Here is a 57671-nt window from a genome sequence, read left to right as displayed (position 1 = left end):
CAGGCCGACGCCAAAAGCCGCCATTTCCACACAGCGCTGGTCAAAGTCGTGAATATCGCCCCAATACTCGGCATGCTCGGGGTTGGTACCGTTGCGGATCGCCGTGATGTAAAACGACAGGTTTTCACACTCATCGCCATTAGCGAGCAGGGGGAAAATGCCCCACAGCATGCGCGACAGGGCTTCCATCTTCGCTATCTTTTTACCGTAATGGGTGGTGGAGTGGCCGAGGTCAATGCCGCTTTTGCCTTCTTCGGTATAGGGCGCGACGGCAGACAGCATATCGCCCAGCAGATCTTTCACCTGTTGGCGAGTGCGTAGCGGGTAATCACTCTTGATTTTCACCTGATTCATTCGATATTCCTTCCCCCGAAAGGGCTGAGCAAATAATGGCATTAAGTATGTGAAACATTATTTCAATTCTATTTTTACGCTGTTTCATCAACTGCAACGAGTGTGTAACTTGCCATTGGAATATAGAGAATCTGTTTTGCCCGATTGTTATACGGGTCACATAACAGTGCATTTTTTTAAATTGCTATTGCCGATTGGAGCAGAAAAGAGCCTAAATTATAAAAAGTGACTTAAAAGTTTTAATTTCTTGTCATCGGGTGGGGGAGCTTTATGGCGGTGACCGACTTTCTCGAACGCATTGCATTAAACGATCGGCAGATCTCGTTTAATCGCATGAGCAGGGGCAGCGCCAATTATTTTCATTGGCACCAATGTTTAGAGATGCTGTTTATCAGTCAGGGGTACGGGATAGTGATTGTTGATAATCAACAGTACACGCTGCGCCCCGGCCGCCTGTTTGTCTTTCCGCCCTTTAAGTTGCACAAGGTGTTTGTCGAGCAGAGTGAGAAAAACCACTATGTCCGCACCACGGTGCATCTTGATCACCTGCTGCTGGACGGCTTTTTGCACTGTTTCCCCCAGCGCCGGGCGCACTTCTCACGCCTGTGGGGCGCGGAGAGCGATGCGCATATCTTTGATTTAGCAGATAACGCTCAGCATATCGAAACCATTCTCGAAAGCTTCCAGCGGCTACAGCTGGCCGCCACGCCGCAGTGGGAGGATATCGCCATGATGATATTGCAGCTGATGGAGTTCATGCCCGAGCAGCAGGTGAAGCGCAAAACCGTCAGCCGCACCACGGCCTCCAAAGTGATGCAGTGGATTGAAGAGAATTACGTGATGAAGTTTTCGCTGGCCGAGTTATCGACGGCGATTGGACTGTCGCAAAGCTATATTTCGCGAGTTTTTAGCCAAGAAACGGGCGGCTCGGTGGTGGACTATTTGGCGACGCGGCGCATCAAACGCGCCTGTGAGCTGCTGCGCTCCACCGATATGCGGATAGAAGAGGTGGCGGGTCAGTGCGGGTTTGCCGATACGCCCTATTTTATTACCTGTTTTCGTAAGCTGATTGGCCGCACCCCGCTGCAATATCGCAAAGCGGCGTTTCGGCTTGAGCTTTAAACAATAATTCATTAATTAATAACGTTTTGTTAACTTAGGTGGTCACGGAATCCTCTTAAAAAACGGTTTTTTGCTGCTTTTATGAACGCTCTTAATCGGCCGTCTCTTTAGCGATATCTAAATGGTTAAATTATCGCTCATCCCCCGTATGCCGGAGCTTTGGCATGCCGTAAGCCCGCGTTCTGTGCAAGCTATTTTTAGCTGAAAGCATTCAATTTTGTGGTACTCGCCATGGGAATTTTACGTTAGCCTTAGGGTCGTATTTTTACATCCCGCAGATGCCCTTGTGTGCCACTTTCGGCAACATGCCTTTCGGCGCTACGGCGTTGCGGATAACTTGACTTGCCCGGCACAGGAAACCCTCTGGCATGGAACGAAGAGCATTTATTAAAGCGTCAATGGCGTTTGCCGCCTACTGCGGGGTGCCAGCAATGGCATCAGTGTTCACGCGATCTGCTGAGGCAGCGCAGGGGAATGTTGCAGACGGTGGTGCAACGTCTTTTGACTTCTCCGTGTTGCAAAAGATGGCCAGCTCCCTGGCGTCGAAGCCCTACGGTGGCGCGCCGCAGCCTCTGCCTAAAACCTTGGCAGAGCTAACACCGCAGGCGTACAACGCCATTGAATATGATCACGCCCACTCCCTGTGGCATGACCTGCCAAACCGCCAGCTGGACGTCGAGCTGTTCCACGTCGGCATGGGCTTTAAGCGCCGCGTGCAGATGTATTCCGTTGATGCCGACAAAAAACAGGCGCGTGAGATCCACTTCCGCCCTGAATTGTTCCAGTATCACAATGCCGGGGTCGACACCAAGCAGCTGGAGGGCATTACCAACCTCGGGTTCGCCGGTTTCAAAGTCAACAAAGCCCCTGAACTGACCCGCCGCGACGTGGTTTCTTTCCTGGGGGCGAGCTATTTCCGCGCCGTGGATGACACTTATCAGTATGGCTTATCTGCCCGTGGCGTGGCCGTCGACACCTTCGTCGGCCAGCCGGAAGAGTTCCCGGACTTCACCGCGTTCTGGTTTGAAACGCCAAAATCTGGCGACACCACCTTCACGGTTTACGCCCTGTTAGATGGCCCAAGCGTCACCGGCGCTTACCGTTTCATCATTCACTGCGAGCCAACGCGCGTAGTGATGGAAATCGAAAAGCACCTCAATGCGCGTCAGGACATCAAGCAGCTCGGCATTTCGCCAATGACCAGCATGTACAGCTGTGGCACCAGCGAGCGCGGCCGCTGCGACACCATTCACCCGCAAATTCATGACTCGGATCGCCTGGCCATGTGGCGCGGCAACGGCGAATGGGTTTGCCGCCCGCTGAATAACCCGCAAAAGTTGCAGTTCAACGCCTTTGCAGATGAAAACCCGAAAGGCTTTGGCCTGTTACAGCTCGACCACGACTTCAACAATTATCAGGACGTGATTGGCTGGTACAACAAGCGCCCGAGCCTGTGGGTAGAGCCGGTCGGCAACTGGGGGAAAGGGGCGATTAACCTGCTGGAGATCCCAACCACCGGCGAGACGCTGGATAACATCGTCTGCTTCTGGCAGCCGGAGAAGCCGGTCAAGGCTGGGGATAATTTCACTTTCAGCTACAAGCTTTACTGGAGCAGCGAGCCGCCGGAGCGCAGCCCGCTGTCCAACGTGCTGGCCACCCGCACCGGCATGGGCGGTTTCCCTGAGGGTTGGGCGCCGGGCGAGCATTATCCTAACGTCTGGGCGCGCCGCTTCGCGGTCGATTTCATCGGCGGCGAGCTGAAATCCTACGCCGATAAAGGCATCGAGCCGGTGATTAATGTTTCTGCCGGTAAGATTAAAAACATTGAAATCCTGTACGTGCAGCCGTTCGATGGTTATCGCATCCTGTTCGACTGGTACCCGGACAGCGATTCTGTCGCGCCGGTCGAGCTGCGCATGTTCCTGCGCTCGGGTAACACCGCGCTGTCAGAAACCTGGCTGTACCAGTATTTCCCACCGGCCCCGGATAAGCGTAAGTACATTGATGACCGCCAGATGAGCTAATCCGCTGGCGATGCAGAAATGAGAAAGCCCCGTCTCTTGCGAGCGGGGCTTCTTTTTTACTTCTATTTTTTACTTCTATATTCGCAGGTGAATCAGAAGCTTATCTTGCTGGTTACCCGACACAGGAGACCCACGCAATGATTCTTAGAACGCTTTTACCAGAACTTCTCTTTGGGAAGGTTCTTGGCCGGTTCTCAGCAGGCTATCGAAGGATTTCTCCATCTTTTTCACTTGCTGCAAAAATTCTTGTGGCGAGAAATCGTGTGATTTGCCGCTCATATAAGCGAGAGCCAATTCTTTAGCCTGATAGCGCTGGAAGTTATACATGTTATCCCCCAATCCCTGCATATTTGGCGCTGTTTATTGATTGGCGCGCCAGCTAATTCGGAATTTATTAAATTTAAAATGAAAAGTTAAACAGGATGGCTAACAGCGAGCTGACCTTGTGCAACTGCTTACATCGTGCTGCCAATGCGATGCATTCTACGGCATCCATTGATAAGTGAAAGCCGCTTTAATTGATGGATTCGATAGTTGAAACTTTATATAAAAAGTTGAATTCGCCTTCTTTCCATCGTGCAAAACGGGATCTTTTTTCTGCCTTAAATTCTTAGCTTCCCATGCGATCATTATTAGATTTAATAATGTGACTTTGGCGCAGAACAGGCTAGGCTCAGGGTAGGTTTTTCAATGGAAAGAGGTTTTTATCATGAGTAAATTTATCTTCTCTTCACCTCGAAAATACGTACAAGGCAGTGGCGTACTGGACGAACTCGGCGGCTATCTTCCGGCGCTGGGCGGAAAATCCTTCCTGATAGCTGATGATCTGGTTTGGGGACTGATAGGCGAGCGCGTTAAAAGCTCGTTGAAGCAGGCCGAAGTCGAATTTCACTTCGAAAAATTTAATGGCGAAGCCTCGGCGAATGAAATCAGCCGGCTGACCGCCATTGCGCGTAAAGCGGGCACTCAGGTGGTGGTCGGGCTGGGCGGCGGTAAAACGCTGGACACGGTCAAAGCCATTGCCGATGAGTTAAAGCAAAACGTGGTGATTGTGCCGACGGTGGCTTCTACCGATGCGCCGTGCAGCGCGCTGTCGGTGATCTACACCGATGAAGGCGTGTTCGACACCTACCGTTTCTATAATAAGAACCCTGACTTGGTGCTGGTGGATACCCAAGTTTGCGCTCAGGCCCCGGTACGCCTGTTTGCATCGGGCATTGCCGACGGCCTGGCGACCTTCGTCGAGGCGCAGGCCGTGCTGCGCTCCCACTCGCACTCCATGGTCGGCGGCGACCCTACGATTGCCGGTATGGCGATTGCCGAAGCCTGTGAGAAGACGCTGCTGACCTATGGCTACAGCGCCTATACCGCCGTCGAGCAGAAGCTGGTGACACCGGCGGTGGAGGCCGTGGTTGAGGCTAACACCTTGTTGTCCGGGCTTGGTTTTGAAAACGCCGGGCTGGCCGGGGCTCACGCCATTCACAACGGTTTTACCGCTGTTTCCGGCGACATCCACCACCTGACCCACGGCGAGAAAGTGGCCTACGGCACCCTGACCCAGATGGTGCTAGAGCAGCGCCCCGATGAAGAGATTGCCCGCTATATTCGCTTCTATCGCTCCATCAACATGCCGACCACGCTCAAAGAGATGCACCTTGAGAAAGAGTCTTACGAGAATCTGGTGAAAGTCGGCAAGCTCGCAGGAGGCGAGGGCGATACCCTCGGCAACCTGAATCGTAATCTGTCTGCGGAAGATGTGGCAAACGCCATTCTGGCAGTGGACGCCTTCAGCAAAACCGTGAAATAAATCGGCTCACTCCCCCTGTTCAGGGGGAGTTTTTACAACCTCGCCAGCACCCACGGCATCACCAGCGGCAACTGCGACAGCAGGTAAAGTATCAGCCCGATAAAGGCGCCAACCAGCGTGCCGTTGATGCGAATAAACTGTAAATCCTTGCCGATATTCAGCTCAATCTGCCGCGACATATCCCGCGCATCCCAGCTTTTCACCGTGTCACTGATATGACGAGTAAGAAACTCTGCGAAGTCAGGCGCCATGCGCGCCGCCACGGTTTCCATCTGCAGATTCAGTGAGTCGCGCAGCTTTTCATCCTGCTCCAAAGCCTGCCCCAACCACTGTCCCGACTCGGTAATTTTCAGCCGCACCCGCGAGTTCGGGCTGTCTAAATCCTCTCTGAGCCAGCCGCGCATGTCGCTCCACAGCTGCATGACGTAATCATTCAGTTTTTCGTCATTCTTCAAATACTGTTTAATCTCTTCAGCTTTTTGCGCGGCGGCGGGGTCGGTTTGCAGCGTCCAGATGAATTTCTGCACCGAACGGTCAAAGCCTTTGCGGAATGCGTGGCTCTGGTCATTGCCCATATCATCCAGTACCGAGTTAACGGCGTTTGACACCATATCCGCGCCGTTGCGCCCCAGCCAGCCGGTAGGCAGCAGCTTGGCGGTCAGCGGGTGTTCGCGCTTCATCCAGTTGACGATTTGGGTGGAGATAAAGCTGCGCGTGCTCTCCTTGGCGAGCAGGGCTTCCAGCTGATCCATCGCCTGATCGAGCAAAGCCTGATGCCGCCCGTCTTTGGTCAAGCTCTCTAAAATCGTCGCCACCGACTGCGATAGGTCGATTTTGTCGATCACCCGAAACAGCGCGCGTTTTATCAATTGGGCTATACGCTGGTCGTCGGTGAACTCGAGAAAACCGCGCATCATTTTCACTAGATAATGGGCGAAACGCGGGGCGTTTTCCGGGGCATTTAGCCAGTCAGAAATCATCCGCGCCGGATCGTGCTTGCGGATCAGCTCGACAATCGAGTCCGGTGCCAAAAACTTCTCTTGCACGAAAATTGCCAGATTGTCGGCGATTTTGTCTTTATTCTTGGGAATGATCGCCGTGTGTCCGGCAATAAAAGGCACCGGCACGCGGCGAAACAGCGCCACCACGGCAAACCAGTCGGCCAGAGCGCCGACCATCGCCGCCTCGGAAATGGCCTTCAGCCCCAGAATCCAAAAATTAGGCGGCAAAAAGAGGGTGACAACAAACAGGGCGGCGGCCGTCAGCAGCAACCCCAGCGCATTACGTTTACTTCGGCGAAGTTCATGTTCTTTATCCATTACAGAAGTTTAGGAACTGCGCGCAGGGCTGTCAGCTTTTTTCTTTTTCTTCGAGGCTTGCTGGAATAATGAGAATTATTCTTGATATCGATTCACCGCTGATTAAACTGCCCAGCTATTCATATCTTTGCTGTATTTGTCGACTTTCTGGGAATCGAGATTTTATGGAGTTGTTACGCGTAGTGTTTAAGCAGTATCGCTGGCCTTTTCTGGCAGTGATGGCCCTGAGCCTGGCCAGTGCAGCGCTAGGGATTGGCCTGATTGCCTTTATCAATCTGAAATTGATTGAAACCACCGAAGCCTCTCTTGCCGTGCTGCCGGAATTCCTCGGTTTCTTACTGTTATTGATGGTGGTGACGCTCGGCTCCCAGCTGGCACTCACCACCCTCGGCCACCACTTTATCTATCGCCTGCGCGGGCAATTTATTAAGCGCATTCTGGATACCGACATCGAGCGCATTGAGCAGATTGGTAACGCCCAGCTGTTAGCCAGCCTGAGTAGCGATATTCGCGCCATTACGCTGGCCTTTGTACGCCTGCCGGAGCTGGTACAGGGCATTATTCTGACTCTCGGCTGCGCCGCCTATCTGGCGTTTCTGTCGCCGAAAATGCTGCTGATCACCGTGGCGTGGCTGGTGGTGACCATTCTGGTTGGTTTCTCACTGGTGTCGCGAGTTTACCGCCATTTGAACCACGTGCGCGAAGCGGAAGATCGCCTGCAAAAAGATTACCAGATGGTGATCGACGGCCGTAAAGAGCTGGCGCTGAATCGCGAACGCGCCCGCAAGCTGTATGACGAGGAGTATGTGCAGGACGCAACCAGCTACCGCCACCACATTGTTCGCGCCGACACCTTCCACCTCAGCGCGGTCAACTGGTCGAACATTATGATGCTCGGTGCGATTGGGCTAGTGTTCTTTATGGCCAATACGCTGGGCTGGTCCGATACCAATGTCGCCGCCACTTACTCCCTGACACTGCTGTTCCTGCGCACTCCGCTGCTACAGGCGGTTGGTGCGTTGCCGACTTTACTCAGCGCGCAGGTGGCCTTCCGCAAGCTCAACGGCCTGCGCCTTACCCCGTATCAGCCCGAATTTGCCGTAGCCCCTAAAACGCAGAGCTGGCAGACGCTGGAGCTGCGCGACCTGACCTTCAGCTATGGCGAGAAAGAGCAGAATGCCGGTTTTGGCGTCGGCCCGCTGAACTTGACCATCAAGCGCGGAGAGCTGGTGTTCCTGATTGGCGGCAACGGCAGCGGGAAGTCGACCATGGCGATGCTGCTGACCGGGCTGTATCAGCCGCGCTCGGGGCAAATCCTGCTTGACGGTGTGCCAGTCAGTGAGCCGGAGCAATACCGTCAGCTGTTTTCCGCCGTATTTACCGATTTCCACCTGTTTGGTCGCCTGATGGCCGCCGAGGGCCAGACACCCGATCCCGAGCTGGTGGAAGTGTGGTTGCAGCGCCTGAATATGAAAGAGAAGCTACAATTTGACGGCGACAGAGTTACAAATTTGCAGCTATCTCAGGGACAGCGTAAACGCGTTGCGCTGCTGCTGGCGGCCTGTGAGGGGCGCGACTTCTTGCTGCTCGACGAATGGGCGGCGGACCAAGACCCGCAGTTCCGCCGGACTTTCTATCGTGAGCTGCTGCCGTTCCTGCGCGACATGGGTAAAACCGTGCTGGCTATTAGTCATGACGACCACTATTTTGAGCATGCCGATCGCCTGTTAGAAATGCGCGCGGGCAAATTGAGCGAATTACATGGCGAAGCCAGAGCAGACGCCAGCCGCGATGCCGTGGCGCAAATAGACCAAAAAAAGGAAATCGTTGATGAACTGGAATGAGGTGATGGTGTGGGGAGTGAGCGGGGTAGTGATTGCCGCGATCCTGGCCATGCTGCACAAGAAAGGCAAGCTGGCTAAAACTCCCGCGGTGATCCTGTTTTTGGTGCTGGTGGTTGGCGGCAACGCCCTCTACGCGGGGCTGATTAAACCGCGTATACAGGCTTCCAGCCAGACGGCGGAGATTGACCATGCGCTGGCCGAACTGCCTATTTTCAAGACCATCAATGAACAAGAGCCAGAGCTGTACCAGCAGATCCGCAGTAACATTCTGCGCCTGAGGGAAGAGGGGAAAACCCAGCAAGAGGCGATTGATACCGTCAAGCCTATGGTGTCGGCCTTAATTTCTCAGCGTATGAACACCGCCCCCGATGCCAACGTGCTGGCGGCGATGCGTGTCAGTCTGCAAGAGATGCAGGAGCTACAGGCGCGCCATGACGGCACCTGCTTTAAGTTCTTGTATCCACACATCAGCGGCGGGGTGAACACGGCGCAGGTGCTGTCGCCAGAGTTGTTCAAAAAAGACCTCGACACCATGAACGACCTGCTGCAAGCCAGCGGCCGCGGGCAGAAAACCCAGCCTACCACCCTCAGTGCCGAGAAAGCTCAGGCGCTGATGGTGCCGGTGAGGGAGAAGTTGCATCAGGATTACGGCGACCAGTTGCAGATGTTTAATGATTTAGGCGCGGCGACCGTCGACCGTGCCAAGGTGTGTGACATTTCCATCAGCCTGTACTCCAATATTTTGGCCCTGCCGCAGGCTGACGCTATCGGCCTGCTGCGCCTGATGCTGGGCAAGCAGGGGTGATCTGAACGCTCTCTGCCTCTGGCGTAGCGAACCGCTGGAGGCAGCTCTTTTTGCCATTCTGGGTGATTTTTCTTCCTTCCCGTTGCGATCCAGAAAAAACCTGATATTTTCCGCACCAATAATCGCTATTATCATCATTCTGAAAAATAATAATTCCCCCGAGTGTCGGATAGATTCCTTTATGCATAAATTCTTTAAAGCGCCCGTGGTGTGGGCACTCTTAGCCACACTGTTTATGGCGCCAATGGCGACATGGGCTGCCACTAACAATGACTTGGCCCAGACCAACGCCCCTGCGGGCGATGCCAACGCGACTCCTGAGCCGGTAAAAATCAACGTACCCGCCACGCTGACCGCGCTACAAAAACGCCTTGATACCACTAAACAACAAGTTTCGTCGGCAAAAACCGAAAAGAAGCTCAACGGCTTAAACGACGATACGCTGAAGATTCTGGATGACACCGACAAGCTGATTGCGGCACTGGGGCCTATGCGTGCTCAGGTGCAGGCCCAGCTTGACGTCCTCGGCCCGGCCCCTGCGGCGGGAGCTTTGCCTGAAACGGCCGAAGTGGTGCGCCAGCGCAATAAGCTTAATACCAGCAAAACTCAGCTCGATGCGCAAAATGAACAAGCCACGGCGATTCGCACCGGCGCGCAGAACCTCTCTACCCAAATTGGCGGGCTGCGACGCGACACCCTAAAAACCCAGATTGCCCTTAACTCAGGCAGTATTCTGGGCAAGAATTTCTGGATGGCGCTGTTTGAGCCTCAGGATAACGACCGCGCGCGTTTCGCTGATTTCGGTTCACAAATTAGCAGCGCCTGGGATCAGGCATGGCAGCCTGAATTCCGCGTGGGGTCGGCGCTTTACCTGCTGCTGGCATTAGCCGTTGGCCTGTTGGGGCGGCGTCTGCTGGACAAACCGTTGAACTGGATCCTCCAGCGCTGGCTTCCCGGCGGTCGTCTGCGCCGCAGCCTGCTGGCGACCATTGCGACGCTAGTGATTGTATTCACCCAATGGTTGAGCGTGAGTTTTTTCTGCCAGTTCTTCGTGCGCCTGCCGGATACCTCAGAAGCACTGCTTGAGTTCGCTAACTCACTGATTGGCCTCACGGTCTTCTCTGCGCTGGTGGCCGGTTTAGGTTCGGCGCTGCTGTCGAACAAGCATCCTTCGTGGCGTCTGCCGGGGCTGGCGGATCCTATCGCCAAAACCTTGGCCTCCTTCCCGTTGATGTTGAGTGCCTTCATCCTGATTTTTGGCGTGGTGGAAGAGCTGAATAATCTGGTGGGGGCCAGCGTCTCTGCCACGCTATTCGGCAATGGCCTTTCTGCATTACTGGTTGCGGTAAGCTGTCTGATTGCGCCGATGCGCGTAAACCGCGTGCGCCGCCGCCTGCTGGCACGCGGGGAGCAGCCCGAAGCCCGTTCGACGCTGGCCGGTTTGATTCACTTGGCTATCAGCATTACCGCTATTGCCATCACCGTGGCGCTGCTGATTGGTTATATCCCGCTGGCCCGCTTCCTGACCTATGAACTGGTGTGGGTGGGCTTGGTTCTGACCTGCCTGTACTTGATGATTCATCTGGTGGTGGATTTCAGCGAGAGCTTCTTCTCACCCACCACCACCAGCGGCAAGTTGCTTAAAAGCAGCTTGAGCCTCAATGAGCGCCACCTGTCGCTGGCCGCCACGCTGTTCGCCGCCGTCGGTAAGACCCTGCTGATTCTGTTCGCGGCCGTGGCGCTGCTCAATGGCACCTTCGGGACTACCACGCCGATTGAGCTGCTCAGCAAAGTGGTGGATATCTGGGGTGGAAAAGGGCTGGAAGGGATGAATATCATTCCTGCTCACGCCGTTAACGCCTTCCTGTGTCTGGCGATTGGTCTGTATGTTCTGCGTTCGGCCAAACGCTGGCTGGATAACGACTTCCTGCCCAAAACCGCCATGGATCGCGGCATGCGTGCTTCGCTGGTGACGCTGTTCACCAACGTCGGTTATGTGCTGATCATCCTGCTGACGCTTTCCACGCTGGGTATCGAGTGGAACCGTCTGGCATGGATTGTCAGCGCGCTGTCGGTAGGTATCGGTTTTGGCTTGCAGGAGATCGTGAAGAACTTTATCTCCGGTTTGATTTTGCTGACCGAGCGCCCGGTGAAAGTAGGGGACTTAGTGACCATCAGCGGCGTCGAGGGGGATATTCGTCGCATCAACGTGCGCGCGACTGAGATCCAACTGAGCGACCGTTCGACGGTGATTGTGCCGAACTCACAGTTCATCTCGCAAAACGTGCGTAACGCCACCATGGGGAATGCGCAGGGTGTAGCAACTATTGCACTGACTTTCCCGCTGGACATCGACCCAGAGCAGGTGCGTTCGTTGCTGTTAGAGTGCTATGAGTTGCACGAGTCGATTCTCGAGACGCCTGCGCCTTCTGTCAGTTTCAAAGAGTTAGGCCCAAATGGCATTGTGCTGAGCGTCACCGGCTATGTCGTCAGCCCGCGCATGGTCAGCGGAACTAAGAGCGATTTGCTGTATGAGATCCTCAAGGCATTGCGTAATGCGGATATTAGTCTGAGCCAGACGCAGACCATGGTGTTGGAGCAACCGGTCGAAAAACGGTGATGTTTTTGCCTCGGCGGCAGGCCTAGACCTTGGGCCTGCCGCCCAAACCTGCTAACTTCAAATTCAAATTCAAATTCAAATTCAAAACCGTGGGCGTCGGCCCACACCGACCAAGGGGCGGCCAGTCGCCGCCGCCCCCTTGACCCCCGGGCTTTTCAACTGCGCGCTCCGCTCGTTGGACGGACGTGTTTCAGTTACTTCAGTTCTCCACCGCAAAATGTCGCCGCTTAGGCGGTGCCTTCGCTGCGGGATTCAAGCCTTAGGTCTTGAACCTCTTGCTCAGCGCCATTTTTGACTGCGGTTTTGAGGCGTTTCAACCGTGCCTTTCCAGTGGGTTTGCTGTTCTGCGCCTCCCCCCAGATAAGGGGGAGGCTGGGAGGGAGCAAGTCAAAACCACCTGAAACGGCACGGTTGAGAAGCCAGTAAGTCGCGTTCAGAAGTGACGCCGAGGGAGTGGTTCGAGACCAAAGGCTCGAAGCCCGAACTGAGGGAACCGCCTAAGCGGCGGCATTTCGCGGCTGTCACCAAGGTGCCTGAAACACGTCCATCCCAACCCTGCGCAGCCTCGATCTCACAGCATAAAAAACGCAGGGTTCCAAGGGAGGCGCGTTTACGCCTCCCTTGGTCGGTGTGGGCCGACGCCCACGACCTTGACCTTAAAACCCAGTTGCAATTGAAAACCAGCCACGGTGATTAAACAACCGAACTGTTTAGCTGCCCTTAAAGCCAGCCAGCTTTCTTCAACCGCCAATAAAGCAACCCACATCCCACCACGGTTATTCCCAGCGTCAGCGGATACCCCCACCAGTCTTCCAGTTCGGGCATGTTTTTGAAGTTCATGCCGTACAGGCTAAATACCACGGTGGGAATAGCGAGGATCGCACCCCAGCCAGCGAGGCGTTGGACCACTTCGTTTTGATGCACGGACACCAGCGCAAGGTTGACGTGCATGGCGTTGGCCAGCATCTCGCGCATGTCGTCGGTGACGGTGATAACCTGATGGGCGTGGTCCTGCACGTCACGGATATAGGCGCGCAGGCCCTTAGGGATCAGATCTTCGAAATGGTGGCTGAGCTGATTACAAATATCTTCGGCAGGGACGGCGGCGTTGCGCAGCGAGAGCAGCTCGCGGCGCAGTTTATACACGTCCTGCACTGCGTTCTGGTCAAAGTCCGACTTAAACATCTTCTGCTCAATATGGTCGAACTGCTTGGTGTACTCGCTGACAATCGCCAAATAGTTATCCACCACCATGTCGAGCACGCAGTACAGCGCGTAGCCTGGGCCTTTGGCCAGCATGTCCGGGCACTCTTCGGCGTGGGCGCGGATCTGCTTATAGCTCGACGACGCGCCGTGGCGCACGGTGATCAAAAAGTTTTTGCCCAGAAACAGGTGCGTTTCGCCATATTCAATCTTGCCATCGACCAACTGGGCGGTGTGAATGACGATAAACAGCGACTCGCCGTACTGCTCGATTTTCGGGCGCTGATGGGCGGTGAGGGCATCTTCAATGGCCAAATCGTGCAGGCCGAACTCCTCCTGAATGGTGCGCATCAGGCTGTCTTCGGGCTGCCACAAGCCCAGCCAGACGAAGGTGTCCGGCTCTTTCAGCACCTCGCTGATATCTTCGGTGGTCACATCTTGCAGCCGCTTACCTTCACGATAAGCCACGCTGTTAACGACGGAATCACAACTCGGCTTCTTCTCTTCTTTGGTGATGGCATTCATTTCGCTGCTTCCTCAGACGTGGTCTGGACGCGTACATCGGTGGTTTCGGCCGGGCCGAAAACGGTGTAGGTCGGGAGTTTCACATTCTGATACGGCTCCCAGCCGCCGCCAAGGGCTTTATATAAAGAGACCAGGTCGGTACTGGTCTGCACGCGCGCGGCGGCAGACTGCTGCTTAGCCTGCGCCAGTTGGCGTTGGGCGTCGAGCACGTTGATGAAGGAGGATAGCCCTTTGCTGTAGCTGTCGGTCGCCAGTTCAAATGAGGTTTGCAGCGCCTCGGTGGTTTGATCCAGCCCGGTGACCCGGTCCTGATCGGTGCGATAGTTGACCAGCGCGTTGTCGACATCTTGCAGCGCGGTGAGCACCGTCTGGCGATAGTTCAGCGCGGCGTTAGCCTGCTGCGCGCGCGACAGGTGCACACTGGAAACCAGACGGCCGCCCTGGAAAATAGGCAGGGTGACGGACGGGCCGAAGGAGTAGAAGTTGCTACTCCAGTTGTCCAGATAGCTGGCGTCGCTGTTACGCATGCCGAACTGGCCGGTCAGGGAGATGCTTGGGAACATCTGGGCGACGGACACGCCGATGTTGGCCGTCGCGGCATGCAGGTCGGCCTCGGCTTTACGCACGTCCGGGCGGCGACGCGCCAGCTGTGACGGCACGCCCACCGGCACGGCGGCAGGTAGGGCGGGCATAGGTTTCACATTGGTCAGCTCGCCGTCGAGGGTGCCCGGCGCCTGTCCAAGCAGCACCGCCAGCCCGTTCATCGCCTGACGCTCCTGCGCCTGATACTGCGGCAGCTGGGCGCGCAGCGAGCCAAGCTGGGCGCGGGCGTTTTCCACATCCAGCTGTGGCGCAAGGCCATTCTTCTGCTGGCTCTGGGTCAGTTCTAAGGTTTGCTGGGCGACGTCTATCTGGGTTTGAATCGCCGCCGTGATGCTCTGCGCGCCGCGCAGCTGTAGGTAGGCGCGAGCCACTTCGGCTTGCAGAGAGACTAATGCGTCATTGCGCTGCTCGATGGAAGACTGTTTCTGCGCATTGGCGGCTTCCACCTGCCGACGGGTGCCGCCGAACAAGTCCAGCTCCCAACTGGCATCAAAGCTGCCTTGATAAAGGTTCACTGGGCCGGTAGCGGCGTCGATGGCGCTGGACGCCTCAGGGCTGAGATTCTGCGCCTGATCGGCAAGTCCAGAAGACTCAAGCTCACCTTTCAACCCAAGCTGTTGGCGAGTAAATTTGGTGTTGGCCTGCACCGACGGCATCCACGCGCCGCGCGCCTGCGTCACCTGCTCGCGTGCGCCGGCGATGCGCAGCACCGCCTGCTGGAGGGAAATATTCCCGGCAATGGCGCGGTCAATCAGGCTATCAAGCTGCGGATCTTTGAAGGCTTTCCACCACACCGGATTTGGCTCCGAGGGTAAGGCGATAGAGGCTCCCTCTTTGGCCTGCGGGCGGCTCATGTCGTTGTAAGCCGCAGGGGTTTTAGGCTTCGGCTGCTGGTAGTCCGGCCCGACAGAACAGCCGGTCAGAGCCAAAGCCAGCGCGGAAAGCGTAAATGTCAGAGTTTTCATTTTTATCAGTGTGCTCCGGCATTGCCTTCGCTCTTAACTGGCGAAAGCAGAAAACAGAAGGGGATCAAAATAGCGGCAACAATGGCGCAATAGCTGAACACGTCGATGTAAGCCAGAATGCGCGACTGGGAAATCATCTCCTGATACATGCGCGCGCTGGCGAGCTGCATCGGGTCGCCAACCACGTGGGCGAAGTCGCGAATGGCGGCGGCACTGCGGCTCACGGCCTGATTGAACTGCTCATTCAGCGGCGTCATGTTATGCACCATATGGGCGCTGTGCGCCTGAGTTCGCTCGGTCACGCCCGCGGTCGCCAGTGAAATACCAATCGACCCTGCCACGTTACGGAACATGGTGAACAGCGCCGAGGCGTCGGCGTTCAGGCGTTGCGGTATGGTCACAAAGGCGATGGTGGTCAGCGGCACAAACAGGAAACCGAGGCCGAGAGACTGGGCGCTGCGGTACAGCACCAGCGTTTCGAAATCGACGTTTGGCGTCAGGCTGCCGGAATAGAGGAAGGAAGCTCCCAGCAGGAAGAAGCCAAAGGCGATGATGTAGCGCGTCTGCACAATCGGCATCAGCTTCAGTACCAGCGGGATCGACAGTACAATCAGAATCGCCCCCGGCGACATCACCAGCCCGGATAAGGTCGCGGTATAGCCCAACTGCTGCTGGGCCAGCTGAGGAATTACCACCGAGCTGCCATAAAGAATCATCGCCATCCCGGCCATCAGCAGGCTGGAGACGGCAAAGTTGCGATCTTTCAGGCAGCGCAGGTTAACCACCGGTTTCTTAGCGTAGAGCAGCCAGTAGATTGCGCCGACAATGCCAATTGCCGCCAGAACCGCGAAGGTGACGATAAAGGCCGAGTTGAACCAGTTGTCGTCTTCGCCTCGGTCCATCATTACCTGCAAACAGCCCAGCCCAAGGGCAATCAGCCCGATACCGATATAGTCGATACTCAACTTGCCTTTGGCTTTGCGCTCCCACGGCGGGTCTTCCAACAGCTGGTAAATAGCCAGCAGGGCGATGATCCCCACCGGAATATTGATGAAGAAAATCCAGCGCCAGCTGACGTTATCGGTGATATAGCCGCCGAGCGTTGGGCCAACCACCGGCGCCACGATAATGGCGATGGATGACAGGCCAAAGGCTTTGCCGCGATCTTTCGGCGCGAAGTAGTCGAGCAGCACGGATTGCTGAATCGGCTGGAGGCCGCCGCCAAAGAAGCCCTGCAAAATGCGGAACAGGATCATCTGCCACAGCTCGGTGGCGATGCCGCACAGGAAGGAGCAGACGGTGAACATCGCGATACAGATCAGGAAATAGTTTTTGCGCCCCAACACCCGGCTAAGGAACGCCGAGATTGGCAGCACGATGCCGTTCGCCACCAGATACGAGGTGAGCACCCAGGTGGACTCGTCGTAACTGGAGGAGAGGGAGCCGGCGACGTGGGGTAGCGCCACGTTGACAATCGTGGTGTCCAGAATTTCCATGAACACCGCGATGGTCACGACGGCGGCAACCGCCCACGGATTACTGGAGGGTCTCCAGCCGCTGCGATCGTCACTCATTCCACAGTTACCGTTGGGTCAACTGACAGGCCAAGTGGCAATGGCTGTTTTGGATCTAAACCACTGTCGATGACGATTTTCACCGGCACGCGCTGGACAATTTTCACATAGTTGCCGGTGGCGTTTTCCGCCGGGAAGGCCGAGAAGCGCGAGCCGGTACCTTGCTGCACGCTGTCGACATGGCCGTGCAGTTCGATATCCGGATAGGCATCAATCTTGATAACCACTTTGTTGCCGGGGCGCATGCGCTCAAGCTGGGACTCTTTGAAGTTGGCGGCGATCCAGATATTTGGAGAAACAATCGAGAACAGCGAAGAACCGGCCTGAACCAGAGTGCCTAACTGCACATTACGCATGGTGACGTAACCGTCATAAGGCGCGCGCACGTCGGCGTAGGAGAGGTTGAGGTTGGCGGTTTCCAGCTGGGCTTTCGCCTGTTCGACCTGCTGTTGACGGGCTTCGACGTTGGTTTCCGCCTGACGGATTTGCAACTCAACCTGCGCCGCGACTTGCACCTGCGCCTTGGCATTTTCTAAATCAGCCTTAGCGGAGCGCAATTGTGCACTGGCGGTATCAATGTTCTGTTGCGAGGTGGCTCTTGGGTCGACGCCGCGCTGACGACGGAAGTCGGCGGTGGCATTGAGCAAGTTGGCTTCGGCGCGGGCCTGCTGCGCCTGAGCCTGCGCCAGCTGGGCCGGATACTGCACTTTGGACAAGTCATATTGCACCTGGGCCTGATGCAGTTGCGAGACGGCAACGCCCAGCTGGGCCTGTGCCTGATCGCGCTGCGCCGTGGCGTCTCGCGGGTCAATCTGCACTAACAGCTGGCCTTTTTTCACCAACTGGTTGTCTTTGACCGCCAGATTGGTCACGTAACCGGAGATTTTTGGGGCTATTGTGACGGCGTCACCTTCGGTAAAGGCGTCATCGGTGTTGATTTGGTCCTTGGTCATGAACCACCACACCAGCGCCACAATCACCATGATGATCACCACCAGGCCGAGAATAATTAGCGGCTTTTTGCCCGGGCCTTTGCGCTTTTCGCCTTCTTCATCTTCGCCCTTATCTTCTTCATCTGACGACTTTTTATCCTGCTTTTTACCCTCGTCGGAAGAGGGTGAGCGGTAACCTTCGCCTGATTTAACTTGGCTGGAGTCGAGTTCGTTGGAGGTGTCTGGAGACGATGATTCGTCAGGACGGTTGGCGTCATTTTTATTCGTTGTCATAATACTCATCTGGTTATCGGCGCTAGGGCCGAACGTTAAATGAAACAATTCTCGTTTTACCCTAGATTGTATTGATGTAAAAGCAAGTAAATAACCGTCAACTTACCTATGTTAGAGCACGAAGATCCACACTATAGGTATGCTCCGAAAAAGCGCGTGAAGATGTATAATGCGCGGCTTGGCTTTAATTTTATCTGTGCGTATTTTCACTTTATGGAATCGCCGTATCAGGAACAGCGCGTGACTAATTCTTCCTATTTTATGAAATTGCGGGGCGCTCAATGAGCCGTCCAATCCCTTACCGTGGCCTAACGCGCGTGGCCTCGCTGATCTCCGTGTGCGTCGCACTGGTTCTGGTGTTTATCAAAGTGTGGGCGTGGGCCGCCACCGGCTCGATTGCCCTGTTAACCTCGGCGGCGGATGGCTTAGTTGACGTGTTGGCCTCGCTGGTGACGCTGATTGGCGTGCGCTACGCTGGGCGACCGGCGGACAAAGGTCATCGCTACGGCCATGGCAAAGCCGAGGCGGTTGCCGCCTTCGTGCAGGCTCTGCTGCTCGGCGCGGCGGGTCTGGTGCTCGGCGGTGAGTCTATCGGCCGCATCATTAATCCACAGCCGCTGGCACAGCTGGGGCTGGGTATTTGGGTGATTATCGGCAGCTGCTGTGCGGCCGTCGGGCTGGTATTGATGCAAACCTACGTGGTGAAGCGTACTGGCTCCACCGCCATCGCCGCCGACCGCGCGCACTACGTCACCGACGTGGCGGTTAACCTCGCGGTGCTGATTGCCTTAGTGCTCGAAAGGCACCTTGGCTGGACGCGTTCTGACTCCATCGGCGCGCTGCTTATCTCTTTCTATATGATTTGGAATGCGCGCGGCATGGCGGGAGATGCGCTTAAGCAGCTGCTGGACCGCGAGTTAGATATTGAAGATCGCAAGCGCGTGAAGGCGGCGGTGCTCAGCGTGGCGGGCGTGCGCGGGGTGCATGATATTCGCACCCGTAACGGCGGCGACCGGGTTTTCGTGGAGTTTCATGTGGAAGTGGATGGGTCGCTGTCAGTGGACGTCGGCCATGATATTGGCGACGCCGCGGAAATCGCCGTCAGCAAGTTGTTCACCGCCGCCGACGTCACCGCCCACCTCGAGCCCGAGGGCATTGATGACGACCGTCTGGACAATCTGCTGAATAATATTACTAAGTGATTTGAAGTTGGGAGGGGATTTGCTCCCTCTCCTTTTTAAGGAGAGGGCTGGGGTGAGGTTTGTTGTTTTGAACTGTGGCTTAAACTACTCCTCATCCCAGCCTTCTCCTCTGAGAGAAGAATAAGCGAATGCTACTAATGGCTTTTCATTCCCGCCGCGGTCATCAGCAACCTAAACACCGACGCCACGGCAAACAGGGCTAACACGCTGCCTAGCCAGATAATTGCCAGCCAGCCTACGCGCTTCCACCAAGGCTGACGGATAACCTTCTCATCATCCATTTCTCTGATCAGTTTCTTCATATTTCACCTCAATGATAACCCTGATCCGGGGTGACTTTGCCGCGGAACACGTAGTAGCTCCAGAAGGTGTAAACCAAAATTATCGGGATGATCACCAGCGCACCAACCAGCATAAAGCCAAGGCTTTGCGGCGGGGCGGCGGCCTGCCAGAAGGTGATGGAGGGCGGTATGATGTTCGGCCAAATACTGATGCCTAAGCCACTGTAGCCAAGGAAAATCAGCGCCAACGTCAGCAAGAAAGGCGCATGGTGCGACTTACGGTTTACCGCGCGCAGCATCCAGATGGAGACCAGCACCACCAGCACCGGCACTGGCAAGAACCAGAGGATATTCGGCATGGTGAACCATCGGTCGGCAATCGCGCTGTGGGCGAGGGGCGTCCAAAGGCTAATAATGGCGGTCACCAGCAGGAATACCAGTAGCAGAGGTTTTGCGCGGCGCTGCATGTTTTCCTGCAACGGGCCTTCGGTTTTCATAATCAGCCAGGTACAGCCGAGCAGGGCGTAAGCCACCACGAGACCCACACCGCAGAACAGCGTAAAGGGGGAAAGCCAGTCCAGCGGGCCACCCGCGTAGGCGCGATTCACCACCGGAATGCCGTTAATCACCGCCCCGAGCACTACGCCCTGACTGAAGGTAGCGAACACCGAACCCCAGATAAAGGCTTTGTCCCAGATATGGCGCTTCTCCGCCGTGGCTTTGAAACGAAATTCAAAGGCCACGCCGCGAAAAATCAGGCCAAACAGCATCAAGGTTAGCGGAATAGCCAGTGCGTCCAAGATCACGGCGTAGGCTAGCGGGAAGGCGCCAAACAGCGCCGCGCCGCCCAGCACCAGCCAGGTCTCATTGCCGTCCCACACCGGCGCGACGGTGTTCATCATCACGTCGCGTTCGTGCTCCGCCTTAACCAGCGGGAAGAGAATGCCAATGCCTAGGTCAAAGCCGTCCATGACCACGTACATCATCACGCCAAAGACGATGATTAAAAACCAGATTAGCGGAAGATCAATACCCATGGTGGTTACCCTTATTCTGGTCGTCGTTAGATTCCTGTGCAGCAGACAGCGGCCTTGCTGGAGTGCGATGCTGGCCTGGCCCGCCGTGGGTGGTTTCAGCACCTTCATGAGCCACAGGACCTTTGCGGATCAGGCGCATCATGTAGGCGTAGCCCACCCCAAACACCGAGCAATAAATCAGAATAAACAGCAGCAGGCTGATGCTCATCTGCATTGCGCCGTGGCCGGATACTGCATCTTTGGTGCGCAGCAGGCCATACACCACCCAAGGCTGGCGGCCAATTTCCGTCGTAAACCAACCGGCAAGCAGCGCCAACAGGCCGGAAGGCCCCATCCACAAAGCAAAGCGCAGGAAGGCGCGCGAGCTATACAAGGTGCCGCGTTTACGCAGCCACAGGCTCCAGACACCCGCCAAAATCATCAGCAGGCCTAGCCCAACCATGATGCGGAAGGAGAAGAAGATGATGCTGGAATTTGGCCGATCCTCTTTCGCGAAGGATTTCAGTGCCGGGATCTGCTTATCCAGACTGTGGGTCAGGATCAGGCTGCCGAGCCACGGGATCTCGATGGCGTAGCGCGTCTCTTCACGATTCATATCGGGATAGCCAATCAGCACCAGCGGGGACGGCTTGCTGTCTTTATTCTCCCAATGGCCTTCAATCGCGGCAATCTTCGCGGGCTGATACTTGAGGGTATTCAGACCGTGAGCGTCGCCTAGGAAAGCTTGAATCGGTGCCACGATCAGGGCCATCCACATCGCCATCGACAACATGGTGCGCATCGCCGGGGTATCACGCCCGCGCAGCAGGTGCCAGGCCGCAGAGGCGCCGACAAAGAAGGCGGAGGAGAGGAAGGCGGCGGTGGTCATGTGCAGCAGCCGGTACGGGAAGGAGGGGTTGAAAATGACTTTCAGCCAATCCACCGGTACCACCTGATTGTTGACGATTTCAAAGCCCTGCGGCGTCTGCATCCAACTGTTGGATGCCAGGATCCAGAAGGTGGACATCAGGGTGCCGAGCGCCACCATGCAGGTAGCAAAGAAGTGCAGGCCGGGGCCAACGCGGTTCCAGCCGAACAGCATCACGCCGAGGAAGCCAGCCTCGAGGAAAAAGGCGGTGAGCACTTCGTAGGTCAATAACGGGCCGGTAATGCTGCCCGCGAAGGAGGAGAAGAAGCTCCAGTTGGTGCCAAATTGATACGCCATGACCAGCCCGGACACCACGCCCATGCCAAAATTCACGGCGAAAATTTTCGACCAGAAGTGATACAGGTCGCGATATTCCTCTTTCTTAGTTTTGAGCCACAGCCCTTCGAGCACGGCCAAGAAGCTGGCCAGACCGATGGTGATAGCGGGGAAAATGATATGAAACGATACGGTGAAAGCAAACTGGATCCGGGCCAGTTCTAGCGCGTCTAGACCAAGCATAACAACCTCTTTTTTGCGTGGTAACCCTTTCAGCTTAGGCGTCATAAGCCATTTTGGCGTAACAACATTTGCAAATGAGGTTTCAGTGAAAGGGGCGGTACAACAGTAAAGCTTAGCGAGGAGGGGATTTAACCACAGGGCGGGTGGGATATAACAGTAACAGAAAAGTGAAATAGAGCTATAACAGTTAAGATTTACGCGTTGGCGTTAAAGTCAAAACTTACTGCGTGAAAAAGCGATGACGTCAAGTTAGAAGCCGAAGCTCCTGCCTTCATCGCTTGGGTTAGCTCAGGCTATTTGGCTTTTTTCCGATTTTTGACAATCAGCGTGCCATCGGGATGGAAATAGCGCGTTGGCCAAATTTCAGCTGGCGTCATACCCAGCGCATTGGCGATCAGCATCTCTCCCCGAGGCCAGCGGCGGCAGAGCGCGTTTGACAGGGTTGAAGAGCAGAGGCCGGATTGGCGGGATAGGGCAGCCAGGGTGGTCCCTCGTTTGTGCAGCTCGGCAATGATATCTGCCGGATGCCAATTCTGAAAACGATGGGAACCCGCTGTTACCTGAGATGTATTGCGAGGTGGAGCGATATCTTGAGTTTTTTTATTGGTCGTCATTTCGCATGATCCGTTGCAAAGTGATGATTACTATCGGCCTAAGAGGTGCAAATCCCTTGGGTGATAGCCCAGACGGAGTTTGCACTACCGGCCACAACGGATCACCGGCCAGCCCGAAGGCTGCCCCGCCTGAGCCACCATAGAGACATTATTTATTACGTGAACGAGTAATAAGCAATAGGTGTGCAAAGGCTGACGTATAAAATTAATATATACATCAACGTTGTGATATTCAGGGTGCAAATCCCGACTGCGGATTTTGCCGCAGCGCAAGAACTATACTCTAATCACTTAGTTGAAACCAAGTGAGAAGGGAGAGTTTGATTAACTCACATAAGTAAAAGCAAAAAAACTCAATAAAAAAGCCATTTAAATGAGAGGGGGGGAGGTCGCAATGAAAGTGATTCTTCATAGTTAAAAAGCTATGCAGTAAAGTGATTGTTTATTTTTTCTACGATTTTACCTAGTGCCTTATTCTGCAATGAAGTTTTATTATGCACCATATAGATATTTATTGGCGATAAAGGAAAGTCCGTGCTCAAGGTTTTTATATTGAATGCGTTTTCAACTTTCTTGAAAAGCCAGGTCGGAATAATTGCCACAGTATCGGAGTTTTCTACCACGGATAAGATGGAGAATAGCGTGCTACTACGGAAACTAAACACTCTCTCACCGATGTTTTCATTAATGCTTTGTTGAGCGAGTTTGATTGCCGGACCGTCTGATTCAAAAATGGCAAATTGCTCTAATGCAGCCAGTTCTTTGTTGATTGACTCATTCAACCTTGGATGGTCATTACGGCAGATGAAAGTCAATTCTTCAGTTAAAATAGGATAGGTAATAGAAGAGGAGCTGTAATGAGGATCACAGTCAAAGACTAAGTCTGCTTTGCGATATTGTAATGCTTCGCTTGAAAGCATGACTGAACTGCCATTATTTGCATGAATCACTTTCGTATTGGGCATGATTTCTTTCACCAACGCCATCAATACGGGGAGCACGCGCATTGAAATATAGGCCGGGCAGCTGACGATTAATCGATTTCGCGCCGTAGAGTTCATGTAAACCGAGACATTTCTGGTTAATGCCTCAAAACTTTCCTGCGTGGCTGAAAAAAGATTGACCGCCGTTACTGTCGCGGAAAGATTGCTGCCTTCACGAACAAAAAGTGGGTCTGAAAAGTAACCGCGCAATTTATTTAATGACTGGCTGACAGCTGAAGGACTGATGTTGAGTAACACCGAAGCTTTGGTGACGCTTTTCTGCGAGTAGATGGCATGAAAAGTAGTGAGAAGATTGTAGTCAAAGCTTTTATCTTTCTTTAAGTCGTCTTTCCTAAAATCATCTTTTTGTATGTCAGGATTCACAATTACCTCCCCGTAAATGTAAATAAACGCTGTTTTATATAAAACCCATGAATGATTAAGATGATAATCAATCGGGGTATCAATGGTTTTTGTGCTGCGACAAAATACTAAGAAAATAAATCTCAATAAGATAGAGGGCAACACTTTAATTTTTAATTATTAATTCTTTAATTATATTTAAATGTAGTTAAAACAGTGAGTTACGATTTTTGTTAATATGCTAATTAATAAAAATAGTATCTGGAAGAAACGAGATTGCATAGATTTAAAATATTATAGATTTAGTGAATGTAATAAAGATGGCCTTGCGGTTTTTAGTATGGCTTCAAAAATTCTTTGCTTTTAGATGGTGGTGTCGTTTAGCTGCATAAGTAAGAATGTTCCCATCTTGATGCGCAACAGGAGTTGTTATCAAGATATCTATGGATTTCGTGAGAATGTGAATATTACCCACTAAAGGATTAGGATTAAAATGGCTTCTTTATTCAAAATGAGCGTGTTAGCGGCGGGCATGGTTGCCGCTCTGGGTGCGAATGCTGCAGACGGCACAATTAATGTTGCTGACAATATTGTAACTACCGACTTTTGATCCGGGCCTTGGTAGACACCATCGTTGAAGATAGTTTCGATACTTGCTTATCTTGTGAATCAAGTTGATTGCTATTTTGAATCGCTCTGGATGCCATTTAGGCGCAGCTTTTGTATTACCATTCCTTTTGTAGCATTTCGTTACCTCATCATGAAAACCGTTTTTACTCTTCCCTTGCTGGCTTGTGAGCATTAAAAATAATTCAGAAAAAAGGCTTTATTAAGCAATACCTAAAATATTTTCTAATGAAATTAGTTATATGGATTTCGAAGTTTATTGGAACAATTATTATTGATTAAATGAGTGTGATTAAACGGTATGTAATTTTAGTAAACCTAAATTACTCTTGCTTTTTTAGGTGGTGGAGCTAAAAAATTTTATGCGTAATAATAATCCTATCTTGAGACGTTACAGGAATAGCTTCTCAAGAGATTACCGGATTTCGCTAGAATGCGAAAATTAGCTACTAAGGGACTAATATGAAAATGACTTCTTTATTTAAAATGAGTATGTTGGCGGCGGGCATGTTTGCCGCTCTGGGTGCAAATGCCGCGGATGGCACAATTAATGTCAACGGCAATATTGTGGCTGCTGGTTGTGTAGTTGAAGGGGCAGAAACAGTTAATGAGGTGAATTTTGGTACCCTTTCTCCGCAGAATTTTACCGCCGTAGGGACTATCTCCGATAAAAAAGATGTAAGTTTTGTTCTGAAAGATTGTCCGGCGAGCCTGACAAGTGCAAAACTTGTTTTCATGGGGAGAAATGATACAACCAATACACAACTTGTTCAAATATATGACACAAGTAAGGCTAAAGGTATAGGTATTGCCTTGTATAAAAAAGACGGCGGCATGATACCTATGCACACTACTTCAGAACCCTTCCCAATTAATGCTGAAACGGGAACCGCAGCTATCGCACTGCAAGCTGCCGTGATGTCGACTTCTGAAGTGGTTAGTGGCGGTGATTTTACGGCAGTTGCTTTTTTCACCATGAGCTATAATTAATAGTAATAGTTACAGTTAAAGAATAATGCCTTGGTAAAAATAGGTGTTCATAAATACGGTTAAAAGGATTAGACCAAAATGAAAAAATTAAGTATTGCAGTTGCGATGATGTTAGGTATGGCATGCTCTGTCGCACAGGCACGGGATTACCTTGGGCAAATTATGTTTTCCGGTAAAGTGTCAAGCGCTTCTTGCTCTATTGATGGTGCAGGCACGACTTCAACCATTAACTTCACTACGTACGCTAAAAATATAGTGACATATGGTGGCGGTAATTCGGTAGCTAATATGAGACCAATGACAATTAAATTAGTTAGTTGCCCGGCAGGTTTACCAATTAAAGTTAAATTTGAAGGGGCTTATGATGAAACATCAAAAGGCTTTAAGGAGTCATCGGGAAAAAATATTGCTGCGATCATCCGTGATGAGGGCTCTCAAGACAGGTTAGAAGGTAACAAGTTTGTTACAAAAACCACCTCGGTAAGTGGTGTAAATGAATTGAAATATAATGTTAACCTCCTGCGCTGGAAAAATGCAGATTTGGAAACTGGTGATTTCACTATTCCAATTAGTTACACCCTGTCTTACGAATAAAAAAATCGGTTAATTAAAGAGGTTGGCTCTGGATAGATTGATATTAACCTATCTTGGGCCGCCTTTTTTCACATCATAATCTAAGTGAATGTTTGAAGGGGTGAGTCATCATTTTTAGTATGGCTTAACTACTCCTGTTATTTTGAAGAGTGGTGGTATTAATCCCGATGGGTAAGAATATTCTTACATTGAATCTATGCAAAGAATGAATCTCAACACATCAACGGATTTCGCTAGTTTGCGAACTTAGCCAGTAAGGGACTATGATGAAAATCACTTTTTTCTTTAAAATTAGTGCATTGGCGGTAGGTTTGGCTTGCACTATGGGGGCAAATGCAGCTGACGGCACCCTGACTATCAATGGCACGGCCATTGCTCAGGGCTGCCAGATTCAGGGACAAAGCTATATTGTCGCCGTGCTCGATTTTGGTACTGTTTCGCCCGCTGCTTTTCCCAGCGTAGGGTCAATATCGGCTAAAAAGGAAATTAACTTTTCCCTGATAGGTTGCCCGACGAGCGTCACCAACGTAAAAATCATGGCGTTTGGGCCATATGATACGACCAATAATAAGCTCGTACCTTTTGACGCTGGCTCAAGCGCCAAGGGGCTGGGTATTGCATTGTATAATAAAGATGGGTCACAAATAGCCATGCACTCATTCTCGTCTTATTTCCCCATTGATGCATCCACACATACCGCAAATATTTCTCTCGAAGCTGCGCTTATGTCGACGGCCACAGTAGTGACGGGCGGTGATTTTACGGCCAGTGCTCTGATTGGTATGACTTATGACTGATTTTTACAAGCAAATAATAGAATCTCATTCAAATGAGTATTCATTTTTGAAGTTAAAAGGATTAAATCAAAAATGAAAAAATTAAGTGTTGCACTGGCGATGCTATGGAGTGTGGCTTGTTCTACAGTACATGCTGAAAATGAAATCGGGCAAATTTTGTTTACCGGTAAGGTCACAAGCTCTTCTTGTATTATCGATAGTGTAGGGACTACGTCAGTTATTAACTATGATCACGTTTCAATATTTTATATTCTTTATCAAAATACGACGTCCCCGATTGTTAGCAGACCCTTTGATATTAAATTAATCAGCTGCCCGCCAGATGTGCCTATCAAGGTAAGGTTTGAAGGGGCCTATGATGCCGAATCAAAAACCTTTAAGGATTCTTCAGGGAAAAATATTTCCGCCGCTATTGTTGACAAAGGGTCGTACAGTAAAATCGAAGCTGACAAGTTTGTCACTAAGACGACCTCGACCAGTGGTGTTAATATTTTAAATTATTGGGTGACGTTAAATCGCTGGAAAAATGCGGAAGTTGAGCCGGGTGATTTCTCGATAGTTATTAATTACACCATGTCTTACGAATAGATTTTTTTAGCCATTATTGTTACTGCTGACTGAGAGTCATATATGGCTCTGTAGCAGCCTTTCTTCTTATAGAGGTCATTATGAATCGTTTAACAGCCCTTTGCTGCGGCGCGCTTGCGCTTTGCCTTACCGCGCCCGCCTTTGCAGGCTTCTCCGTGGGTGCCACCCGCGTTATTTATACCAGCAATATGAAAGAAACACCGTTATCAGTGAGAAATACTGAAGACTCCAATGTATACCTTATTCGCTCTTGGGTAAGCAGTGATAAAGAAAATGAGAATGTGCCGTTTATTATCACGCCGCCATTATTCCGTATTGAGCCAGGACAGGAAAATGCACTACGTATCACTCAAACCAGTTCGGCCCTACCGCAGGATAGAGAGTCTGTTTATTGGGTGAACACCTTAGCTATACCTCCTGCGTCTAAAGAAAAAAACACATTGCAGTTCTCCATTAATACCCGAATTAAACTTTTCTATCGTCCCGTGGAGCTTAATAATCGGGCCGAAGTCGAGAAATCTTACCAGCAAGTTAAGTTTTCTCGCTCGGGTAATAGTTTAAGCGTCAGTAACCCTACACCTTACTTTGTGAATCTCGCCAAGATCTCCATAAATGATAAGGAGATTAACGATGGTTATATGATAGCACCAAAATCCTCAATAAAAATCGAGAATGCACCAGCAGGGAATAAAGTGGGCTGGCAGGCGATTAATGACTTTGGCGGTTTAAGTGAAAGGTTTACTGCCAATTTTTAACTTTTAACCAGATATGTCGCATTGATTTTTAAGAGGGAAGTTGGCTAAAGATTATGGAAAATAACACGGGTAGGCAGGTGGATATTTATCCTGTTAGGCAGAGAGTATGCAGAGTACAACATACTCAAATAAAAATCGGTGACTTTCCTTACTCTTTTATATTAAAGCCACTTTCATTTTTTATATTACTCTCTTTACCAGGGTTAACTTATTCGGCTGATACTTTTAACCTCGACATGCTCAAGACGATAGGGGCGGGCGGGGGACTGGAAAATGTCAATTTAGATTATTTTGCAGAAAAAGGCGGGCAGATGCCCGGTACTTATAAAGTTGATATTTATCTGAATAATCAGCAGGTTGATTCGCGAAGCGTGGAGTTTGTGAGCTTACCGGACGCGCCGGGTAAACTTTATGGTGTGATCACGCCGGATGAGCTTGCAGATTATGGTGTGAAAGTTGACGTTTTCCCCCAGTTGAAAGCCGCAGCGCCCAACGCGGCGCTGGGCAAACCCTTAAACACCTTTATACCGGATGCGACTGAAAATCTCGATTTGAGTCGCCTTCGCTATGATATTACCGTGCCCCAGATTGGCGTACATCTGCATCCTCGCAACTCGGTCGACCCAAAACGCTGGGATGACGGTATCCCAGCGTTGACCTTGAATTACGGTTACACCGGGTCCACCACGCGGCAGGACGACGGCGGCCAGTCTAAAAGTAACTTTCTTAATCTGCGCAGTGGCCTGAATTTAGGCGCGTGGCGGCTGCGTAACTATTCGACCTACAGTGACCAATCTACAGACGGCACTAAGGGTGGCGTGGATACTCATACCCGTCAGTACCAGTCGATCAACACCTTTGTGCAGCGCAATGTGCAGTTTTTACAGGGCGGGCAGTTGACGCTAGGGCAATATTCCACCCCGGCAGACGTGTTTGATAGCGTTCAGTTCACCGGCGGGCAATTAGCCTCTGACGACCAAATGCTGCCTGATTCCATGGGCGAATTTGCGCCGACCGTTCGCGGGATCGCCAAATCTAACGCTCAGGTCACTATCAAACAGAATGGCTACGAGATTTACCAAACTAACGTCTCGCCTGGACCATTTGCTATTACCGATCTCTATCCGTCGAATAACGGCGGCGATATGGAAGTGACTATCACCGAATCTGACGGCTCGGTGACGAAATTTAACGTAGCGAGCAACACGCTGCCTATTTTACAACGTGAAGGTCGGCTTAAATATAATTTGGCTGCTGGTAAGTATCGCAGTGGGAACAGCAATACCGAGACGCCCAATTTTATCCAAGTTTCAAATAGCTATGGGCTGACGGCCCGAACAACGGTCTATGGCGGTGTTCAATATGCAGATAACTATCGGGCGGCAACGGCGGGGTTAGGTTTTGATCTCGGTTCATTGGGCGCGGTGTCTTTTGACGGCACTCAGGCGACCAGTATCTTCAAAAATAACGATTCGATGGGCACCAAGAAAGGGCAGTCCTATCGGGCGATGTACGCAAAAAACATTGAACCTACGAATACCACGCTGCAAGTGGCGGGTTATCGTTATTCCACCGCAGGCTATTACGCCTTTAGCGATGTACAAGACTACCAGCAAGACAGCGGCAATGATTTTGATAATTACGATCGCGCCCATAATCAGCGCAGCAAATTTCAGCTGTCGATCAATCAGTCACTTGGTGATTATGGCTCCGTTTATCTAAGCGGTAGCAAGCAGGATTACTGGGGCGGGGGCGGGCAGGAGAAGCTGATGCAGATGGGGTTTAACACCAGCCTTTTCGGTATGAGCTTGGGCTTCAACTACAACTACTCTGTCAATCCTGGTATGGCGGAGGCCGATCAGGTCTTTGCCTTCAACATGTCGGTTCCGCTCGACAGATTCCTCGGTACCTCGGGAACCATGGCGAGCTACAACATGACCAGCAAGCGTCACGGCCCGGTGACGCAGATGGCGGGACTTAACGGCACGCTGCTTGAAGACAGAAACTTAAATTACTCCGTACAACAGGGTTATGAAAGTCAGGGCGCCGGTGGTTCAGGTAACGCCAATCTGGATTATAAGGGCGGCGCTGGCGAAGGCGTTCTCGGTTATAGCTACGACAAGAGCACGCGCCAATGGAACTATGGCATAAGCGGCGGATTGGTGGTGCATCAAAACGGCGTGACCCTCTCTCAGCCATTGGGGGAAACCATCGCACTGGTTAAAGCGCCGGGCGCCGGTGGCGTTGGCGTACAAAACAACGCCGGGGTGCATACCGACTGGCGCGGTTACGCGGTCGTTCCTTATGCTCAGGCGTACCGTAAAAATACAGTGGCACTGGATACCGAAAGCTTCGGCGACGATGTCGACATGGACAGCAGCAAGGTGACGGTGATCCCTACGCGTGGCGCGGTGGTGCGGGCCAATTTCGATACCCGCATTGGGCAGCGCGCCTTAATACAGCTGTTGTTCCAAGGCAAGCCAGTCCCTTTTGGAGCCACGGTGAGCTTGGTCGATGACAGCCGAACCATTACCGGCATCGTCAGCGATCACGGCGAAGTCTATCTCACCGGTTTGCCGGAAAAGGGCAAAATCTTTGCTAAATGGGGCAACGGCAGTGACGAACAGTGCCACGGTAGTTACACGCTGGAGAAAAGCAATGTCACTGACCCCGCTGCGCTGATTAAAAACATTAAGGCGCAGTGCCGTTAGGGCGCAGCAGGAGAGCATGCATCATGAATAAACGGAAAATCAGCTTGAGCTTGGTGCTATTAGCGGCACTAGGGGGGGCAACGCAGGCGCTGGCCGACTGCGCTCCTCTGGGGAGCGTGGCAAACCGCACCTTTCAAATGGGAAGTATCACGGTACAGCGCGATTTAGCCGTTGGGGCTGAGATCACTCGCAAAGTCCTCCCCGCAGACATCACGCCTATCAGCGGCGTCTGTTCTACCGGCACTTTCAACGAGAGTGGCTCAGTGAATCAGACCAGCTACCGTTCGCTGGATGGTAATCAGATCTACGCCAGCGGCGTCGAGGGCGTGGGTATTAAAGTCAAAGTTCGTGGGGAGTATGTACGAACGGGCGGCTATCGCTGGGAGACCACGTTGGATAGCGACGGGGCCATTCGTTATAACCCCGAGATAGAGATTATTTTAATGAAAACAGGGGTTATTACGCCGGGTACGCTGGCCCTCGGGCCGCTGTTTTCCATCGCTATCAACAACAGTAATGAGCCGGCGCTAACCTACAATTTATCCTCCGGTAATATCACGCAAGCATCGTGCGAAGTGACCGGGTCAAGCAGGATCCCGGTGCAAATGGGAGAGGCAAAGGTGAGTGATTTCCACGGTAAAGGCTCTACCCTGACCCCGGTGAATATCCAGATCCCTCTACAATGCAACAGCAACGCCAAAGTGCATATCAGCCTTGCCGCGACCTCATCGCAGGGCAAAGGCATTATTGATTTAGCCAGTGGCGGCGCGCAGGGGGTCGGTATTCAGCTTAAACTGCACAGCGCGCCCATCGAGTTCGAGCGAACGCTGTTTGTTGCTCAGGCCACCGAACAAGGGAATTTTAGTATCCCGTTAACGGCTGCTTATATGCAGATTGGGGACAAAATCACCCCGGGGGATGCTAACGCTGTCGCTAATTTCACCATCACTTACGAGTGATTCAGGTTGGAAAACAAAGGCCGGAAAGTCTGCACTTTCCGGCCTTTTGCTTATTTATTGAGGGACTGATTTACGTCTTGCGGCATAATGACTTATTTAATCGCCATGGCCTCTTTCATGGTGAAGAACAGGTCAGTTTGATCTGTCAGTCCCACCACGTTGGCCGCAAACGGGCCGTAGGCCGCGACGCGCAGCTGAGTGCCGGTATGGCCTTGTGAATCCTCTTCCGAGTTGCCGTAGCTGATGGTCATTGGCGCACCGTCTTTGGTGGTCAGGGTCTGCGTCAGCCCCGGCGCTTTGGCATCTTTCTCCACAATCTGGCTGGAGTGCGCGTGGTCGGCGGTCACAATAACCAGCGTGTTGCCGTCTTTACGAGCAAATTCCAGCGCTTTCTGCACGGCTTCGTCCAAATCAACGGTTTCGCCAAACTGGCCGCACGGGTTTGCCGCGTGGTCTTGTTTATCGATGGACGCCCCTTCCACTTGCAGGAAGAAGCCTTTCTCCTGCGTTTTCAGCAGATCGATGGCTTTCTCGGTCATTGCGGCAAGCGTTGGAATGTCGCTGGTGCGCTGTGGATTGGCTTCGCAGGTGACGGCCGGCTTGTCGATATTGCCGTGATAGCTGGCTTTCGGGCCATTCCAGCGCACGGGCATATTGCCCGGCGAGAACAGGCCTAGCAGCGGTTTTTGCTGGTCGGCGAGGGTGATTTTTGCCAGCTCATCGGCGTTTTCCACCCACTGATAGCCCTGTGCGGTCGCCTGATCCTTCAGGGATTTCCCCGCGAAATCACCGCTTTTGGCTAACTGATTGAATGATTTCGCGCCGCCGCCCAGGGTCACGTCAGCCCGTGCTTTGATCAGCTGCTCGGTGATTGAACCTTTGCCGCCGTTTTCCAGCGCATTAGTCGGGCATTTCTCACTGGTTTCTTCCGGGCCGTAGCACTTACGGGAGGTGACGTGGGAGATTTGCGCGGCAGGCGTCGCATCTTGCAATTCGGCTGTGGAGACGTTGCCGGTGGCTTTACCCGCGGCTTTCGCCAGTTCCAAAATCGTTACGTGATCTTTGCCATTCACATCCACACCCAGCGCGCCGTTATAGGTCTTCACGCCGCTAGACCATGCCGTGGCAGAGGCCGCGGAGTCCGTCACATAGTCGGGTTTGTGGCTCTTCTTATCCAAAGAGTAGTGAGTGTATTGGCCCGTTAACGGCAGGGCATCGATGCCCTTAAAGTAGCCGCCCGCGCCTTCGGCATAGTTACGCGCCGAGGTGATTTCTGAATCGCCCATACCATCACCAATCAGCAGGATGACGTTTTTCACCGTCTTATTGGTCAATGACGCTTTCAGGGCTTCGGTCTGATCGCCGGTCAGACGGCGCGCGCCGCCTTGTTCGGTGATATCGCCTTTCGCAGCGCGTGAAGTCAGGGCATCATCGGCGATGGCGCTGCTGGCAGAAGTCAGAAGCAGGGCGGTAACCACAGAACGAGCAACAAAAGAGAGAGGCAGGTGCATAACAAAACTCCGTGTAATGAAGACCAGAAAACAAGAGATACAGTTTGTCGTACTTTGTTACACGGGAGCATAAGTCAGCGGCGTGACGCTTTTATGACATGAAGGATTTTTAGCGAGGAAAATAAAAAAGCCCCTCATGGAGGGGCTTCAAGTCAGTCTGCAATCAAACTTAGTTAACCTGAGTTGGCATACCTGAACGCAGCTCGATAGCGCGTTGTACGATGTTCTGGTTAACGCTTGGGTCCATGGCAACGGCGCCCACTTTGCCAGTCAGAGAAACAGGCAGTGGCTCTTGCGAGTCAAACTCTTCCTGGTTAGCAGACAGCGGGTTGTGGATCTCAATGTAACGCTTACCGTTTGGTTCAACGGTGGCTTTCAACGGCTCATTGATGAACTGAACGCGAGTGTCCTGCGGCACATTGTCGAACAGCCATTTGATGTCAGCATCGCGCAGACGCACACAGCCGTGGCTCACGCGCAGGCCGATACCGAAGTTGGCATTAGTCCCGTGAATCGCATACAGGCGGCCAACGTACAGCGCGTACAGACCCATTGGGTTGTCCGGACCTGCTGGGAAGACGGCTGGCAGATATTCACCGCGAGACGCGTACTCTTCGTGCATTTTCGCCGTTGGTGTCCAAGTCGGACCGGCTTTCTTACGCTGGATGGTGGTTGTCCAGTTCAGTGGGGTGTCTTTGCCTAATTCACCGATACCGATTGGCAATACCACCACGGTGTTGCTGCCCTTCGGATAGTAGTAAAGACGCATTTCAGCACTGTTTACCACGATACCTTCATGCGGGGTATCTGGCAGGATCAGCTGCTGTGGAATAGTCAACACGGTGCCCGGCGTTGGCAAGAACGGGTCCACGCCAGGGTTGGCTTCGAGCATGTTGCTCAGGCCCATTTGATACTGTGCGGCAAAACTCTCAAGAGGTAATTTGCTGTTTTCTGGAACGGTAACGGTGATGTTTTCCCCGACTAACCGCCCGCCATTGGCAGGAAGAGGGTACACCACGGCCGAAGCTGACTGGCTGTACGCAGCAACTGCCAAAACCATAGTAAGGATAGCGCGAATGCTCATTTTCATATTTGTCGTTGGTTCTTAATGCCACACAGGCAGTTGTTGTCGAAGTGTTCCCCCGGTGTTAACAGAAACAACCGGATGACTATTGTAGGTACACACTTGACCTGAACGAGAATCTTTATGTGTAACCAATCACATTTCTGGGCCGCCAATTATAAGGATTTATTTCAAACAGGCCAAAGCTTTTACAGGATGTCGGAAAAGTTCCCTAAACAATCGCATTTTTTGGAAGTAGGATCACAGACGTTTTACATTTCATGACACTAAACCGTTATTTCCGACAAAACGGCACCATCAATAAAGCCGCCAAAAACATCCACGCCATCAGCATAAAGACATCATTGAAAGCCAGCGTGAAGGCTTCATTGGCGACCTTGATGCCAAACAGGTTTTTCGCCATCAGCAAGGCATGAGCCGAATCCGGCGTCAGTTGCCCAATGCGCGTCGCCAGTCCGCCGATCACCGTCTGCGCCTCTTCACCATAACGCCCCAACACGTCGCCGAAGTGCGCGGTGTGTTCGCGGGTCCAGTCCTGCAACCAGGTATTCACCGTCGCAATGCCAATCGCCCCGCCAAGATTGCGCATCAGGTTAAATAAGCCCGACGCGTAGCGCAGCTCCGGTCCCTGAAAGGCGGTGAGCGCCATATTCACACTCGGCACGATGCACAGCATGATAAACAGCCCACGGACGATTTGCGGCCATAAGAACTGATCCGCGCCCCACTCGGGCGTGACTTGCGAGGTCAGCCACATGCTGGTTGAAAAGCCAATCAGCCCGGCGGTGATCAGTATGCGGCGGTCTACTTTACCAATGAGCCTTGCGGCCAAAATGGTGCTGAAGAACTGCCCAATCCCCACTACAAACACGGTGGTACCAATCTGTAAGCTGTTGAAATCACGAATGCGTCCAAGAAAAACTGGCGTCAGGTAAGTCGAGGCGTACAGACCGAAACCAATCACCAGATTGAACACGCAGGCAAAGGTAAAGGTCGGGTCGCGGAAGGGCGTCAGGCGTACAATCGGGTTTTTCGAATAGAAAGAACGCTCCAAAAACAGCACAAACGCCACCAGTGAAAACCAGGCCGAAATTTGAATGTCGGGGTCGCTAAACCAGTTCTGGCGCGGCCCCTCTTCCAGCACGTACTCCAGACAGCCCAGCGCAATTGCCATTGAGAATAGATGCACCCAGTCGATGCGTTTGAGCATCGGGAAATCGGCTTGGTCGACATGAATGAACATCACCGCGCCAATGGCGACCAGCACCCCCGGCACAATATTGATGAAGAATATCCAGCGCCAGTCGAGCCATTCGGTGACTACGCCGCCGACGGTCGGGCCGAGCGTCGGGGCCAGCACGCTAACCATGCCTAAAATCGCCGGGATCAGCGCCTGCTGCTTGCCCTTAAACAGCGCAAAGCCGGTGGAGAACACCGTCGGCACCATCGCCCCCCCGGTAAAGCCTTGCAGCGCGCGAAAGAAAATCATCGACTCGATATTCCACGCCAGCCCGCAGCCAATGCTGCTGAGCGTAAACAGCGCCGCCGAGGCGCTGAAGAGCCAGCGAGTGGAGAGCGCCTGAGTCAAAAAGGCCGAGAAGGGGATCATTACCAGTTCGGCAATCAGATAAGAGGTCTGCACCCAGCTGATTTCATCCGGGCCAGCGGAGAGTCCGGCCTGTACGTCATTGAGCGAGGCGGCGACGATCTGAATGTCGATCAGAGCCAAAAACATGCCGAAAGCCATGACGCTGAAGATTAAAAATTTGCGCGCAGTGGGCAGGTCGCTAGGGGCGATCGCCGGGGCGGCAGAAGAGGGAGCGGTCGCTTCTGACATATCAAACACCTTTTTGAACTTGTTTATATGATGCGCATCATATTAATATGATCACCATCATGCAATGAGTGAGAAGAAAAATGAGTGAAGCAACAGTTAACGGGGCGTCGGACATTCAGGGGAAAGAGAAATCGCGCCGTTCGCCGCGCATTTGGGTGGTGAGCGGTATTGCGCTGGCGGTGGCATTGGGCGGTGCTGCGTGGCTACTGGCCGCGCCGTCGTCAGAATCAACCGACGACGCTTACGTCAGTGCTGACGCCACCACCGTCGCGCCGAGGGTCAAAGGCTTTATCTCTAACGTGCTGGTGAAACATAACCAGTGGGTGAAGGCCGGGCAGCCGCTGGTGGTGATCGACAGTGAAGAGTTCAACGCGCGCGTCGCAGCGGCGGAGGGTGACGTGGCCGATGCCAGGGCGCAGGTTGAGGCCCAACAGGCCGCGCTGGTCAGCCAGCAGGCGCAGGAGCAGCTGGCGCAAACGCAAATTCAGGCCGCGCGCACCGCCATCCGTTCTTCCCTCGCCGAGCAGCAACACGCCCAAGACGAGCAGCGGCGTTATCAGTCGCTGGTCAACAGCGGCGCGACTTCACGCAATGACGCCGAACGCTTCAAAACCACCGCCGTGACCGCCGAGCAGAATGCCGCCCATGCCAGCGCGATGCTGGACGTGGCGCAGAATCAGGCGCAGGTGACTCATGCCCAGCGTGCTGAGATTCAGGCATCGCTGGCACTGGCGCAGGCCGCGTTGCAGAAGGCGCAGGCGGCATTAGATTTAGCCCAGCAGGATCAGCGCCATACCACCATCACGGCGGCGATTGACGGCGTGGTCGGCAATCGACAGGTGCAAACTGGTGACTACGTGACGCCGGGGCAGCGCCTGATGACGCTGGTGCCGCTCAATGATCTGTACGTGGTGGCGAACTTTAAAGAGACGCAAACCGCGCATATTCAGCCGGGGCAGAAAGTATCTGTTAGCGTCGATGCGCTTCCCGATGTGAAATTACACGGCGTGGTGGACAGTCTGGCGCCGGGGTCGGGTTCCACCTTCGCGCTGTTGCCGTTTGAGCCGGGCACGGGGAACTTCACCAAAATCGTTCAGCGCGTGCCGGTGCGCATTCATCTCGATAGTGATCAGCAGGGGCTGGCTGCGCTGCGACCGGGCTTGTCCGTTGATGCCAAGGTTAGCCTGCATGAGTGAATGTCGCGGCGCGCTGCGGTAGACTATCGGGGCTAGAGGTCTCACCAATCAGGGAGTTAATCATGCGTTACGAAAGTGAACATAAGGCGAAAATTCGCGAGCAGATCCTCAAAGAGGCGGCTAAGGCAATTCGCATTAATGGTCCGGAAAAGGTCAGCGTAGCCGGGGTGATGAGCCAGGCTGGGTTAACCCATGGCGGATTTTATGCTCACTTCGCTTCGAAAGAGGCTCTGATTGAGGCCGCCATCGGCCAAATGTTTGACCAAAGCATGGCGCGCTGGGATAGAGACAACCAAGATCTGGCCCCGCGCGAACAGTTGGCGGGATATATCGACTTCTACCTATCTCCGTGGCATCGGGACAACCCGTCGCAGGGCTGCCCGGTGGCGGTACTGCTGACCGAAGCCCCGCGCATGACGCCGCCGTGCCGCACCGCCTTCTCCCAAGGTATCGGCAGGCTGCGTGGCATGGTAGTCGGTCAGTTGCGAGATATTGGCGTGGAGGAGCCTGAAACGGCGGCAGTGGCGCTGAGCGCCGAGCTGATGGGCACGCTGTCATTGGCGCGCTGTGAGCCGGACATTGCCAAGTCGGATGCCCTCTTAGCCGCTGCCAAAAAACGCATCATGGCCCGGCTGTCGCTTATTAATCACTGATCCGGCCTGATTCGTAGTAATAAAAAAGCCCTGATAATTCAGGGCTTTGTTTTTTTGTACTCAAGGGCAACGTGTGAAGGTTTTCCCTTTTAAGTCAGCAATTAGAAGTCGTAACCCACGGTGGCGACCACGGTGCGCTCCTGACCCCAATAGCAGTAGCTGGTGCCGTAACAGGCCGCGACATACTTCTTGTCGAACAGGTTGTTAGCATTCAACTGCACGTACGCGCCTTTCAGCTGCGGGTTGAACTGCGCCAGGTTCATACGAACGGAAGCATCAACCAGCGTGGCAGACGGCATGTGCACGGTGTTTTCGTTATCCGCCCACTGAGTGCCGATGTAACGCACGCCCGCGCCCAGATCCACACCGACCGGCGTATTGTACTGGCCCCAGATAGAAGCCATCTGTTTTGGCGTCACGTAAGGTGTGTTGCCGTCGTTAGTGGTTGAATCGTCAAAGCGCACTTTGTTGTAGGTGTAACCTGCCATCACGTTAAAGCGATCGGTAACTTGCTTCTTCGCTTCCAGCTCAAGGCCCTGTGAACGGATTTTACCCGCTGGCTCATAGTAGCTGCCGACCACCACGCGGTTGCCCACGTCGTCCTGCGTCAGATCATAAATCGCCGCGGTATACATGTCGGAAGTGCCGACCGGCTGGTACTTGATACCGGCTTCGTATTGCTCACTCTGCATCGGTTTCAGCAGGGTGTTGTTTGGACCCGGCAGAGCAGAAGGGGTCATCGCCTGACTGTAGCTGACGTATGGAGAGATGCCATTTTCAAACGCGTAAAGCAGGGAAGCGCGGCTGTTGAAGTGGCTGTCAGTACGCTCAGTGGTCACGTCGGTCAGGCCGATGGTGTCCACGGCGGCCGTTTTGGTTTTCAGACGGTCATAGCGGCCGGACAGGGTCAGGTGCCACTGGTTCCACGCCATATCATCCTGAATGTAAGTGCCATTCTGCTCATAACGGTTTTTGCCGGTTTTATCACTGTAGAACGCCAGATTTGGACCACCGGTGTAGCCGGTGTACGGGTTCAATTGGCTGGCCGTTGCGCCCAGAGATTTCAGGTCATTCATAAAGTAGGAGTAGTCGAAACCAACCACCACTTTATGTTCCAGCTCGCCGGTCGCGAAGTCCGCTTCCAACTGGTTATCCACGGCCACGCTGTCCAGAGAGGAGGTTTCGCCACTGTAGTAGCGATTCATCAAGGTGCGATCGGCATTCCAGCCAGCCTGATAAACCTGATCCAACTCGGTGTTGGAGTGGGTGTAGCTGGTGTTTTGGCGGAATGACCATACGTCGTTAAACGCGTGGCGGAATTCGTAGCTGTAAATCTGCTCCCAGCGTTTGAACTGGTTCAGCGAAGATTCGCCGTCGAAGAAGCCACGGCTCAGGCGATCGCCGTACAGGCTGCCATCGGCTGGCACGGCGGCGTGATAGCCACCGGACGGGTCTTTTTGCAGATAAGCGCGCAGTAACAGGGAGGTGTTTTCATCCGGTTGCCACATCAGCTGTGGAGAGATCGCATAACGCTCTTCACGCTGGTGGTCGTACTGGGTGTCGCTGCTGCGAGTCATGCCGGTCAGGCGGAAAGCCCACTGGTCATTGATGGCGTTGGTGTAATCGAACGCGCCGCCCTTGGTGTTTTGCGTGCCGCCTGACAGGCGGAAGTGGCCTTCTTCAGTGAATTGCGGGCGCTTGGAGGTTTCCATCACGATGCCGCCCGGAATGCTCTGGCCGTAGAGGGCAGAAGATGGCCCTTTCAGCACGTCGATGCGCTCAAGGAACCAAGGGTCAACCTGAATGGAGTTGTAGCTGCCGCCGTCGCTCAGAATACGCAGGCCGTCGAGGAAGGTGTTGTTGACGTCGCCGCCGTGGAAACCGCGCAGAGAGATGGTGTCATAACGCGTCGCGCCACCAGCGAAGTTGGTGAATACGCCCGGCGTATAGTTCAGCGCGGCGTTAACGGTGGTGGCGTTCTGGTCGTCCATCTGCTGACGAGTCACTACTGACACAGCCTGACCGGTGGTGATGATCGGCTGATCGGTTTTGGTTGCTGTACGACTGGTTTTCGCGTTGTAACCCTGAGTCGGCGTGTCGGCAGTTTGTGGCGGAGCTGCGGTCACAACAACGGTATCTTCAGCGAATGAGGCAGCAGGAAGCGTCAGCGCCACGGCGCACAAGAGCACCGAGCGTTTTAGAGGGAAGGCCAACAACATATTCAAAGTCCCTATAGATATCGAGATGAAATATCGAGTTATGAAAAAAGTGTGTGTAAAAAGCCCATGACATCGTCATGTGAACTAAAAGCTGGGCATTCGCGGGGAGTTATTCCCACAACAAAAACACCCGCTCAAAGTGGGTGTTTATTCATAACTTACGTGAATGCTAAACTTAATGATAATTGTTATCATTATTGTTTTTCAATTTCAAGGGAACTTTTAATAAAAATTTAAAATGAGGTTGTTTTTTATCCTCATATTTATCATGGAATTGGCCTCATTTTGTTCGGTTACGGCTTAAGTCAATATTGCTTGTTAATAAAATGTTAAGTAAATTTTTGGCAATGATTCAACATGTGCGGAGAAGCTAATGAGTGAAAAATGGCAGCAAGTTGATAGCTATATCGTGGATAAATTGGTGGGCAGTGACGATACGCTGAACGCGATTTTGCAAAATAATACGCGAGCCGGGCTGCCCGCACACGACGTGGCACCTAATCAGGGGAAACTTCTGGCGCTGTTTGCTCAAATGGTCGGAGCAAAACGCATTCTGGAGATCGGCACATTGGGCGCATATAGCACGGTGTGGCTGGCCCGCGCTTTGCCGGAGGGCGGGGAGGTGGTGACGCTGGAGGCCGACCAACACCATGCACAGGTGGCGCGGCAAAATATAGAACTGGCGGGTTTGCAATCGCGCATCAAACTGCACCAAGGCCCGGCGCTGGACACTCTACCGAAGCTAATTGATTCAGGCCCGTTCGATATGATTTTCATCGACGCCGACAAACCGAATAATCCTCATTACCTGCAATGGGCGCTCAAGCTCTCACGGCCCGGTACATTGATCATCGGTGACAACGTGGTGCGCGACGGCGAAGTGGTTAATCCCGCCAGCGACGACGATCGCGTGCAGGGCGTTAGAAGCTTCTTCGACCTGATTGCCGAAGAGCCGCGCTTGAGTGCCACCGCGCTGCAAACCGTCGGCAGTAAAGGCTGGGATGGCTTCTTGCTGGCCCGTGTTTTGTAATAAATTAAGTAATTACTCAAATATCCCTAAACCTTTGCCCTAAATTTCCGATAAGAATTCCGTACTTGGTTGTTCTATTTTAATTTTTAGGGTTAATAAGGGATTTTTTGATGAAAAAAGTATTACTTACCGCTGCTTTTGCCGTGCTGCTGTCTGGTTGTGCTCAACAGACTTTCAACCTGGGTCAGGGCGTGGCCACTAAGCCGAAAGAAGTGACCACGCATCACTTCTTCGTTAGCGGTATTGGTCAGCATAAAATGGTTGATGCGGCGAAAGTCTGTGGCGGCGCAGATAAAGTTTCTCGCGTAGAAGTTCAGGAAACTTTCCCTAACGTTCTGCTGAGCATCGTGACCTTTGGTATCTACACCCCACGTGAAGCGCGCGTTTATTGCGCATAATAGGAAATTTTTCCTCGCTAAACGGGCGCATCAGGCGCCCGTTTTCACACCTAAACTCAGGCAGGAAAAGGCGTTGAAGCAGTAAGTTTAAAAGCTACATAATTCATTCACGATCCCTACAGGCAAAAGCCGGAACTTCACATTTTCACCAGAGTCTTATTGGCAAGTTTCACATGGATGAAACTGAAGGTCAGTTAAGGGCTGGGAAGGGCAATTTTGCCCTCCTGCAACAATGTTGGAATTTTAAGGGATTAATGAAATGAAAAAAGTTTTACTTACTGCATTTTTTGCCGTGCTGCTAACCGGTTGTGCACAGCAGACGTTTAATATGGATCAGGGCATCTCTTCTGAGCCTAAAAAAGAGGTTACGCACCACTTCTTCCTGAACGGTATCGGCCAGACTAAGACCATTGATGCGGCGAAAGTCTGCGGCGGTGCGGATAAAGTCGTGCGTGTTGAAGTTCAGGAAACCTTCCCTGATGTGGTCTTGCGCGTGCTGACGTTTGGCATTTACGCGCCGCGTGATGCTCGCGTCTTCTGCTCTTAATGAGTCGACGCTAGAAATAAAAACGGGCGCTCATCGGCGCCCGTTTCTTGTTACAAACTGTGGCCTTAGCACGTTGTTAGCGCCAGATGCAACAGTGGGAAAGGGTTGCCCTGACCATCATGGCTTGAGCGCGAAACTACGATAAACCCTTGTTTCTTATAAAAGGCCAGCGCCTGCGGGTTCTGCTCATTGACGTCCAGCTTAGTGGCATTCATCTGCTTGACGGCGTACTGCAACAGGGCTTTACCAATCCCTTTGCCGTGGGCTTCTGGCACCACAAATAGCATTTCCACATTGCCCTCTGATACCCCGACAAACCCCTGAATTACTGAGTCAGCGTCTTTAAACACCCGTAGTTTCACGGCTTGCAAATAGTTATGGCGGATTTGCGGGCGCATCGCGGCGATATCCGCCTCTTGCAGAAAATCGTGCGTGGCCCTGACTGAGCTTTCCCAGACCTCAATAATGCGGTCAAACTCTGCTTCATGCGTTTCAACGATGCCATTCATTGCTGTTGTCCTTATTATCAGCGCGTTACGCCGATAATAAGTGGATTGTCAGCCCAACGCCAGCCCGAGCACCGCGCCTGCCGCCAGCACCCATAGCGGGTGGAAACGCTTGCTCACCGCCAGCAGCGTGCAGATAGCAATTACCGCCGCCATGCTCAGATTGGGCGCCGTGGCCTTGGCTATCAACAAGCCGCTGGAGACTACCAAGCCGACAGTCACCGGCACCAGCCCACGCTGCACGATTTGCCGCCATGGCCGGTCTTTGTAACGCTTCCAGCCGCCCATTACGATAAGCGTGATGATGGAAGAAGGGCCGAACTTCGCCAGAGACGACACCAGCAGGCCCGCCCAGCCAGCCACTTGCCAGCCGACCAGCGGCACTATCATCATATTCGGGCCGGGGGCCGCCTGCGCCAAGGCGAACAGGGCGCTGAACTCCTGAGCACTCATCCAATGATGCACTTGCACCACTTCGCGCTGCATCTCCGGCAGAATGGTATTGCCACCGCCGAAGGCCAAAACCGAAAGCTGGGTAAAGAGTAAAGCCAGTGAAATCAGTATCGCGCTCATGCTTTGCTCCTCGCACAGATGAAAATGCTAATAGGGGCCAGCACTAGCATTACGGGCAGCATCGGGATACGGAATCCAGCAATGGCAATAACGCCAACGGCCACCACGACCAGCTGCAACCATTTGCCCCACAGCGGCGCCAGCATCTTGATGCCGGTGGAGAGCAGCAGGCCACCCGCCGCGGCCGCCAGTCCGGCAAACAGATGCTCGATCACCACGTCGTTTTGATAGCGGGCATACACCAGCCCGAGCAGCACCACGCAGATAGTGGGCGCCAATATCAGCCCCATCAGGGCCGACAGCGCGCCGCGCAGTCCGCGAAACTCCATCCCCAGCGCGACTGACAAATTAATAATGTTGCCGCCGGGCAGGAACTGGCACAGCCCTAACAGCTCGGTGAATTGCTCGGCGCTCAGCCAACGGCGCTTCTCGACCAGCATGTGTCTCGCCATTGGCAGCACGCCGCCAAATCCGGTCAGCCCGAGAATGAAAAACCCCATAAATAGTTGCCGACAGTCGGGTGTGTGCAGCTCGGCTTGGTGGTGAGAACGGGTCTCTAAAGAGTGTTGAGTCATAATGGCAATTCCCTGAACAGCGTGCTTTACGCTCTGGTTTTTTTGCCATAATGCTCGGCGGCGTGTCATGATGTCTAATGCATTTAATGACCACAAAGGATACCTAAAAGGTATGTCAAAACTGGATCTGCGAAAACTCCGCGCGTTTGTTACCGTGGTTGAAGAAGGCAGTATTTCCCGCGCCGCCGAGCGTCTGTTTATTCAGCAGCCGCCGTTAAGTCGCTTATTGCAGGGGCTGGAGCAGGATTTTGGCGTTCCACTGCTGGTTCGCCAGCCGCGCGGCGTGGTCGCGACCGATGCCGGAAGCGTGCTGCTGCAAGAGGCGCGGGCGCTGCTTTCACGCGCCGACCAGCTGGAAGCGGCGATGCAGCGCGCGGCGCAGGGCAAGCAGGGAAGTATCACCGTCGGCTTCACCAGCTCTTCCGCGCTGCACTCCTTTGTGCCGGAAGTGCTGCGCCGCTATCGCGAAATTTACCCCACGGTGAGCACCCAGTTGGAGGAAGCGGGAAGCACCGAGCTATTGCAGGGCGTTCTGGCGCAGCGCATTGACCTTGCATTCGTCAGGATGCCGGTTCACGGTATGCCCGAGTTGAAGGTGGAGCGCGTGTTGCAGGAGCCGATGCTGGTGGCGCTCCCAGCGGGGCATCGGCTGGCAACGCTGCCGCGCAACGAGCCGATTTCACTCAAGCTATTGGCGAACGAGCCTTTTGTGCTTTACCGACGCCCGGCGGGACAGGGGCTGTATGACGCCATTTTAGCCGCCTGTTTCCGTGCCGGGTTTAGCCCGCAAATAGTGCAAGAAGCGCCGCGTTTGACCTCATGTCTGAGTCTGGTGGGCGCGGGGCTTGGCGTGTCTATTGTGCCGCAATCAATCACCCGACTGGGCGGAGAAGGGATGGTGTTTCTGCCGCTGGTGGCGCAGGCGCAGCTCAGCGCGCCACTCTATTTGGCTCGCCGCGAAGACAGCGGGTCATCGGCAATCATCAATACTTTCTGCGAGTTGCTGCGCACTCAGCTGATTGATAATTAAAGATGTTCTTCGGAGATGTGGCGCACCGTGGCTTCCAGCGTGCTGGAGTCGGATTCAATGGCGCTCAATAGGGAGTCGAGTAAACCGGGGAAGCGTGCGTCGAGATCTTCGCGACGCAAAGATAACAAGTTGGCGCGGCCGTCCGGGCGCTGCCAGATAACGCCGCTGTCGCGCAGCACGCGCCAGTGGTGGGTTAGGGTCGATTTCGACAAGCCCTGCAACAGGGTTCCGCAAGGGTGTTCGCCGCCTTTGGCTAGCGTGCGTACAACGGCTAAACGCAGCGGATTGCCCAGTGCTGTCAGTACATTCTCTAAGCGAATCTGCTCGCGCTCGGGGTGGTTCGCTATCATTGGAATGATCCTCTTTCTTTCACGCCGATATGCGTGGGACGCGCAATATAGCTCATACAGCTACACTCTTTAAAGCACACATCACAACGATTTCACTAATAGAATAAATTTATTGTACGAATATACTCGTACAGTTGTATTATGCCTCTCGTTAAATGAAATGACGCAAAACTGCACTAGGCAGTGCGTCAACTTTGCCATCCATCACGTAAGGACGTTATATGGCTCGCCAAACCCCCATTGAGCGCTACCGCAATATTGGTATCTCAGCACACATCGACGCCGGTAAAACCACCACCACCGAGCGCATCCTGTTTTACACCGGCATGAATCACAAGCTGGGTGAAGTGCATGATGGCGGTGCGACGACGGACTGGATGGCGCAAGAACAAGAACGCGGGATCACCATCACTTCTGCGGCAGTGACCTGTTTCTGGCAGGGGATGGATCACTCGTTTGATTCGCACCGCATTAATATCATCGACACCCCAGGGCACGTCGATTTCACCATTGAAGTTGAGCGCTCAATGCGCGTGCTCGACGGCGCGGTGATGGTCTATGACTCGGTCGGCGGCGTGCAGCCACAGTCGGAAACCGTATGGCGTCAGGCCAACAAATATAAAGTGCCGCGTCTGGCTTTCGTCAACAAAATGGACCGTCCGGGGGCTAACTTCTTCCGCGTCCGCCAGATGATGGTTGACCGGCTGAAAGCCAATCCGGTGCCGATTGTTATCCCTATTGGTAGCGAAGAGAACTTCGTCGGCGTAGTCGATTTACGCAAAATGCGCGCCATCCTGTGGGATGACGAGACGCAGGGCATGACCTTCCGCTACGAGCCGATCCCTGCGGATTTGCAGGCGTTGGCCGAAGAGTGGCGCGAAAAAATGGTCTCTGCGGCGGCCGAGGCCAATGATGCGTTGATGGATAAGTACCTTGAAGAAGGCGACCTTTCCGAAGACGAAATCACCCAAGGTCTACGCATTCGCACTATTGCCGGTGAGATTCAGCCGATGCTGTGTGGCAGCGCCTTTAAAAATAAAGGCGTGCAGCGCATGCTCGACGCAGTGGTCGAACTGATGCCTTCTCCGCTGGACATCCCGCCGGTCGCGGGTACTGACGAGAAGGATCAGGAAGTGTTCCGCCATTCTGACGACAACGAAAAGTTCTCGGCGCTGGCGTTCAAACTGATGACCGACCCCTATGTGGGGCAATTGACCTTCGTGCGCGTCTATTCCGGCGTGCTGAAGAAAGGCGATAGCGTCTACAACCCGGTGCGCGGCAAGAAAGAGCGAATCGGCCGTATTGTGCAGATGCATGCTAACGATCGTATTGAGATTGATGAGATCCGCGCGGGCGATATTGCGGCCTGCGTCGGCCTGAAAGATGTAACCACCGGGGAAACCCTGTGCGACCCATCTGACATTATCACTCTGGTGCGCATGGAGTTCCCTGAGCCGGTGATTTCACAGGCCATCGAGCCGAAAACCAAGGCCGATCAGGAGAAAATGGGCATTGCGCTGTCACGGTTGGCGTCGGAGGACCCGTCGTTCCGTATCCGCACTGACGAAGAGTCCGGGCAGACGATCATTTCCGGCATGGGCGAGTTGCATCTGGAGATCATCGTTGACCGTATGAAACGCGAGTTTGGCGTCGAAGCCAATATCGGTAAGCCGCAGGTGACTTATCGTGAAACCGTGCGTAAAACGGTGACTGACGTTGACGGCAAATTTGTGCGCCAGTCCGGCGGTAAAGGCCAGTACGGCCACGTGGTATTCACCCTCGAGCCGCAGGAAGCGGGCAAAGGTTTTGCCTTTGTTGATGCCACCAAAGGTGGGGTGGTGCCGCGTGAATTTATTCCGGCGGTGGAAAAAGGCGTAGTAGAAGCGCTGAACAACGGCATTTTGGCGGGATACCCGGTGGTTGATGTCAAAGTGACCCTGACCTTCGGTTCCTCCCACGAGGTGGATTCCTCGGAAATGGCCTTCAAGATGGCGGCTATCTTTGGTTTCAAAGAGGCGGCGCGTCAGGCCAGCCCGGTGATCCTCGAGCCGATGATGCGCGTTGAAGTGGAAACGCCGGAAGACTACGCCGGTAGCGTGATGGGCGATTTGTCTTCTCGTCGCGGTACGGTGCAGGGGATGGAAGAGATTGCGGGCGGCGGCGGTAAAATTATTAAAGCCGAAGTGCCGCTCTCCGAGATGTTTGGTTACTCGACCACGCTGCGATCTATGTCGCAAGGCCGTGCAACTTACACCATGGAGTTCAACCATTACGCCGAGGCACCGCGCAACGTCGCAGAAAGTATCATCGCCGCGCGTGGCTAATCAGTAAGAATGGAGTAAAACGAAACGGCCTGAAAGGGCCGTTTTTTATTGGGCGCAGGGAATAGGACTCAGAACACCGCGAAATAAGGAGGTTAAGATGTATTGGCATGAGCGCCTGAAGTGTGTAAATATTGTGCGCATTGTTGATGCGTACAAGGAGTGTGTAATGCCAGTTAATTCGTCCACGGCGAAGCGAAGAACCAACGTCACGTTAAACGCTGAGCTGCTGGAGCAAGCCAAAGCGTTGGGCATTAATTTATCCGCGACTTTTGATAAAGCGTTGAAAGAAGCCGTCAGGGCACAGCAGAGTAAACAGTTCATGGAAGACAATCAGCAAGCCATCGATTCATGCAATGCCTTCACCGAAGAGGCCGGGTTATTTTCACAAGGAAGGGGCGTGTTGTAATGGCGCAATTCGATATTTATGAAAACCTTGGCGCGGGAAAGAGCAAGTATCCCTTCTTTATGGATATCCAAAATCCGCTATTTGAACGGCTCAACGAGCGCGTGGTTATCCCTCTAACGTCAATTAACAACCTCAAGGCTATCAAGCAATTACATCCTTCCATCGAGGTTTCGGGCCAGCATTACCTCATCCTGACCAATCTTCTGACCAGTATTCGCTTGCAGGAGTTACGGCATCAGCCGGTGATGAATGCGAGCAGTGCGAGAGATGAGGTGGTGGCTGCCATGGATCTGCTGGTGTTGGGGATTTAGCTGCCATAGCGCGAAGGGATTTCCCTCCCCGAGTCAGGGGAGGGGGAGATGCGGCACAGCTTATTTCAAGCTTTCACTCAGGAAGGTCGTCGCTTCGCTGATGGCCGCGCGGGTTGCTGGCGTTTGTGACAGCGCGTTAAGCAGCACGAAGTCGTGGATGGTTCCGGCGTAGCGGGTTGCGGTGACGCGCACTCCGGCCTGAGTCAGTTTGCGGGCGTAGGCTTCGCCTTCATCACGCAGCACGTCATTTTCGTCAGTGATCACCATCGCCTGCGGTAAGCCTTTCAGCTGTTCAACCGTGGCATTCAGCGGCGAATGGTAGATATCTTCGCGTTTGGCGACATTAGGTTCGTATTGATCCCAGAACCACTTCATGCCATCGTGGGTTAACCACGGCCCTTGGGCGAACTCGTGGTAAGAGCCGTTATCGAAATTGGCTGAGGTCACCGGGTAGAACAGCAGCTGGGACTTAATTGCCGGCGTTTTGCGCTCTTTTGCCAGCAGCGTGACCACGGCCGCCATATTGCCACCGACGCTATCCCCGGCCACGGCCAGCCGCGAGGCATCGACGTTGAACTCATCGGCGTGGTCGGCAATATATTTCGTCACTGCGTAATCTTCTTCAATCGCTACCGGATAGTGGTTTTCCGGCGAGCGGCTGTAATCCACGAACACCAGCGTGGCTTTGCTGCCTACTGCCAATTCGCGAACCAGACGGTCATGGGTATTTTTGTCGCCCATTACCCAACCTGCGCCGTGGAAATAGACAATCACCGGCAGTTTCTGGCTAAAGCCCTGTGGGCGAATAACGCGGATATTGGTTTTTCCTTTCGGGCCAATGGGCAGCACTTTGTCTTTGATGTCTACATTCAGCAGGTGGTCGGGCTTGGCCTGCGCACCTTCAAGCACTTTGCGGGCATTGGCCGGTGTCATTTTATAAATCGGGGTAGAACCGGCCAGAGAGTCGAGAAAAGCCTGAGTGGTTGGTTCAAGGACCGGCGCGGCGAAGGCGCTGGCAGATAACATGGATAAGGCTAAGGTGCTGGCGGCAGTGATTTTACGTTTCATTATTTTTCTCTCTGATGTTGTGAACGCTATGTTGTGGTGATGGGATATTTTATATCTCGCTATTAAATAGTGCACAAGTTAATTGTTGTTGTTTAAATATCGCGATAATTAAATTTTGATTGAAACCTGTGGTTTAACTTTTAAAAATCAATGGGATAACACTTTGTGCTTTTTTTGTAGCAACAATAGATTTCAGCTGTGGGAGAAAAGTTAGGTGAGTGTGGTGATCAGGCGAGCTATTTAACTGAAAATTAATAAAAATTCGGGGTAACGCATACCAAAGGTAATGTCCTGTAAAGAGCAAAACCAACTTAGCGGAAGACGTGCTAAGCTCCTGCAACATTTTGAAACATCACGCTCAGGATAGACAGGGAATGGACGTGTTTTTGGCTTATATTATTGAAAACCCTTCGCGGGTTTTGGTTTCCATAGCGTCAATTGGCATGGTGATTTTCGCCGCGCTATTACGCGGTGCCCATGCCGTGTTTGCCAGCTTATTGGCGATATTCGGATCGTTTTTAGCGATGTTGTTATAGCGGGTCCGGCAAGGGGCGTGCGGGAAACAGCCTATCGCACTTCCACCAATTTCCCTTCAATGACCTTCAGCTGTTTGTCCAATACTACGTAGTCAGCCCGGGCTCCCGGCTCGATTATCCCGCGGTCGTGTAAACCCAGGAAATCTGCCTGATAGCCCCAACGTCCAGTGCATCGCCACCTTGCATGATGTCCTTACCGCCGCCGCGAAAGTTTGTCCTTAGTGCTGCCCGCCTCCTGGGGGTTGGAGAAACCTCATCTGACTGCTGACTATTTGGCTCGCCAGCCGTTGTTAATGATCTCTCCCAAGTGCGCAGCGGATTTTTATCGCTGCGCCATGTCACGGTTGACAAAGCAAGGCGTGGCGACCAGACGAGGTGAAACATCACCGGCGGTTAGTCAGTTTTTAGCTTTGCTGGCCGTCATTGGCGATAAGCCACAGGCGAATGGCTTGGTCGAGCTGTAGGATATCGGCACACAGCTGGCGGAAGTCGGTATTCAGCGCCTCGGCGTCCGGATTACCAAAGGTTTGATCCTCCATCATGCTGGCCATCTCCTCAATCTGCTCGGCGCCGACAATCTGCGCCGCGCCGCTGATTTTATGCAGCGCCTCGGCGAAACTGCGCCAATCCTCTTTTTCCAACGCCGCGCTGGCTGCCGCCACGTCGCGCCGGTTCTCATCCCGCGTCTGTTCTAGCATTTGCTTGAGCAGTGCGTCATCTTTCATCGCCAGCGACCTTAGGCTCGGCAGGTCGAGCAGGGTTTCCAGTGGTGGCGGGGTAGAAATCACCAACGCCAGTTGATGAAGCGCCGCGTTAAGCTGCTTCATGCGCAGGGGTTTGAAGAAGCACTCATTCATGCCGACGTCCAGACTGGCTTTGCGCTCGGCGGCCTGCGCGTTAGCCGTCAGCCCCCAAATCACCGCAGGTTGGCCGTTTTGGCGAATCGCGCGCGTCAGCGCTAATCCGTCCATGACCGGCATATGGCAATCGGTTATCACCAAGTCAACATGATGCTCCTGCCATAGCCGCAGCGCCTGCTCGCCATTGACCGCCTCAATCACCCGATGCCCCAGCGACGTCAACTGGCGGCGCAGCAGTAGGCGGTTGGTTGGGTGGTCATCGGCAATCAGAATATCCAGCGAGCGCGGCGTAATGCGCAGACCGTCTTCGGTCACCGCAGGAGAATGCAGGGCCGCGCGAGCAGGCAGGTCGAAGGTGAGGATCACCCGGGTTCCCTGACCCGGCTGGCTGTCAAACCGGCAGGTGCCGCTCATCAGCTGGATTAACTCGGCGCTGATCACCAAGCCTAATCCCGTGCCGGTCTGCTTTTTACCCGCGTCGAGCTGCTTAAACGGCACGAACAGTTTTTTCTGGTCCTCGTCGCTGATACCAATGCCGGTATCATGCACCACCACCTGCATTTGCAGGCGATCCTCGGAACTCTGCGCGCCTGATAGCTCAATGCCCACCGTGCCGCGCGTGGTGAATTTCAGTGCATTGCTCAGGTAATTATAGAGCATCTGTTTCAGCCGCTGCGGGTCGAGCCAGACTTCAATATCCTGCGTCAGACGATTATCCCAGCTCAGCTTCAGCCCTTTCTGCTGGGCCAAGCCTTCAAAGATATGGATCACCGAGGAGCAGGTTTGCACTGGCGACACCCACTGCGGCGAAAGCTCAAGGTTGCCGGACTCAATCTTCGCCAGATCCAGTACGTCGCCCACTAACTCAATCAGCGACTGAGCCGAGGTGTAAGCCAGTTGCAGAGCCTCGCCGTCTGGCGTGTCGGCATTGCGGCTATTCTCTGCCAGTTCGAGCAGGCCGATGATCGCGCTGACCGGGGTACGAATCTCATGGCTCATGGTGGCGAGGAAGGTGCTTTTCGCCTTGTTGGCCTGCTGGGCGTTATCTTTTTCGGCGGAGACTTCCACCAACAGATTTTCGTAATCGGTGATGTCCTGCCAGCCGCAGATAAGCCCGTCAATCGCCCCTTTATGGTCGTTTAATACCGTGGTCCAGTGGGCGACAATGCGATGTTCTTCACCATTAAACAGGGTGGCGCGCTGTTGGTATTCGTGGCCGTCTTGTTCATTTTGCTGCTGTGACAGTAACGGCTCAAGGGCAGGCAGTAACGGCGACAGTGGATGGCGCTGGTCAAACAGCGGCAGCGCCATATGTTCGGGTGCTACTTGTGCAAAGAACTGGTCGTAGGCGCGGTTGTGACTTATCACCTCGCCGTGACGGTTCACCACGTAAATAGGCGTCGGCGAGCCGTTTAGCAGGGTGTCGCGGAAGTTAAGTTGCAGCAGCAGCGCGGCCTGCGCCTTTTGCTTCACTTTCATCGCCCGGCGCAGCCAGAAGGCCCAAAGCAGGGTGCTGACCACCAATATGCCCGCCAGCCCGAACATCAAATAATATTGGGTGCTGTAGAGCTTCCAGGTTTCCAGCGGCACTTCCGGGCTGCCTTGCCACTTGTTGAAGATTTTGGCGTAGGCGCGTGGCGGAATATCGGCCAGCGTCTTGTTGAGAATGCCTTCAAGCTCGCGCTGATCTTTACGCACCCCGAAGCTGACGGTGGCCGTCTGATCGCCTACGCGGGCGGCAATTTTCAGCCGACCGGCGAAGTAGCGGTCAATCATAAAGCTGGCACCGGTTTGAATATGAATCGCGGCGTCGGCGCGCTTTTCTTCCACCAATTTCATGGCTAGGGTGGCATTGGCCACGGGGAGCCAGACCACTTCTGGGTACAGCTCGGCGTATCTCTGCTGAATCTGATTACCGTCGACCACCGCCACGCGCATCTTGCCGCCCAGCTCTGTCGGCGCTTTGCCATCATTACGCACCACCAGAACGAAAGGTGCAAACATGAAAGGACGGGTGAAGGTCATCTTATCTTCGCGCAGCGTACTGTGGCTCAGAGCGGCAATCATATCACCTTTGTGATTGACCAAATCGTCGGCCATGCTGCTGACATTTCCTTCGGGGATCATCTCGAAATGAATGCCGGTACGCAGGGAAATCAGATGCAGCAGGTCCATGCTAATACCGTGGAAGCTGCCGTCGGCGTCGCGCAGGCTGATCGGCGCGTAGAACGGATTGGCGATCACCTTAATCACCGGATTCTCTTTAATCCACTGCTGCTCGTGGGCGGTCATTTTCACCGGCTGGTGCAGGAAGAAGAAGTCCGGTCCGAGGAACCAGGAGTTGATGATGGCGTCCTGTTGCAGCGGCGTGACGGCGGCCAGCACGCTGTTGACCGCGCGCAAAAGCACGGCATTGTCTTTGCGCATCACGATGCGAGCTCCGGCGTCGAGAGCCGGGGAGAAGGATACTACCGACAGGCTATTGCTGTAATTTCTGTCGATGAAGAAACTGACATTGGCCATATTGCCAAGCAGGTAGTCGTAATGGCGGTAGGCAAGGGCGGAAATAGCGCTTTGGCTTGAGGGGAAACGGGTTATCTGCGCGTCGGGATAGAGCTTTTTGATCTGGGCATCAGACAAGTAATCCTTGGCGACCACCAGGCTGAAAGGCTTACCCGGCGTGGGTTTGTCCATGTCGGTGGCTTTTTTGGTGACCAGCGCAGGATGATTGGGCAAATAGGCGAGGCTGGCTGAGAAGCGCTGTGGGTCGATGTCTGGCGAGCCGTGGTCGTCAATCATCATATCCACCTGACCGGACTCCACTGCCATCAGCGCCTCGGCACGGCTTTCAAAACGCACCGGGCGAGGTTGCACGCCGAGCTGGCGGCTGACGATTTGCAGATAATCGGCGGAGATACCTTCAAAGGTGCCCGGAGCGACCACGATATCCATCGGCTGGTTTTGCGGCTCCCAGGTGGCGACCGTCAGCTCTTTCTTGATGCCCAGCCAGCGCCAGTCGGCGTCGGAGAGGTGGAACTTCAATTCAGGCTGTTGCTGGCGGCTGTAAATCATCAATTGTTGGGGTGGCGGCGCGGCCAGCACCGACATGGATAACGTCAGCAGTAAAACAAAAAGCACTTTTAACATTACTTTGGGCCTGTCACTGGGTCATGAAATCTGGTTACGTCTGACAAAGTCGAGTAACTCCGTCCGTGTTTTCAGCCCCAGTTTGTCCATTAACCGGCTTTTATAAGTGCTGATGGTTTTATTGCTTATTTTCATTCTAGTGGCAATGGTGATCACTTCCATGCCCTGAGCTAAATATTGCAAAACCTGAAATTCCCGCGTGGAAAGGGTTTTAATTCGCTCGGCATCGCTGGTGGTTTCTTCTAATAAGGCGTTGCTATGGCTTTTAAGGGGGAAATAGCCATAACCATTGCGCACGGCTTCAATGGCAATATTTAAATCAGACAGGTTATTTTTCTTGCTGATAAAGCCGTTGGCCCCGCTTTTCGCGCTACGCAGGGCGTAGTAGTCGGCATTTTTACCACTCATGACGATGGCGGGCGTGTGGTTACGCTGGGTTCTTAAATTTTCGATCACTTCCAGCCCGTCCATATTATTTATATCAATATCAATAATTAACATGTCTGGTTCTAACTCGGCCATCAAACCAAAAACTTCCTGACCATCGGCGGTTTCAGCCACCACTTCATGTCCGTTATTTTCTAGCAAAAAGCGTATTGCGGTACGGGCCAAGGGATGGTCATCAACGATAAGAAATCGACTCATTATTATTCCAACCTAAAGTAAATGCTGTCGCAGTCTCTAAGAATAAGAGTAGATGACTGTAAGATTATTCGTATCTTAAATAGCCGCACTCCCTATAACAAGATGAATTCGCCTTTGTAGGCCAGTTCCTACAGGGGGTGATGATTTGGCTGATACGAGATGCTGGGCAAGGGATAAAAAAGGAGGAAAGCAGAGCTCTGGCTGTTCCCCTTCATCACTAAAGTCAGCTGACTTGGTTGTCCATGTCACTGTCAGATTGAGTTCTGGGTTAACTTAGCCTCTTTGACTCGCGCCGTAATAGTGTTGAATGCAACATCGTCAGCCGCGGAGGTATCAGTATCGGCTCTTTAATCTCGGCTGTGGGGATTTCACCCCACTCGGCACGGGGTTGGCGTCGGGCAGATATTAATGGCGCATTCATAATCATTACTCATTTTGAGTTAGAGAATTAAAAGGAATAAGCGGTCACTAAACGGGCAGGCTGTTTCCTTTTAACTTAAAGTGAAAAAATGACGTAATAAAAAATTCGTGGAATAACATTTGGCGTCATTCCATCAAGATTTTTCTTATTAAACATTATTTAAATAAAGGGAAAAATCAGCCAATTCGTCAGGCGGCGTAGGCGCTGGACTACGGGGTGTGTAGTCAGAATGAAATAGAAAATAGGAGTTATTCTTTAATCACTTTTAAGATAATCTGTTTCGTTGTTAGTGCGTTTATATTTGCTTTTTTCGTCGCGGACTCATGTCGAATGAGTGCCGTAGTCTTGTCATCCATTTCCTACAGCTCATGATGATTTCGCCGATTATTATCCCTCGCAATAACTTGTTTAATGGTTCCATGCTGACCGATTAATACCTCATCCCCAGATGCTCGGTTAGCTGCCTGCGTAACCCGATGGAGGGGTTACCACGCTTTATTTGGCAACGCTTTCTGTTCCACACCAGGGAATATTTGCCACGATACTGTGGCATTTTTTTATCATGAGAATAGATATGCTTAATATCGCTATGATGGACGCCGATACTTATATTAAATATGGTCTTTCTGTCTACTTTAATTCCAAAGGGATTAATGTGATGGCCGCCTCAAATATTAGTGATCTGACCGTTAACCTTCGAAGCAATGAGATCGACGTAGTGGTGATGGAGTTATTCAGCCGCGATAATGATGTTTTCGAATGTATTGAGTTTGTACGATCCTTCTCATCCAAATGGCCGCGCAGCAAATTGGTGATCTATACCCAAGTTGCTAACGAAGACGCCGTGAAGTTATTAATTTCCGTCACCGGCCAGAAAGAGATCGTTTATAAAACTGACAGTATGCATGCGCTGGCGTCGTGCGTATTTTCACCTTGGAAAGGCAGCCTGACCTGCTTCAACATGGCGCATTAATATGGCGATACCCTCAAACAGATTTGCCAAATTAACGGCGCGGGAATGGTGCGTCATGCGCATGCTAGCCGACGGCATTGTGCCGATGCAAATCGCCGACAGTTTGTCGATCAGTGTCAAAACCGTTAGTCAGCACGTCAATAATATTGAAAAAAAGCTCGGCGTTGAAAACCGTCTGTACCTACAGAAGATGCTGATAAAGTTAAAAAAAGAGGCCAATGCATATTCAACGCCTCCAGATGCTATTCGGTTTTCCAAGCGAATGCCGGGGAAGCGCCACCCTTAATCGGCAAGAGGGAAAGTACCTAATATTTTATGAGCGCGGCACTCGCCGCGCTCTCCGTTCAGGCCTAGTTACTTATCCAAGGTTTGAATAATGTTGTAGGTGGCGTTGACCCTGTCGTCGTTCGGGAACCATTTGTTCGCCAGCATCACCACGGCAATTTTGCGCGACGGAATAAACACCGCGTAGGTGGAGAACCCGCCGGTGGAGCCGGTTTTGTTATACCAGTTCTCAGGCGTGCCCGGTTTTGGCGGCGTGATGGCGGTGGCTGGCATACCCTCCATAATCATCCCCGCTGCATTGCCGGTCACCAGTTGCTTGAGTTCTGGCGGGTAGGCGTAGCTTTCCCACATCATATCTTGGGTGAATTCGCTGGCTTTGAAATAGCCGGTATGGGTATCGTTAATGGCTTTCTGCCATGAGTCGTCGATTTTCTTCACTTGCATATTGGCATCAAGGAAGCGAATTAAATCCAGCGAGTTGGATTTCAAGCCGTAAGATTCGGCATCCAGCGGGCCGGGATTCACCCGAACCGGCTTATCAGCCTTGTTATAACCTTGCGCATAGTCGTGCATCTGATCTTCTGGCACGTTGACATAAGTACGGGTCATGCCCACGGCTGGGAGCAGCTGTTTTTCCATCGCGTCGCTGAATTTCATATTCAGGCTTTGCGCGGTGATCATCCCCAGCATGCCGATACCCAAGTTGGAATAAACCCGATAAGTGCCAATTGCATGCTTTGGCTGCCAGTTTTTGTAGTAAGTCATCAACTGGGTGTTATTAGTCACGTCGTCCGGCACGAACAGCGGCAGACCGGAGGTGTGAGTTGCCAGATTCAGCAGACTGACATGGTCGAAGGCAGAACCTTTCAGCGACGGCAGATATTTACTGGCCGGATCGTTGAAGTCTATTTTGCCCTGATTATTGGCATAGGCCGCCAGCGTCGCGGTAAAGGTTTTGCTCAGCGAGCCAATTTCAAACAGCGTGGTGTTAGTAATTGGGGCCTTGGTCTGTTTCGAGGCCACGCCGTAGTTGTAGAATGTGTGCTTGCCGTTTTCAGAGACGGCGATGGTCATGCCCGGCACATGGTATTTCTGCATCAAGGGCTGGATTATTTTATCGATCTCGGCTTTGTCGGTGGCCGCGCTGACGGATGCACTTAATAGCGTCAGTGGGAACAGAGCCAGAACTAACATCTGGTTTTTTTTCATGGTGAATTCTCAGGTATTGAAAAAATAAATGGATTTAGATGAATCGTTTGACGTCGCGA

Annotated in this window: 50 protein-coding genes (1 of these 50 running past the window's edge); 26 read left to right on the top strand and 24 right to left on the bottom strand. The window is 53.0% G+C overall.

Annotation, left to right across the window (positions count from 1 at the left end; translation table 11 throughout):
• Positions 1-354, bottom strand: the start of a protein-coding gene (locus SBO83_RS19080) for a DUF2264 domain-containing protein (protein ID WP_396132586.1). Its footprint begins 1482 nt before the window's first position; 354 of the gene's 1836 nt are visible here — the first part of the coding sequence; it begins with the start codon at positions 352-354; its stop codon lies beyond the left edge, outside the window.
• Positions 355-624: 270 nt separating this feature from the next.
• Between SBO83_RS19080 and SBO83_RS19075 the strand changes: the two genes are divergently transcribed.
• Both SBO83_RS19075 and SBO83_RS19070 read left to right on the top strand, forming a co-directional pair.
• On the top strand, positions 625-1476 hold the full coding sequence (locus SBO83_RS19075; RefSeq protein WP_396132585.1) for an AraC family transcriptional regulator: 852 nt from the start codon (positions 625-627) through the stop codon (positions 1474-1476).
• A gap of 368 nt (positions 1477-1844) precedes the next feature.
• Positions 1845-3500 (top strand): glucan biosynthesis protein D, encoded by a 1656-nt coding sequence (locus SBO83_RS19070; protein ID WP_353501697.1) that lies wholly within the window; start codon positions 1845-1847, stop codon positions 3498-3500.
• 144 nt (positions 3501-3644) lie between these two features.
• Here the strand turns inward: SBO83_RS19070 and SBO83_RS19065 are convergent, their stop codons facing one another.
• Positions 3645-3827, bottom strand: coding sequence for a hypothetical protein (locus tag SBO83_RS19065; protein WP_034789500.1), 183 nt, complete (start codon positions 3825-3827; stop codon positions 3645-3647).
• Between the two features lie 382 nt (positions 3828-4209).
• On the opposite strand from SBO83_RS19065, the gene SBO83_RS19060 reads away from it, so the two are divergent.
• Positions 4210-5307, top strand: a complete 1098-nt coding sequence (locus SBO83_RS19060) for a glycerol dehydrogenase (protein WP_353501698.1) — start codon at positions 4210-4212, stop codon at positions 5305-5307.
• A gap of 32 nt (positions 5308-5339) precedes the next feature.
• Here the strand turns inward: SBO83_RS19060 and SBO83_RS19055 are convergent, their stop codons facing one another.
• Positions 5340-6626 carry a DUF445 domain-containing protein gene (locus SBO83_RS19055; RefSeq protein WP_396132584.1) on the bottom strand — a complete coding sequence of 429 codons (1287 nt, stop codon included), beginning with the start codon at positions 6624-6626 and terminating at the stop codon, positions 5340-5342.
• Between the two features lie 164 nt (positions 6627-6790).
• On the opposite strand from SBO83_RS19055, the gene SBO83_RS19050 reads away from it, so the two are divergent.
• From SBO83_RS19050 to SBO83_RS19040, 3 genes are all read left to right on the top strand, one after another.
• The gene (locus tag SBO83_RS19050; protein WP_396132583.1) at positions 6791-8470 is read left to right on the top strand and encodes a multidrug ABC transporter permease/ATP-binding protein; all 1680 of its coding nucleotides are present in this window, start codon (positions 6791-6793) and stop codon (positions 8468-8470) included.
• Positions 8457-9275: a hypothetical protein gene (locus tag SBO83_RS19045; protein ID WP_396132582.1), complete on the top strand. Its 819-nt coding sequence runs from the start codon at positions 8457-8459 to the stop codon at positions 9273-9275. The genes SBO83_RS19050 and SBO83_RS19045 overlap by 14 nt, the downstream gene beginning before the upstream one ends.
• Before the next feature lie 181 nt (positions 9276-9456).
• A complete protein-coding gene (locus SBO83_RS19040) occupies positions 9457-11895 on the top strand; it encodes a DUF3772 domain-containing protein (RefSeq protein ID WP_396132581.1) in 2439 nt (812 codons plus the stop codon).
• A gap of 720 nt (positions 11896-12615) precedes the next feature.
• On the opposite strand, the gene SBO83_RS19035 is transcribed toward SBO83_RS19040, so the two are convergent.
• From SBO83_RS19035 to SBO83_RS19020, 4 genes are read right to left on the bottom strand one after another with little or no spacing between them, the layout of a single operon-like run.
• Positions 12616-13623: a magnesium and cobalt transport protein CorA gene (locus tag SBO83_RS19035; RefSeq protein WP_353501703.1), complete on the bottom strand. Its 1008-nt coding sequence runs from the start codon at positions 13621-13623 to the stop codon at positions 12616-12618.
• Positions 13620-15191 carry an efflux transporter outer membrane subunit gene (locus SBO83_RS19030; RefSeq protein WP_353501704.1) on the bottom strand — a complete coding sequence of 524 codons (1572 nt, stop codon included), beginning with the start codon at positions 15189-15191 and terminating at the stop codon, positions 13620-13622. Before SBO83_RS19030 ends, SBO83_RS19035 begins: the two co-directional genes overlap by 4 nt.
• Before the next feature lie 5 nt (positions 15192-15196).
• Positions 15197-16765, bottom strand: coding sequence for a DHA2 family efflux MFS transporter permease subunit (locus tag SBO83_RS19025; protein WP_396132580.1), 1569 nt, complete (start codon positions 16763-16765; stop codon positions 15197-15199).
• The gene (locus SBO83_RS19020; RefSeq protein ID WP_353501706.1) at positions 16762-17991 is read right to left on the bottom strand and encodes an HlyD family secretion protein; all 1230 of its coding nucleotides are present in this window, start codon (positions 17989-17991) and stop codon (positions 16762-16764) included. Before SBO83_RS19020 ends, SBO83_RS19025 begins: the two co-directional genes overlap by 4 nt.
• Positions 17992-18272: 281 nt before the next feature.
• On the opposite strand from SBO83_RS19020, the gene SBO83_RS19015 reads away from it, so the two are divergent.
• Complete coding sequence (locus SBO83_RS19015) at positions 18273-19193, top strand: cation diffusion facilitator family transporter (protein WP_396132579.1); 921 nt, start codon at positions 18273-18275, stop codon at positions 19191-19193.
• 134 nt (positions 19194-19327) lie between these two features.
• Here SBO83_RS19015 and SBO83_RS19010 read toward each other — a convergent pair whose 3' ends face one another.
• The 5 genes from SBO83_RS19010 to SBO83_RS18990 all read right to left on the bottom strand — a co-directional run bounded on the left by SBO83_RS19010 (position 19328) and on the right by SBO83_RS18990 (position 23918).
• Complete coding sequence (locus SBO83_RS19010; protein WP_396132578.1) at positions 19328-19495, bottom strand: DUF2474 domain-containing protein; 168 nt, start codon at positions 19493-19495, stop codon at positions 19328-19330.
• Positions 19496-19503: 8 nt separating this feature from the next.
• Complete coding sequence (cydB, locus tag SBO83_RS19005; RefSeq protein ID WP_396132577.1) at positions 19504-20511, bottom strand: cytochrome d ubiquinol oxidase subunit II; 1008 nt, start codon at positions 20509-20511, stop codon at positions 19504-19506.
• Positions 20501-21937: a cytochrome ubiquinol oxidase subunit I gene (locus tag SBO83_RS19000; RefSeq protein WP_353501709.1), complete on the bottom strand. Its 1437-nt coding sequence runs from the start codon at positions 21935-21937 to the stop codon at positions 20501-20503. The genes cydB and SBO83_RS19000 overlap by 11 nt, the downstream gene beginning before the upstream one ends.
• A gap of 293 nt (positions 21938-22230) precedes the next feature.
• Entirely contained in the window at positions 22231-22551 is a 321-nt protein-coding gene (locus tag SBO83_RS18995; RefSeq protein ID WP_353501710.1) for a helix-turn-helix domain-containing protein, read from the bottom strand.
• 422 nt (positions 22552-22973) lie between these two features.
• Positions 22974-23918 (bottom strand): LysR substrate-binding domain-containing protein, encoded by a 945-nt coding sequence (locus tag SBO83_RS18990; protein ID WP_396132576.1) that lies wholly within the window; start codon positions 23916-23918, stop codon positions 22974-22976.
• 1068 nt (positions 23919-24986) lie between these two features.
• On the opposite strand from SBO83_RS18990, the gene SBO83_RS18985 reads away from it, so the two are divergent.
• From SBO83_RS18985 to SBO83_RS18955, 7 genes are all read left to right on the top strand, one after another.
• Positions 24987-25514, top strand: coding sequence for a fimbrial protein (locus tag SBO83_RS18985; protein ID WP_396132575.1), 528 nt, complete (start codon positions 24987-24989; stop codon positions 25512-25514).
• A gap of 78 nt (positions 25515-25592) precedes the next feature.
• Positions 25593-26108: a fimbrial protein gene (locus SBO83_RS18980; RefSeq protein ID WP_396132574.1), complete on the top strand. Its 516-nt coding sequence runs from the start codon at positions 25593-25595 to the stop codon at positions 26106-26108.
• Positions 26109-26371: 263 nt separating this feature from the next.
• On the top strand, positions 26372-26905 hold the full coding sequence (locus SBO83_RS18975; RefSeq protein WP_185688013.1) for a fimbrial protein: 534 nt from the start codon (positions 26372-26374) through the stop codon (positions 26903-26905).
• A 72-nt stretch (positions 26906-26977) separates the two neighbouring features.
• Positions 26978-27493, top strand: coding sequence for a fimbrial protein (locus SBO83_RS18970; RefSeq protein ID WP_396132573.1), 516 nt, complete (start codon positions 26978-26980; stop codon positions 27491-27493).
• Positions 27494-27573: 80 nt separating this feature from the next.
• Positions 27574-28248: a fimbrial biogenesis chaperone gene (locus SBO83_RS18965; RefSeq protein ID WP_185688011.1), complete on the top strand. Its 675-nt coding sequence runs from the start codon at positions 27574-27576 to the stop codon at positions 28246-28248.
• Between the two features lie 53 nt (positions 28249-28301).
• A complete protein-coding gene (locus tag SBO83_RS18960; protein WP_449536236.1) occupies positions 28302-30959 on the top strand; it encodes a fimbria/pilus outer membrane usher protein in 2658 nt (885 codons plus the stop codon).
• A gap of 23 nt (positions 30960-30982) precedes the next feature.
• The gene (locus tag SBO83_RS18955; protein WP_396132572.1) at positions 30983-31918 is read left to right on the top strand and encodes a fimbrial protein; all 936 of its coding nucleotides are present in this window, start codon (positions 30983-30985) and stop codon (positions 31916-31918) included.
• 92 nt (positions 31919-32010) lie between these two features.
• Here SBO83_RS18955 and phoA read toward each other — a convergent pair whose 3' ends face one another.
• From phoA to SBO83_RS18940, 3 genes are all read right to left on the bottom strand, one after another.
• On the bottom strand, positions 32011-33429 hold the full coding sequence (gene phoA / locus SBO83_RS18950; RefSeq protein WP_396132571.1) for an alkaline phosphatase: 1419 nt from the start codon (positions 33427-33429) through the stop codon (positions 32011-32013).
• A gap of 169 nt (positions 33430-33598) precedes the next feature.
• Positions 33599-34519, bottom strand: a complete 921-nt coding sequence (locus SBO83_RS18945) for a L,D-transpeptidase family protein (RefSeq protein WP_353501713.1) — start codon at positions 34517-34519, stop codon at positions 33599-33601.
• Positions 34520-34787: 268 nt separating this feature from the next.
• The gene (locus tag SBO83_RS18940) at positions 34788-36350 is read right to left on the bottom strand and encodes a DHA2 family efflux MFS transporter permease subunit (protein ID WP_396132570.1); all 1563 of its coding nucleotides are present in this window, start codon (positions 36348-36350) and stop codon (positions 34788-34790) included.
• A gap of 80 nt (positions 36351-36430) precedes the next feature.
• On the opposite strand from SBO83_RS18940, the gene SBO83_RS18935 reads away from it, so the two are divergent.
• Both SBO83_RS18935 and SBO83_RS18930 read left to right on the top strand, forming a co-directional pair.
• The gene (locus SBO83_RS18935) at positions 36431-37546 is read left to right on the top strand and encodes an efflux RND transporter periplasmic adaptor subunit (protein WP_396132569.1); all 1116 of its coding nucleotides are present in this window, start codon (positions 36431-36433) and stop codon (positions 37544-37546) included.
• 62 nt (positions 37547-37608) lie between these two features.
• On the top strand, positions 37609-38199 hold the full coding sequence (locus SBO83_RS18930) for a TetR family transcriptional regulator (RefSeq protein WP_396132568.1): 591 nt from the start codon (positions 37609-37611) through the stop codon (positions 38197-38199).
• 101 nt (positions 38200-38300) lie between these two features.
• Here the strand turns inward: SBO83_RS18930 and SBO83_RS18925 are convergent, their stop codons facing one another.
• Entirely contained in the window at positions 38301-40418 is a 2118-nt protein-coding gene (locus tag SBO83_RS18925) for a TonB-dependent siderophore receptor (RefSeq protein ID WP_353501717.1), read from the bottom strand.
• 373 nt (positions 40419-40791) lie between these two features.
• Here SBO83_RS18925 and SBO83_RS18920 point away from each other — a divergent pair, with 373 nt between their 5' ends.
• The 3 genes from SBO83_RS18920 (at position 40792) to SBO83_RS18910 (ending at position 42393) form a co-directional block, all read left to right on the top strand.
• Complete coding sequence (locus SBO83_RS18920) at positions 40792-41448, top strand: class I SAM-dependent methyltransferase (RefSeq protein ID WP_396132567.1); 657 nt, start codon at positions 40792-40794, stop codon at positions 41446-41448.
• Between the two features lie 110 nt (positions 41449-41558).
• Positions 41559-41846: a Bor family protein gene (locus tag SBO83_RS18915; RefSeq protein WP_034789579.1), complete on the top strand. Its 288-nt coding sequence runs from the start codon at positions 41559-41561 to the stop codon at positions 41844-41846.
• A gap of 259 nt (positions 41847-42105) precedes the next feature.
• Positions 42106-42393 (top strand): Bor family protein, encoded by a 288-nt coding sequence (locus SBO83_RS18910; RefSeq protein WP_185688001.1) that lies wholly within the window; start codon positions 42106-42108, stop codon positions 42391-42393.
• Positions 42394-42458: 65 nt separating this feature from the next.
• Here the strand turns inward: SBO83_RS18910 and SBO83_RS18905 are convergent, their stop codons facing one another.
• From SBO83_RS18905 to SBO83_RS18895, 3 genes are read right to left on the bottom strand one after another with little or no spacing between them, the layout of a single operon-like run.
• A complete protein-coding gene (locus SBO83_RS18905; protein WP_396132566.1) occupies positions 42459-42902 on the bottom strand; it encodes a GNAT family N-acetyltransferase in 444 nt (147 codons plus the stop codon).
• Between the two features lie 48 nt (positions 42903-42950).
• The gene (locus SBO83_RS18900; protein ID WP_396132565.1) at positions 42951-43472 is read right to left on the bottom strand and encodes a chromate transporter; all 522 of its coding nucleotides are present in this window, start codon (positions 43470-43472) and stop codon (positions 42951-42953) included.
• Complete coding sequence (locus SBO83_RS18895) at positions 43469-44047, bottom strand: chromate transporter (protein ID WP_396132564.1); 579 nt, start codon at positions 44045-44047, stop codon at positions 43469-43471. Before SBO83_RS18895 ends, SBO83_RS18900 begins: the two co-directional genes overlap by 4 nt.
• A gap of 112 nt (positions 44048-44159) precedes the next feature.
• Between SBO83_RS18895 and SBO83_RS18890 the strand changes: the two genes are divergently transcribed.
• Complete coding sequence (locus SBO83_RS18890) at positions 44160-45077, top strand: LysR substrate-binding domain-containing protein (protein WP_396132563.1); 918 nt, start codon at positions 44160-44162, stop codon at positions 45075-45077.
• On the opposite strand, the gene SBO83_RS18885 is transcribed toward SBO83_RS18890, so the two are convergent.
• Positions 45074-45427 carry an ArsR/SmtB family transcription factor gene (locus SBO83_RS18885; RefSeq protein ID WP_034789596.1) on the bottom strand — a complete coding sequence of 118 codons (354 nt, stop codon included), beginning with the start codon at positions 45425-45427 and terminating at the stop codon, positions 45074-45076. The genes SBO83_RS18890 and SBO83_RS18885 overlap by 4 nt on opposite strands.
• Positions 45428-45648: 221 nt before the next feature.
• On the opposite strand from SBO83_RS18885, the gene fusA reads away from it, so the two are divergent.
• The 3 genes from fusA (at position 45649) to SBO83_RS18870 (ending at position 48468) form a co-directional block, all read left to right on the top strand.
• Positions 45649-47751, top strand: coding sequence for an elongation factor G (fusA, locus tag SBO83_RS18880; RefSeq protein ID WP_396132562.1), 2103 nt, complete (start codon positions 45649-45651; stop codon positions 47749-47751).
• 97 nt (positions 47752-47848) lie between these two features.
• Positions 47849-48157, top strand: a complete 309-nt coding sequence (locus SBO83_RS18875) for a type II toxin-antitoxin system CcdA family antitoxin (protein WP_396132561.1) — start codon at positions 47849-47851, stop codon at positions 48155-48157.
• Positions 48157-48468 carry a CcdB family protein gene (locus SBO83_RS18870; protein WP_396132560.1) on the top strand — a complete coding sequence of 104 codons (312 nt, stop codon included), beginning with the start codon at positions 48157-48159 and terminating at the stop codon, positions 48466-48468. The genes SBO83_RS18875 and SBO83_RS18870 overlap by 1 nt, the downstream gene beginning before the upstream one ends.
• A 60-nt stretch (positions 48469-48528) precedes the next feature.
• Here SBO83_RS18870 and SBO83_RS18865 read toward each other — a convergent pair whose 3' ends face one another.
• On the bottom strand, positions 48529-49536 hold the full coding sequence (locus SBO83_RS18865; protein WP_396132559.1) for an alpha/beta hydrolase fold domain-containing protein: 1008 nt from the start codon (positions 49534-49536) through the stop codon (positions 48529-48531).
• A gap of 374 nt (positions 49537-49910) precedes the next feature.
• Between SBO83_RS18865 and SBO83_RS18860 the strand changes: the two genes are divergently transcribed.
• Positions 49911-50072 (top strand): hypothetical protein, encoded by a 162-nt coding sequence (locus SBO83_RS18860; RefSeq protein WP_396132558.1) that lies wholly within the window; start codon positions 49911-49913, stop codon positions 50070-50072.
• Positions 50073-50476: 404 nt separating this feature from the next.
• On the opposite strand, the gene SBO83_RS18855 is transcribed toward SBO83_RS18860, so the two are convergent.
• Positions 50477-54079 carry a transporter substrate-binding domain-containing protein gene (locus SBO83_RS18855; protein WP_396132557.1) on the bottom strand — a complete coding sequence of 1201 codons (3603 nt, stop codon included), beginning with the start codon at positions 54077-54079 and terminating at the stop codon, positions 50477-50479.
• Between the two features lie 21 nt (positions 54080-54100).
• A complete protein-coding gene (locus SBO83_RS18850) occupies positions 54101-54724 on the bottom strand; it encodes a response regulator (protein WP_396132556.1) in 624 nt (207 codons plus the stop codon).
• A gap of 995 nt (positions 54725-55719) precedes the next feature.
• Between SBO83_RS18850 and SBO83_RS18845 the strand changes: the two genes are divergently transcribed.
• Both SBO83_RS18845 and SBO83_RS18840 read left to right on the top strand, forming a co-directional pair.
• Positions 55720-56118 carry a hypothetical protein gene (locus SBO83_RS18845; protein ID WP_396132555.1) on the top strand — a complete coding sequence of 133 codons (399 nt, stop codon included), beginning with the start codon at positions 55720-55722 and terminating at the stop codon, positions 56116-56118.
• A gap of 1 nt (position 56119) precedes the next feature.
• Complete coding sequence (locus tag SBO83_RS18840; RefSeq protein ID WP_396132554.1) at positions 56120-56404, top strand: LuxR C-terminal-related transcriptional regulator; 285 nt, start codon at positions 56120-56122, stop codon at positions 56402-56404.
• 68 nt (positions 56405-56472) lie between these two features.
• Here the strand turns inward: SBO83_RS18840 and ampC are convergent, their stop codons facing one another.
• A complete protein-coding gene (gene ampC, locus SBO83_RS18835; protein WP_396132553.1) occupies positions 56473-57612 on the bottom strand; it encodes a class C beta-lactamase in 1140 nt (379 codons plus the stop codon).
• Positions 57613-57671: the final 59 nt, after the last annotated feature.

It is taken from the genome of Ewingella allii (assembly GCF_044430645.1).
Classification (GTDB): domain Bacteria; phylum Pseudomonadota; class Gammaproteobacteria; order Enterobacterales; family Enterobacteriaceae; genus Ewingella; species Ewingella allii.
Note: the sequence above shows the minus strand (reverse complement) of the source record. Positions and strands in the feature narration are given on the sequence as shown.

Excerpts from the sequence above, each read along its gene's own strand:
- SBO83_RS19075 (WP_396132585.1), top strand. The coding sequence starts at position 625 with ATGGCGGTGACCGACTTTCTCGAACGCATTGCATTAAACGATCGGCAG.
- SBO83_RS19070 (WP_353501697.1), top strand. The coding sequence starts at position 1,845 with ATGGAACGAAGAGCATTTATTAAAGCGTCAATGGCGTTTGCCGCCTAC.
- SBO83_RS19065 (WP_034789500.1), bottom strand. The coding sequence starts at position 3,827 with ATGTATAACTTCCAGCGCTATCAGGCTAAAGAATTGGCTCTCGCTTAT.
- SBO83_RS19060 (WP_353501698.1), top strand. The coding sequence starts at position 4,210 with ATGAGTAAATTTATCTTCTCTTCACCTCGAAAATACGTACAAGGCAGT.
- SBO83_RS19055 (WP_396132584.1), bottom strand. The coding sequence starts at position 6,626 with ATGGATAAAGAACATGAACTTCGCCGAAGTAAACGTAATGCGCTGGGG.
- SBO83_RS19050 (WP_396132583.1), top strand. The coding sequence starts at position 6,791 with ATGGAGTTGTTACGCGTAGTGTTTAAGCAGTATCGCTGGCCTTTTCTG.
- SBO83_RS19045 (WP_396132582.1), top strand. The coding sequence starts at position 8,457 with ATGAACTGGAATGAGGTGATGGTGTGGGGAGTGAGCGGGGTAGTGATT.
- SBO83_RS19040 (WP_396132581.1), top strand. The coding sequence starts at position 9,457 with ATGCATAAATTCTTTAAAGCGCCCGTGGTGTGGGCACTCTTAGCCACA.
- SBO83_RS19035 (WP_353501703.1), bottom strand. The coding sequence starts at position 13,623 with ATGAATGCCATCACCAAAGAAGAGAAGAAGCCGAGTTGTGATTCCGTC.
- SBO83_RS19030 (WP_353501704.1), bottom strand. The coding sequence starts at position 15,191 with ATGAAAACTCTGACATTTACGCTTTCCGCGCTGGCTTTGGCTCTGACC.
- SBO83_RS19025 (WP_396132580.1), bottom strand. The coding sequence starts at position 16,765 with ATGAGTGACGATCGCAGCGGCTGGAGACCCTCCAGTAATCCGTGGGCG.
- SBO83_RS19020 (WP_353501706.1), bottom strand. The coding sequence starts at position 17,991 with ATGACAACGAATAAAAATGACGCCAACCGTCCTGACGAATCATCGTCT.
- SBO83_RS19015 (WP_396132579.1), top strand. The coding sequence starts at position 18,273 with ATGAGCCGTCCAATCCCTTACCGTGGCCTAACGCGCGTGGCCTCGCTG.
- SBO83_RS19010 (WP_396132578.1), bottom strand. The coding sequence starts at position 19,495 with ATGAAGAAACTGATCAGAGAAATGGATGATGAGAAGGTTATCCGTCAG.
- cydB (WP_396132577.1), bottom strand. The coding sequence starts at position 20,511 with ATGGGTATTGATCTTCCGCTAATCTGGTTTTTAATCATCGTCTTTGGC.
- SBO83_RS19000 (WP_353501709.1), bottom strand. The coding sequence starts at position 21,937 with ATGCTTGGTCTAGACGCGCTAGAACTGGCCCGGATCCAGTTTGCTTTC.
- SBO83_RS18995 (WP_353501710.1), bottom strand. The coding sequence starts at position 22,551 with ATGACGACCAATAAAAAAACTCAAGATATCGCTCCACCTCGCAATACA.
- SBO83_RS18985 (WP_396132575.1), top strand. The coding sequence starts at position 24,987 with ATGAAAATGACTTCTTTATTTAAAATGAGTATGTTGGCGGCGGGCATG.
- SBO83_RS18980 (WP_396132574.1), top strand. The coding sequence starts at position 25,593 with ATGAAAAAATTAAGTATTGCAGTTGCGATGATGTTAGGTATGGCATGC.
- SBO83_RS18975 (WP_185688013.1), top strand. The coding sequence starts at position 26,372 with ATGATGAAAATCACTTTTTTCTTTAAAATTAGTGCATTGGCGGTAGGT.
- SBO83_RS18970 (WP_396132573.1), top strand. The coding sequence starts at position 26,978 with ATGAAAAAATTAAGTGTTGCACTGGCGATGCTATGGAGTGTGGCTTGT.
- SBO83_RS18965 (WP_185688011.1), top strand. The coding sequence starts at position 27,574 with ATGAATCGTTTAACAGCCCTTTGCTGCGGCGCGCTTGCGCTTTGCCTT.
- SBO83_RS18960 (WP_449536236.1), top strand. The coding sequence starts at position 28,302 with ATGGAAAATAACACGGGTAGGCAGGTGGATATTTATCCTGTTAGGCAG.
- SBO83_RS18955 (WP_396132572.1), top strand. The coding sequence starts at position 30,983 with ATGAATAAACGGAAAATCAGCTTGAGCTTGGTGCTATTAGCGGCACTA.
- phoA (WP_396132571.1), bottom strand. The coding sequence starts at position 33,429 with ATGCACCTGCCTCTCTCTTTTGTTGCTCGTTCTGTGGTTACCGCCCTG.
- SBO83_RS18945 (WP_353501713.1), bottom strand. The coding sequence starts at position 34,519 with ATGAAAATGAGCATTCGCGCTATCCTTACTATGGTTTTGGCAGTTGCT.
- SBO83_RS18940 (WP_396132570.1), bottom strand. The coding sequence starts at position 36,350 with ATGTCAGAAGCGACCGCTCCCTCTTCTGCCGCCCCGGCGATCGCCCCT.
- SBO83_RS18935 (WP_396132569.1), top strand. The coding sequence starts at position 36,431 with ATGAGTGAAGCAACAGTTAACGGGGCGTCGGACATTCAGGGGAAAGAG.
- SBO83_RS18930 (WP_396132568.1), top strand. The coding sequence starts at position 37,609 with ATGCGTTACGAAAGTGAACATAAGGCGAAAATTCGCGAGCAGATCCTC.
- SBO83_RS18925 (WP_353501717.1), bottom strand. The coding sequence starts at position 40,418 with ATGTTGTTGGCCTTCCCTCTAAAACGCTCGGTGCTCTTGTGCGCCGTG.
- SBO83_RS18920 (WP_396132567.1), top strand. The coding sequence starts at position 40,792 with ATGAGTGAAAAATGGCAGCAAGTTGATAGCTATATCGTGGATAAATTG.
- SBO83_RS18915 (WP_034789579.1), top strand. The coding sequence starts at position 41,559 with ATGAAAAAAGTATTACTTACCGCTGCTTTTGCCGTGCTGCTGTCTGGT.
- SBO83_RS18910 (WP_185688001.1), top strand. The coding sequence starts at position 42,106 with ATGAAAAAAGTTTTACTTACTGCATTTTTTGCCGTGCTGCTAACCGGT.
- SBO83_RS18905 (WP_396132566.1), bottom strand. The coding sequence starts at position 42,902 with ATGAATGGCATCGTTGAAACGCATGAAGCAGAGTTTGACCGCATTATT.
- SBO83_RS18900 (WP_396132565.1), bottom strand. The coding sequence starts at position 43,472 with ATGAGCGCGATACTGATTTCACTGGCTTTACTCTTTACCCAGCTTTCG.
- SBO83_RS18895 (WP_396132564.1), bottom strand. The coding sequence starts at position 44,047 with ATGACTCAACACTCTTTAGAGACCCGTTCTCACCACCAAGCCGAGCTG.
- SBO83_RS18890 (WP_396132563.1), top strand. The coding sequence starts at position 44,160 with ATGTCAAAACTGGATCTGCGAAAACTCCGCGCGTTTGTTACCGTGGTT.
- SBO83_RS18885 (WP_034789596.1), bottom strand. The coding sequence starts at position 45,427 with ATGATAGCGAACCACCCCGAGCGCGAGCAGATTCGCTTAGAGAATGTA.
- fusA (WP_396132562.1), top strand. The coding sequence starts at position 45,649 with ATGGCTCGCCAAACCCCCATTGAGCGCTACCGCAATATTGGTATCTCA.
- SBO83_RS18875 (WP_396132561.1), top strand. The coding sequence starts at position 47,849 with ATGTATTGGCATGAGCGCCTGAAGTGTGTAAATATTGTGCGCATTGTT.
- SBO83_RS18870 (WP_396132560.1), top strand. The coding sequence starts at position 48,157 with ATGGCGCAATTCGATATTTATGAAAACCTTGGCGCGGGAAAGAGCAAG.
- SBO83_RS18865 (WP_396132559.1), bottom strand. The coding sequence starts at position 49,536 with ATGAAACGTAAAATCACTGCCGCCAGCACCTTAGCCTTATCCATGTTA.
- SBO83_RS18860 (WP_396132558.1), top strand. The coding sequence starts at position 49,911 with ATGGACGTGTTTTTGGCTTATATTATTGAAAACCCTTCGCGGGTTTTG.
- SBO83_RS18855 (WP_396132557.1), bottom strand. The coding sequence starts at position 54,079 with ATGTTAAAAGTGCTTTTTGTTTTACTGCTGACGTTATCCATGTCGGTG.
- SBO83_RS18850 (WP_396132556.1), bottom strand. The coding sequence starts at position 54,724 with ATGAGTCGATTTCTTATCGTTGATGACCATCCCTTGGCCCGTACCGCA.
- SBO83_RS18845 (WP_396132555.1), top strand. The coding sequence starts at position 55,720 with ATGCTTAATATCGCTATGATGGACGCCGATACTTATATTAAATATGGT.
- SBO83_RS18840 (WP_396132554.1), top strand. The coding sequence starts at position 56,120 with ATGGCGATACCCTCAAACAGATTTGCCAAATTAACGGCGCGGGAATGG.
- ampC (WP_396132553.1), bottom strand. The coding sequence starts at position 57,612 with ATGAAAAAAAACCAGATGTTAGTTCTGGCTCTGTTCCCACTGACGCTA.